At 73.1% G+C, this 54892-nt stretch carries 57 protein-coding genes (2 of these 57 running past the window's edge); 28 read left to right on the top strand and 29 right to left on the bottom strand.

The features are described 5' to 3' along the window. The 4 genes from ACZ4MH_RS03320 to ACZ4MH_RS03335 all read right to left on the bottom strand — a co-directional run. Nucleotides 1–71: the start of a phosphatase PAP2 family protein gene (locus ACZ4MH_RS03320; RefSeq protein WP_467753940.1), read on the bottom strand. Its footprint begins 655 nt before the window's first position; only the first 71 of its 726 coding nucleotides appear in the window; its start codon is at nt 69–71; its stop codon lies beyond the left edge, outside the window. Between the two features lie 113 nt (nt 72–184). After that, complete coding sequence (locus tag ACZ4MH_RS03325) at nt 185–1120, bottom strand: M56 family metallopeptidase (RefSeq protein ID WP_351598902.1); 936 nt, start codon at nt 1118–1120, stop codon at nt 185–187. A gap of 98 nt (nt 1121–1218) precedes the next feature. Further along, the gene (locus tag ACZ4MH_RS03330; RefSeq protein ID WP_351598900.1) at nt 1219–1776 is read right to left on the bottom strand and encodes a DUF5134 domain-containing protein; all 558 of its coding nucleotides are present in this window, start codon (nt 1774–1776) and stop codon (nt 1219–1221) included. A gap of 202 nt (nt 1777–1978) precedes the next feature. Continuing rightward, nucleotides 1979–2371 (bottom strand): VOC family protein, encoded by a 393-nt coding sequence (locus ACZ4MH_RS03335; protein ID WP_031059322.1) that lies wholly within the window; start codon nt 2369–2371, stop codon nt 1979–1981. Between the two features lie 110 nt (nt 2372–2481). Here ACZ4MH_RS03335 and ACZ4MH_RS03340 point away from each other — a divergent pair, with 110 nt between their 5' ends. Continuing rightward, complete coding sequence (locus ACZ4MH_RS03340; RefSeq protein ID WP_351598897.1) at nt 2482–3024, top strand: GNAT family N-acetyltransferase; 543 nt, start codon at nt 2482–2484, stop codon at nt 3022–3024. A gap of 36 nt (nt 3025–3060) precedes the next feature. Here ACZ4MH_RS03340 and ACZ4MH_RS03345 read toward each other — a convergent pair whose 3' ends face one another. From ACZ4MH_RS03345 to ACZ4MH_RS03355, 3 genes are all read right to left on the bottom strand, one after another. Beyond that, complete coding sequence (locus ACZ4MH_RS03345; protein WP_351598895.1) at nt 3061–3744, bottom strand: glycerophosphodiester phosphodiesterase; 684 nt, start codon at nt 3742–3744, stop codon at nt 3061–3063. Nucleotides 3745–3833: 89 nt separating this feature from the next. After that, a complete protein-coding gene (locus tag ACZ4MH_RS03350; RefSeq protein ID WP_351598893.1) occupies nt 3834–3959 on the bottom strand; it encodes a hypothetical protein in 126 nt (41 codons plus the stop codon). Between the two features lie 77 nt (nt 3960–4036). Continuing rightward, a complete protein-coding gene (locus tag ACZ4MH_RS03355; protein WP_467754173.1) occupies nt 4037–4591 on the bottom strand; it encodes a PadR family transcriptional regulator in 555 nt (184 codons plus the stop codon). A gap of 369 nt (nt 4592–4960) precedes the next feature. Here ACZ4MH_RS03355 and ACZ4MH_RS03360 point away from each other — a divergent pair, with 369 nt between their 5' ends. The 4 genes from ACZ4MH_RS03360 (at nt 4961) to ACZ4MH_RS03375 (ending at nt 9010) form a co-directional block, all read left to right on the top strand. Beyond that, entirely contained in the window at nt 4961–6358 is a 1398-nt protein-coding gene (locus ACZ4MH_RS03360) for a DUF6421 family protein (RefSeq protein WP_351598889.1), read from the top strand. A 32-nt stretch (nt 6359–6390) separates the two neighbouring features. Continuing rightward, entirely contained in the window at nt 6391–7152 is a 762-nt protein-coding gene (locus ACZ4MH_RS03365; RefSeq protein ID WP_351598917.1) for an SDR family NAD(P)-dependent oxidoreductase, read from the top strand. Beyond that, nucleotides 7149–8222, top strand: coding sequence for a threonine aldolase family protein (locus ACZ4MH_RS03370; RefSeq protein ID WP_351598887.1), 1074 nt, complete (start codon nt 7149–7151; stop codon nt 8220–8222). Before ACZ4MH_RS03365 ends, ACZ4MH_RS03370 begins: the two co-directional genes overlap by 4 nt. Nucleotides 8223–8314: 92 nt before the next feature. After that, complete coding sequence (locus ACZ4MH_RS03375) at nt 8315–9010, top strand: B3/B4 domain-containing protein (RefSeq protein WP_351598885.1); 696 nt, start codon at nt 8315–8317, stop codon at nt 9008–9010. Nucleotides 9011–9075: 65 nt separating this feature from the next. On the opposite strand, the gene ACZ4MH_RS03380 is transcribed toward ACZ4MH_RS03375, so the two are convergent. Continuing rightward, nucleotides 9076–9789 carry a lysophospholipid acyltransferase family protein gene (locus ACZ4MH_RS03380; protein WP_351598883.1) on the bottom strand — a complete coding sequence of 238 codons (714 nt, stop codon included), beginning with the start codon at nt 9787–9789 and terminating at the stop codon, nt 9076–9078. Between the two features lie 280 nt (nt 9790–10069). Between ACZ4MH_RS03380 and ACZ4MH_RS03385 the strand changes: the two genes are divergently transcribed. The 6 genes from ACZ4MH_RS03385 (at nt 10070) to ACZ4MH_RS03410 (ending at nt 14754) form a co-directional block, all read left to right on the top strand. Beyond that, nucleotides 10070–10444 (top strand): thioredoxin family protein, encoded by a 375-nt coding sequence (locus ACZ4MH_RS03385; protein ID WP_467753945.1) that lies wholly within the window; start codon nt 10070–10072, stop codon nt 10442–10444. A 117-nt stretch (nt 10445–10561) separates the two neighbouring features. Then, a complete protein-coding gene (locus tag ACZ4MH_RS03390; protein WP_351598915.1) occupies nt 10562–10642 on the top strand; it encodes a putative leader peptide in 81 nt (26 codons plus the stop codon). A 56-nt stretch (nt 10643–10698) separates the two neighbouring features. Then, complete coding sequence (locus ACZ4MH_RS03395) at nt 10699–11211, top strand: flavin reductase family protein (RefSeq protein WP_351598879.1); 513 nt, start codon at nt 10699–10701, stop codon at nt 11209–11211. Between the two features lie 211 nt (nt 11212–11422). Further along, a complete protein-coding gene (locus ACZ4MH_RS03400) occupies nt 11423–12208 on the top strand; it encodes an electron transfer flavoprotein subunit beta/FixA family protein (RefSeq protein ID WP_351598877.1) in 786 nt (261 codons plus the stop codon). 76 nt (nt 12209–12284) lie between these two features. Beyond that, entirely contained in the window at nt 12285–13247 is a 963-nt protein-coding gene (locus ACZ4MH_RS03405) for an electron transfer flavoprotein subunit alpha/FixB family protein (protein ID WP_351598875.1), read from the top strand. A 223-nt stretch (nt 13248–13470) separates the two neighbouring features. Then, a complete protein-coding gene (locus ACZ4MH_RS03410; RefSeq protein WP_351598873.1) occupies nt 13471–14754 on the top strand; it encodes a DUF6986 family protein in 1284 nt (427 codons plus the stop codon). Between the two features lie 9 nt (nt 14755–14763). On the opposite strand, the gene ACZ4MH_RS03415 is transcribed toward ACZ4MH_RS03410, so the two are convergent. From ACZ4MH_RS03415 to ACZ4MH_RS03430, 4 genes are all read right to left on the bottom strand, one after another. After that, on the bottom strand, nt 14764–15333 hold the full coding sequence (locus ACZ4MH_RS03415; RefSeq protein WP_467754176.1) for a rhodanese-like domain-containing protein: 570 nt from the start codon (nt 15331–15333) through the stop codon (nt 14764–14766). Nucleotides 15334–15429: 96 nt separating this feature from the next. Next, the gene (locus tag ACZ4MH_RS03420) at nt 15430–16185 is read right to left on the bottom strand and encodes a sulfite exporter TauE/SafE family protein (protein ID WP_467753949.1); all 756 of its coding nucleotides are present in this window, start codon (nt 16183–16185) and stop codon (nt 15430–15432) included. Further along, nucleotides 16182–17609 carry an MBL fold metallo-hydrolase gene (locus ACZ4MH_RS03425; RefSeq protein WP_467753951.1) on the bottom strand — a complete coding sequence of 476 codons (1428 nt, stop codon included), beginning with the start codon at nt 17607–17609 and terminating at the stop codon, nt 16182–16184. The genes ACZ4MH_RS03420 and ACZ4MH_RS03425 overlap by 4 nt, the downstream gene beginning before the upstream one ends. 144 nt (nt 17610–17753) lie before the next feature. Next, nucleotides 17754–18785: a LacI family DNA-binding transcriptional regulator gene (locus ACZ4MH_RS03430; RefSeq protein WP_351598593.1), complete on the bottom strand. Its 1032-nt coding sequence runs from the start codon at nt 18783–18785 to the stop codon at nt 17754–17756. A gap of 197 nt (nt 18786–18982) precedes the next feature. Here ACZ4MH_RS03430 and ACZ4MH_RS03435 point away from each other — a divergent pair, with 197 nt between their 5' ends. The 4 genes from ACZ4MH_RS03435 (at nt 18983) to ACZ4MH_RS03450 (ending at nt 24060) form a co-directional block, all read left to right on the top strand. Beyond that, a complete protein-coding gene (locus tag ACZ4MH_RS03435) occupies nt 18983–19939 on the top strand; it encodes an ROK family protein (protein ID WP_351598591.1) in 957 nt (318 codons plus the stop codon). A gap of 387 nt (nt 19940–20326) precedes the next feature. After that, nucleotides 20327–21895, top strand: coding sequence for a serine/threonine-protein kinase (locus tag ACZ4MH_RS03440; RefSeq protein ID WP_351598599.1), 1569 nt, complete (start codon nt 20327–20329; stop codon nt 21893–21895). 216 nt (nt 21896–22111) lie between these two features. Then, complete coding sequence (locus ACZ4MH_RS03445; protein ID WP_351598589.1) at nt 22112–22405, top strand: hypothetical protein; 294 nt, start codon at nt 22112–22114, stop codon at nt 22403–22405. A 530-nt stretch (nt 22406–22935) separates the two neighbouring features. Continuing rightward, nucleotides 22936–24060, top strand: a complete 1125-nt coding sequence (locus tag ACZ4MH_RS03450; protein ID WP_351598587.1) for an NUDIX hydrolase — start codon at nt 22936–22938, stop codon at nt 24058–24060. A gap of 145 nt (nt 24061–24205) precedes the next feature. Here ACZ4MH_RS03450 and ACZ4MH_RS03455 read toward each other — a convergent pair whose 3' ends face one another. Continuing rightward, the gene (locus ACZ4MH_RS03455; protein ID WP_351598585.1) at nt 24206–25573 is read right to left on the bottom strand and encodes a dipeptidase; all 1368 of its coding nucleotides are present in this window, start codon (nt 25571–25573) and stop codon (nt 24206–24208) included. A 285-nt stretch (nt 25574–25858) separates the two neighbouring features. On the opposite strand from ACZ4MH_RS03455, the gene ACZ4MH_RS03460 reads away from it, so the two are divergent. Then, nucleotides 25859–27061, top strand: a complete 1203-nt coding sequence (locus ACZ4MH_RS03460) for a geranylgeranyl reductase family protein (RefSeq protein ID WP_351598583.1) — start codon at nt 25859–25861, stop codon at nt 27059–27061. Nucleotides 27062–27209: 148 nt separating this feature from the next. On the opposite strand, the gene ACZ4MH_RS03465 is transcribed toward ACZ4MH_RS03460, so the two are convergent. Continuing rightward, a complete protein-coding gene (locus ACZ4MH_RS03465; RefSeq protein WP_351598581.1) occupies nt 27210–27740 on the bottom strand; it encodes a nitroreductase family deazaflavin-dependent oxidoreductase in 531 nt (176 codons plus the stop codon). A 251-nt stretch (nt 27741–27991) separates the two neighbouring features. Here ACZ4MH_RS03465 and ACZ4MH_RS03470 point away from each other — a divergent pair, with 251 nt between their 5' ends. The 3 genes from ACZ4MH_RS03470 (at nt 27992) to ACZ4MH_RS03480 (ending at nt 30936) form a co-directional block, all read left to right on the top strand. Then, nucleotides 27992–28732, top strand: coding sequence for a TetR/AcrR family transcriptional regulator (locus tag ACZ4MH_RS03470; protein ID WP_351598597.1), 741 nt, complete (start codon nt 27992–27994; stop codon nt 28730–28732). Between the two features lie 156 nt (nt 28733–28888). Continuing rightward, nucleotides 28889–30274 (top strand): sensor histidine kinase, encoded by a 1386-nt coding sequence (locus ACZ4MH_RS03475; RefSeq protein WP_351598579.1) that lies wholly within the window; start codon nt 28889–28891, stop codon nt 30272–30274. Beyond that, complete coding sequence (locus tag ACZ4MH_RS03480; protein ID WP_351598577.1) at nt 30271–30936, top strand: response regulator transcription factor; 666 nt, start codon at nt 30271–30273, stop codon at nt 30934–30936. Before ACZ4MH_RS03475 ends, ACZ4MH_RS03480 begins: the two co-directional genes overlap by 4 nt. Here ACZ4MH_RS03480 and ACZ4MH_RS03485 read toward each other — a convergent pair. After that, nucleotides 30897–31163 (bottom strand): DUF6332 family protein, encoded by a 267-nt coding sequence (locus ACZ4MH_RS03485; RefSeq protein ID WP_351598575.1) that lies wholly within the window; start codon nt 31161–31163, stop codon nt 30897–30899. The genes ACZ4MH_RS03480 and ACZ4MH_RS03485 overlap by 40 nt on opposite strands. 178 nt (nt 31164–31341) lie before the next feature. Here ACZ4MH_RS03485 and ACZ4MH_RS03490 point away from each other — a divergent pair, with 178 nt between their 5' ends. After that, nucleotides 31342–32205: an SMP-30/gluconolactonase/LRE family protein gene (locus ACZ4MH_RS03490; protein ID WP_351598573.1), complete on the top strand. Its 864-nt coding sequence runs from the start codon at nt 31342–31344 to the stop codon at nt 32203–32205. Nucleotides 32206–32270: 65 nt separating this feature from the next. Here the strand turns inward: ACZ4MH_RS03490 and ACZ4MH_RS03495 are convergent, their stop codons facing one another. Then, complete coding sequence (locus ACZ4MH_RS03495; RefSeq protein ID WP_351598571.1) at nt 32271–33080, bottom strand: maleylpyruvate isomerase family mycothiol-dependent enzyme; 810 nt, start codon at nt 33078–33080, stop codon at nt 32271–32273. Then, on the bottom strand, nt 33067–33498 hold the full coding sequence (locus tag ACZ4MH_RS03500; protein WP_351598569.1) for an SCO4225 family membrane protein: 432 nt from the start codon (nt 33496–33498) through the stop codon (nt 33067–33069). The genes ACZ4MH_RS03495 and ACZ4MH_RS03500 overlap by 14 nt, the downstream gene beginning before the upstream one ends. A gap of 323 nt (nt 33499–33821) precedes the next feature. Here ACZ4MH_RS03500 and ACZ4MH_RS03505 point away from each other — a divergent pair, with 323 nt between their 5' ends. Continuing rightward, on the top strand, nt 33822–35054 hold the full coding sequence (locus ACZ4MH_RS03505) for an ROK family protein (RefSeq protein WP_351598567.1): 1233 nt from the start codon (nt 33822–33824) through the stop codon (nt 35052–35054). 15 nt (nt 35055–35069) lie between these two features. On the opposite strand, the gene ACZ4MH_RS03510 is transcribed toward ACZ4MH_RS03505, so the two are convergent. Then, complete coding sequence (locus tag ACZ4MH_RS03510) at nt 35070–36023, bottom strand: phosphotriesterase family protein (RefSeq protein ID WP_351598565.1); 954 nt, start codon at nt 36021–36023, stop codon at nt 35070–35072. A gap of 172 nt (nt 36024–36195) precedes the next feature. Here ACZ4MH_RS03510 and ACZ4MH_RS03515 point away from each other — a divergent pair, with 172 nt between their 5' ends. Further along, entirely contained in the window at nt 36196–36501 is a 306-nt protein-coding gene (locus ACZ4MH_RS03515; RefSeq protein ID WP_351598563.1) for an SHOCT domain-containing protein, read from the top strand. 135 nt (nt 36502–36636) lie between these two features. On the opposite strand, the gene ACZ4MH_RS03520 is transcribed toward ACZ4MH_RS03515, so the two are convergent. Both ACZ4MH_RS03520 and ACZ4MH_RS03525 read right to left on the bottom strand, forming a co-directional pair. Continuing rightward, the gene (locus ACZ4MH_RS03520; protein WP_351598561.1) at nt 36637–37146 is read right to left on the bottom strand and encodes an ATP-binding protein; all 510 of its coding nucleotides are present in this window, start codon (nt 37144–37146) and stop codon (nt 36637–36639) included. 312 nt (nt 37147–37458) lie between these two features. After that, a complete protein-coding gene (locus tag ACZ4MH_RS03525) occupies nt 37459–37743 on the bottom strand; it encodes a hypothetical protein (protein WP_351598559.1) in 285 nt (94 codons plus the stop codon). Nucleotides 37744–37985: 242 nt separating this feature from the next. On the opposite strand from ACZ4MH_RS03525, the gene ACZ4MH_RS03530 reads away from it, so the two are divergent. Continuing rightward, complete coding sequence (locus ACZ4MH_RS03530) at nt 37986–39179, top strand: PLP-dependent cysteine synthase family protein (protein ID WP_351598557.1); 1194 nt, start codon at nt 37986–37988, stop codon at nt 39177–39179. A 78-nt stretch (nt 39180–39257) separates the two neighbouring features. On the opposite strand, the gene ACZ4MH_RS03535 is transcribed toward ACZ4MH_RS03530, so the two are convergent. Both ACZ4MH_RS03535 and ACZ4MH_RS03540 read right to left on the bottom strand, forming a co-directional pair. Next, on the bottom strand, nt 39258–39731 hold the full coding sequence (locus ACZ4MH_RS03535; RefSeq protein ID WP_351598555.1) for an SRPBCC family protein: 474 nt from the start codon (nt 39729–39731) through the stop codon (nt 39258–39260). Nucleotides 39732–39815: 84 nt separating this feature from the next. Next, nucleotides 39816–40658, bottom strand: coding sequence for a DeoR/GlpR family DNA-binding transcription regulator (locus ACZ4MH_RS03540; protein ID WP_030251177.1), 843 nt, complete (start codon nt 40656–40658; stop codon nt 39816–39818). Between the two features lie 183 nt (nt 40659–40841). On the opposite strand from ACZ4MH_RS03540, the gene ACZ4MH_RS03545 reads away from it, so the two are divergent. Then, on the top strand, nt 40842–43295 hold the full coding sequence (locus ACZ4MH_RS03545) for a hypothetical protein (protein ID WP_467753963.1): 2454 nt from the start codon (nt 40842–40844) through the stop codon (nt 43293–43295). On the opposite strand, the gene ACZ4MH_RS03550 is transcribed toward ACZ4MH_RS03545, so the two are convergent. The 6 genes from ACZ4MH_RS03550 to ACZ4MH_RS03575 form a co-directional block, all read right to left on the bottom strand. Beyond that, nucleotides 43265–45706: a right-handed parallel beta-helix repeat-containing protein gene (locus tag ACZ4MH_RS03550; protein WP_351601328.1), complete on the bottom strand. Its 2442-nt coding sequence runs from the start codon at nt 45704–45706 to the stop codon at nt 43265–43267. The two genes, ACZ4MH_RS03545 and ACZ4MH_RS03550, sit on opposite strands and share 31 nt — an antisense overlap. A 199-nt stretch (nt 45707–45905) precedes the next feature. Then, a complete protein-coding gene (locus tag ACZ4MH_RS03555; RefSeq protein ID WP_351601325.1) occupies nt 45906–46499 on the bottom strand; it encodes an Rv1733c family protein in 594 nt (197 codons plus the stop codon). Between the two features lie 283 nt (nt 46500–46782). After that, nucleotides 46783–47223, bottom strand: coding sequence for an ATP-binding protein (locus ACZ4MH_RS03560; protein WP_351601322.1), 441 nt, complete (start codon nt 47221–47223; stop codon nt 46783–46785). Further along, nucleotides 47217–48107, bottom strand: a complete 891-nt coding sequence (locus ACZ4MH_RS03565) for an MEDS domain-containing protein (protein WP_351601331.1) — start codon at nt 48105–48107, stop codon at nt 47217–47219. Before ACZ4MH_RS03565 ends, ACZ4MH_RS03560 begins: the two co-directional genes overlap by 7 nt. A gap of 163 nt (nt 48108–48270) precedes the next feature. Then, nucleotides 48271–49095 carry an MOSC domain-containing protein gene (locus tag ACZ4MH_RS03570; protein ID WP_351601319.1) on the bottom strand — a complete coding sequence of 275 codons (825 nt, stop codon included), beginning with the start codon at nt 49093–49095 and terminating at the stop codon, nt 48271–48273. Between the two features lie 69 nt (nt 49096–49164). After that, nucleotides 49165–49605: a DUF6643 family protein gene (locus ACZ4MH_RS03575; protein WP_351601316.1), complete on the bottom strand. Its 441-nt coding sequence runs from the start codon at nt 49603–49605 to the stop codon at nt 49165–49167. Nucleotides 49606–49865: 260 nt separating this feature from the next. Here ACZ4MH_RS03575 and ACZ4MH_RS03580 point away from each other — a divergent pair, with 260 nt between their 5' ends. Then, on the top strand, nt 49866–51257 hold the full coding sequence (locus ACZ4MH_RS03580; RefSeq protein ID WP_467753967.1) for a TerD family protein: 1392 nt from the start codon (nt 49866–49868) through the stop codon (nt 51255–51257). Between the two features lie 48 nt (nt 51258–51305). Here the strand turns inward: ACZ4MH_RS03580 and ACZ4MH_RS03585 are convergent, their stop codons facing one another. Continuing rightward, on the bottom strand, nt 51306–52661 hold the full coding sequence (locus tag ACZ4MH_RS03585) for a glycosyltransferase (RefSeq protein ID WP_351600459.1): 1356 nt from the start codon (nt 52659–52661) through the stop codon (nt 51306–51308). A gap of 95 nt (nt 52662–52756) precedes the next feature. Between ACZ4MH_RS03585 and ACZ4MH_RS03590 the strand changes: the two genes are divergently transcribed. The 3 genes from ACZ4MH_RS03590 to ACZ4MH_RS03600 form a co-directional block, all read left to right on the top strand. Then, nucleotides 52757–53569, top strand: a complete 813-nt coding sequence (locus tag ACZ4MH_RS03590) for a glutamate racemase (protein ID WP_351600461.1) — start codon at nt 52757–52759, stop codon at nt 53567–53569. Nucleotides 53570–53746: 177 nt separating this feature from the next. Continuing rightward, complete coding sequence (locus ACZ4MH_RS03595; RefSeq protein ID WP_351600463.1) at nt 53747–54418, top strand: hypothetical protein; 672 nt, start codon at nt 53747–53749, stop codon at nt 54416–54418. A 72-nt stretch (nt 54419–54490) separates the two neighbouring features. Beyond that, on the top strand, nt 54491–54892 hold the 5' portion of the coding sequence (locus tag ACZ4MH_RS03600; protein WP_351600465.1) for an NUDIX hydrolase. It continues 78 nt past the right edge of the window; 402 of the gene's 480 nt are visible here — the first part of the coding sequence; it begins with the start codon at nt 54491–54493; the stop codon falls past the right edge of the window.

The following is a 54892-nucleotide window of genomic DNA, read 5'->3' on the forward strand; positions in this document are numbered from 1 at the left end:
CCCGCCGTTGGCCCAGGCGGCGTGGCCGTCCCGGGTGCGCTGCCGGTGCCGGAGGACGACGGAGTACCCATGCCCCGATCCTGGCCGAACCACCGGGGCCCCGGCCACCTCACAGCCGCGCCCGTGCCGCGCGCCGGACCGATGGCGGGAGCGCGCCGGTGCCGCGCGCCGCACCGCACCGCCGTCAGGTGAGTGCGCTCAGCCCCGGTACGAAGGTGATCAGGAGGGGGACGACCGGTGCCAGGGCGGCCACGGCGGTCATGCCGAGCCGGCGGCGCGGCGTGAGGCGGGCGGCCGGGGCGAGCAGCCGGTCGACCCGTGCCGGAACCTGCGCGCACTGCGCCGGGCAGGGGCCGAAGACCCCGCGGTCCTCGTTCAGTTCGACCAGCGCCAGGGCGGTCGTCAGCCGTCCGAAGCGGCGCGAGGCCATGTCGTCGGCGCACAGCTCGACGAGCCGGTGCACCTGGTCCTGGAACGCCGCGAAGACCGGCACCTGCGGGAATCCCACGGCCAGCGCCGTCGCGCAGTTCAGCAGCAGATGGTGGCGCGCCAGGGCGTGGCCCTTCTCGTGCGCGATCACCGCGTCGAGCTGATCCCCTTTCAGCCGGCGCAACGCGGCCGTGGTGACGACCAGCTGGGGCGACAGGCCGGGCAGCCACCACGCCTCGGCGCGGTCGCCCTCCAGCACCACGAGCGGGTCGTCGGTCCGCTCCTCGCCGGGCAGCAGCGGGGAGCGCAGCGCCACGTCGGCCCGGCGCCGCTTGCGGCGCGCCCGCGAGGCCCGTACCTCCCGCGTCAGTACGACGGCGGTCCACGCGCCGCCGCAGGCGAGGAGCACGGCCAACGGCGCCGCCCAGGAGCCGTAGGCGCCGAGCGCGTAGGCCTCGATGACGTCGTGCGGGGCGAGCGCGAAGACGTTGCCCCGCACCGCCTCCCAGGCGGCCGCGGCGCTCAGGGACATGGCCAGCACACAGCACAGCAGCACACCGGCGACCACGCACTGCCAGACCCACAGGGCGAGCACCGGCTCGCGGTCGGGCCAGCTCGCGCGGGCCATCAGGCGCGGCGCCATTGCCGCCGCCAGCGCGCCGAGGAGGATCAGCGCGAAGGGGACCATCATGGCCGTCACCTTATGGCGGGAGGCTACTCGTAGGTACGGTCTCGCCACGGAAGTGACGCACGCCACCGGCGGGGGAGGTGTACGGCGCTTCCGAACGCTCAGACCGTCAGCAGCATCGTGAACATGCCGACGCTCATGGCCGTGCGGCAGGCGCTCAGCAACTCGGGCCGCGGCACGGCGGGCAGGCCACCGGCGGGGGCCACGGCGGGGGCCGGTATCAGGCGTATGCCGGACGCGACGGCGTGCACCGCGAAGTACGCGAGCAGCAGGCCCGTCAGTACCGGAATCCCGCCCGCACCGTCGTGTCCCGCATGGCCCGCGTGTCCGGCACCGGCCCGCACCGTCGTCATCACCAGCGCCATGTACACCATGGCCAGCGACCCCACCGCGTGATGCGGATGGCGGGCGGCGAGGGCCCACAGACCCGTCGCCCCGAAGGCGGCCGCGAAGACCCACGCCGACCAGCCGGGCACCGGCACGACGGCGGCCGGCAGCGCCATCGCCGCCATGCCCAGCGCCATCAGCCCTTCGCCGCGTGCCTGCCCGCGCCGGGCCGGATCCCGCTCGGTCCCCGCGCGTGAGCGCACGAGGCAGTACCCGCTCGCCGCTGCGCACAGCGCAACCAGCAGCCAGCCGGTCATCGTCGGTCCGTGCACGGCATACCTCCCCCCTGGGGCGCCTGCGGCCCCTGGAGCACGTGCGGACCGCCGCGCCGGGATTCCCGTGTCCCGACGCGAACGATCTCTTCCGCTCGCAGGATGCCCGCCCCGAACCCGCTTCACGGGAGCGCACAGGCGCACGACGGAGCGCGTGTGCGATTCCCGCGCGATTCCCGCGTGCTTCCCGTGCGGGGGCCGCTCAGATCCCCGGCCGGTACCGCAGCGGATGGTCCGCCGGGACCTCCGTGAGGACGATCCGGTGGCCGTCCGGATCGGCGATCCACATCTCGATCAGCCCCCACGGCTCCTTGACCGGCGGCCGCAGGATCTCCACACCGTGCGCCGCCAGTTCCTCGTGCGCCGCCGCCGCGTCCGCGACCTGGAGCCACAGCTGGAGCGTCGCCGTGGGCGGCTGCTCGGAGCGGCCCGAGACCTCCAGGAAGCCGCCGCCCAGGAAGTACACGACGCCGCGCTCGGGCCCCGTGCCGAACTCCCGGTACACCGGGAGGCCCAGCGCCTTTCCGTAGAACTCCCGCGACCGCTCGGGGTCGGCCGGCCGCACCAGCACTCTGCTGCTCAGTACCTGCACCATGCCACGGACCCTAAGGGGTGCCCGGCTTCCGGAACACGGCGACGTGCGGACCCGTGCCCTTGTTAGCCTCGACACCGCCGTCCGCCCGCCCGAGAGGACCCCCGCCCGCCATGGCCACCACGCCCGCACCCGAGCTGACCTTCCGCGCCGCCACCGCGTCCGACGTCCCCGCGCTCGTCGACCTCATCGAGTCGGCGTACCGGGGGGACGCCAGCCGCGCGGGCTGGACCACGGAGGCGGACCTGCTGGCCGGGCAGCGCACGGACCCCGAGGGCGTCGCCGCGGTGGTCGCCGCCGAGGGCAGCCGGCTCGTGGTGGCCGAGCGGGACGGCGAGCCGGTCGCCTGCTGCCAGCTCGAACACCGCGGTGAGCACGCCTACTTCGGCATGTTCGCGGTGCGCCCCGCGCTCCAGGGCGGCGGCCTGGGCAAGGTGATCATCGCCGAGGCCGAGCGCACCGTGCGCGCCGAGTGGGGCGCCCGCGAGATGCACATGACGGTCATCCGGCAGCGCGCCGAGCTGATCGCCTGGTACGAGCGCCGCGGCTACGCGCGCACCGGCCGGATGACCCCGTTCCCGTACGGCGACGAGCGCTTCGGCATCCCGCAGCGCGACGACCTGGAATTCGAGCTGCTGGTCAAGAAGCTGGCCTGAAACCGGGGCCGCTCGGCACGGGACGCGGCGCGGCGGCTACGCCGTGAAGCGGGTCGCCCGGCGGATCTCCGGGAAGTCGGTGACCACGCCGTCCAGGCCCATCCCGCGGGCGATCCGCAGCTGGTCGTGGGTGTTCACGGTCCAGGCCAGCATCCGCAGGTCGGCCGCGTGCGCGCGTTCGACCAGCTCCAGGGTGAGCCGGCGGATGTTCAGCGAGAGGTACTCCGCGCCCACCGTGCGTGCCCGGTCCACCACGTCCGTGCCGTACCGGCTCGCCACCAGGCCCGTGCGGACGCCCGGCAGCAGCGTGCGGACGGCCGCCAGCGCCTCGTCGTGGAAGGAGATCACGTCGACCCGGTCGACGAGGTCGCGCTCGCGCAGCACGTCGGCCAGCGCGCGGGCCGCCGCCACGTCCTTGATCTCGGCCTGCAGTGGCGCCCGCACCGCCTCGACGACCTCTTCGAAGACCGGGATGCGCTCGCCCTTGCCCGCGTCCATCTCGCGCAGCGCGGCGAGGGTGTGGTCGGCGATCGGCCCGTGTCCGTCGGTCGTGCGGTCCACATCCGCGTCGTGCATGACGACGAGCGCACCGTCCTTGCTGAGGTGCAGGTCCAGCTCGATGAGGTCGAGCCCTTCGTGTTCGGCGCGGCGGAAGGAGCGCAGGGTGTTCTCCGGCTCGACGCCCATGACCCCGCGGTGTCCGATGGTCAGGAAGGACAAGGCTGCCTCGCTTCTGTGGCTGTCGGCTGTGGCTGGCGGTGCGGCACCGGCCACCGGCTGTGGCACGGCTGCCGGAAACGGCGGCCAGCCTAACGGGCCACGCTGACGGCGAAGGGAACGCCGGATGTCGTCGCGGCGTGGCCCGCGCGGGCGCTCGCGACCCCGAGGACGAGGCCGGTGATGACGGCGGCGACCAGTACGGCACGGGTACTCACGCGAAGCGGCTCCCTCTGCGTCGGGCGGTACGGGGACAGCTGTCCTACCGGGGCGGGGCGCGGGCACGCGAATCCCCTCACCCGTGCGTGGGCGCGTCCCGCGCGTGCTGACGGCCGCCCAGCCGCTCCAGGTCGGCGAGCATCGCCTCGGTCAGCTCCAGCTCCGCCAGGTGCTGCCGCTCGCTCCAGCCCAGCGCGACGCGCGGGAAGTCCCACTCCGGCTCGGGGCCCGCGTCGGCCAGCGCCTCCCGTACCTCCCGCAGCCCGGCCCGGGTGCGCTCGCGGTGCCGCTCCACGAGGGCGCGCAGCGTGCCCGGTACGGCGAGGTGGCCCAGCCAGACGCGGAGGAGGAGCGGGTGCTTGAGGACCGGCGGGCCGCAGTCCTGTGCGCCGTCCGCCCAGGCGGCCAGCGCGTCGCGGCCGTCCTCGGTGATCGTGTAGCGGCGCTTGGCCCGGGGCTCGTCCGGGCCCGAGCGCCGCGAGGTGACCAGCCCCAGCTCCTCCAGGCGGCGCAGCTCGGCGTAGATCTGGCTGATGGCCGGTGACCAGTAGAAGAAGCGGAGTGAGGCGTCGGCCCACTTCTTGAGGTCGTAGCCGGTGCGGCCGTCACGGAAGGAGAGCAGCCCGAGCACGGCCCAGGCGGTGACGGGGAGTCGCGGGTACGTGATGGCCCCCTGGCGGCGGTACGGCGTGCTTGCCCGGCCATCTTCGGGGCGCGGTGGGGGAGCGCGGTCGCGGAGCCCGAACATCTCGCGATCCGGGACGTTCCTGATCGTTCGGTGATCGTACGAACGCCGACTGGTGACCGGTTTCGGTCGGTCACCGTGCGTATGTCACTCGCATGGCCGGTACGGCAGAAAACGCCGATTCCCGCTACGTCCACAGGAAAAACATCTTCCATGGTGGAGCTGGACAGGATGATTTCCGTTGATCCCCCTTGAGGGACGGGAGCGTCCCGGTTACGGTGGACCCACCGAACGATCTCCTGCCGGAGGGCAGTCATGACGGAAATTCTTTCGCCTGTGAGTGTCCAGGTGGGCACGACGAGCGCGGAGCGCGTGGTCGAGCACGCGGCCTGGCCCGTACTGAAGGACGCCGTCGAGGCCATCAGGCCCTGGCAGTCCGCGGACGGCTCCATCGACCTCGACGCCGAGGGCGCGCCCGACGCCGCCACGGTCCGGCGCACGGTGGACCGCGTGATATCCGCGGTCGAGGCGCTCTCCCCGCTGCTGCCGCACGACGCCGCGTACCACCGCGCGGTCGTCGCCGACCTGCGCCGCTGGGCCGACGGCGGCTTCGCCGTGCCGGACTTCCTGGACTCGCTGCTCGCCTTCCAGCCGGCCCGGGACCGCGCGGACGGTCTGCAGCACCTGGTCCTCTTCCCGATGTACACGCAGAACGGCAACCCCGACCGCAACTTCGAAGCGGTCGTGCTGCGCATGGTCTGGCCCGAGTGGCTCGCCGAGCTGGAGCGCACCCGTTACGACAACCCGCTGTTCTGCGGCATCACCTTCGAAGACTTCACCGCGGGCTACGACACCAACTCCGCGGTGCTCTTCCCCGAGACCATCGCCGTGCGCGAGGCGCCCGAGCGCTTCAGCTGGGGCGGCATCTTCTGCGACCGCGAGGCCGCGCGCTTCCGCCGGGTCAGCGAGGCCGCCGTGGACGTCCTCGGCATCGACCTCCCGGACGACGTGCGCGCGATGCTCGCCGACCAGGACCGCTGCCAGCAGGCGTTCGTCCTGTGGGACATGGTGCACGACCGCACGCACAGCCACGGTGACCTGCCCTTCGACCCGTTCATGATCAAGCAGCGGCAGCCGTTCTGGATGTACGGACTGGAGGAGCTGCGCTGCGACCTCACCGCCTTCAAGGAGGCCGTGAAGCTGGAGGCGGAGGGGCTTCCGCAGGCCAGGGACGTCCAGTATGCCGTGATCTTCGACCGGATGTTCCGCTTCCCGGTCACCGGCGACCGCGTGAAGAACTACGACGGCCTGGGCGGCCAGCTGCTCTTCGCGTACCTCCACAAGCACGACGTCGTGCGCTGGACGGACAACACCCTGCACATCGACTGGCAGCGGGCCCCGCTGGTCACCCAGCAGCTGTGCGGCGAGATCGAGAAGCTCTACCGCGACGGCATCGACCGGCCCAAGCTGGTCCACTGGTTCGCCGCGTACGACCTGGTCTCCACCTACCTCGCGCCGCACCCCGGCTCGGTCTGGGCCAAGGGCCCCGACGCCCTGGACCTGAGCCTCCCGCCGCGCAAACTCGTCGACGAGGTGCTTCCGGACGAATTCCCGTTGAGCATGTTCTATGAGGCCCTGCGCAAGAAGCTCCGTGATGTCATCGCCTCCACGAAGGGCATCACGGCCGGCGACGAGGCAGGGGCGGCGGCGTGAGCGCGGACGAGAAGCAGCAGCGGGAGGCCGAGATGACTACTACGACCGGTAACCAGGGCGTACTGGAGGGCGCGGTCGTCGCGGTGGCCGGCGCGGGCGGGCCGGCGGGGCGCGCCGCGCTGATGCGGCTGGCCGAGGCGGGCGCCACGGTCGTCGCCTCGGACGCGGACGCCGCGCGGCTGGCCGAGGCGGTGGACGCCGCGCGGTACGCACACGGCGGCGCGACCGTCACCGGCGACACCGTCGACCTCCTGGATCTGGACGCCACGCGGGACTGGGCGGACCGGACCGAGAAGGAGTTCGGCAGGGTCGACGGCCTGGTGCACCTCGTGGGCGGCTGGCGCGGCTCCGCGTCCTTCGCCGAGACCGACCTCGCCGACTGGGACCTGCTGGAGAAGCTGCTGATCCGTACCGTCCAGCACACCTCGCTCGCCTTCGAGGGTCCGCTGAAGCGCAGCGGCAACGGCCGCTACCTGCTCATCAGCGCGGCAGGCGCGAGCAAGCCCACCGCCGGCAACGCCGCCTATGCCGCCTCGAAGGCCGCCGCCGAAGCCTGGACCCTCGCGCTGGGCGACGCCTTCCGCAAGGCCGGGGGCGACGGCGGCCCGCACGCGGCGGCTGCCATCCTGGTGGTCAAGGCGCTCGTCAACGATCAGATGCGCGCCGAGCGACCGAACGCGAAATTCGCGGGCTTCACGGACGTGACGGAGCTGGCAGAAGCCGTCGTCGGCGTCTGGAACCGGCCCGCCCACGAAGTGAATGGACAGCGTCTGTGGCTGACCCCCAAGCCGTGAGTGCCGGCAAGACCGACGCGCGGCGCCACCACGACCCCTCGGTACGCGGCTTCGCCAGCGACAACTACGCCGGCACGCACCCCGAGATCCTCGAAGCGCTCGCCCTCGCCAACGGCGGTCACCAGATCGCCTACGGCGGGGACGAGTACACCGAGAATCTCCAGCGCGTCATCCGCAGCCACTTCGGGCAGACCGCCGAGGCGTTCCCCGTCTTCAACGGCACCGGCGCCAACGTCGTCGCCCTCCAGGCCGTGACCGACCGCTGGGGCGCGGTGATCTGCGCCGAGTCCGCGCACATCAACGTCGACGAGTGCGGCGCGCCGGAGCGGGTCGGCGGCCTGAAGCTGCTGACCGTCCCCACCCCGGACGGCAAGCTCACCCCCGAGCTCATCGACCGCGAGGCGTACGGCTGGGACGACGAGCACCGGGCCATGCCGCAGGCCGTCTCGATCACGCAGAACACCGAACTCGGCACGGTCTACACCCCCGAAGAGATCCGGGCCATCTGCGAGCACGCCCACGAGCGCGGCATGGTCGTACATCTCGACGGCTCCCGGATAGCCAACGCCTCGGCGTCGCTGGACGTTCCCATGCGGACGTTCACCAACGCCGTGGGCGTGGACATCCTGTCGCTGGGCGGCACGAAGAACGGGGCGATCTTCGGCGAGGCCGTGGTCGTCATCAACCCCGACGCCGTACGCGCCATGAAGCATCTGCGGAAGCTGTCGATGCAGCTGGCCTCGAAGATGCGCTTCGTGTCCGTACAGCTGGAAGCGCTGCTGGCCAAGGATCTGTGGCTGCGCAACGCCCGGCACGCCAACACGATGGCGCAGCGGCTGGCCGCCGGGGTGCGCGCGGTCGAGGGCGTGGAGATCCTCTACCCGGTGCAGGCCAACGCCGTCTTCGCGCGGCTGCCGCACGACGTGAGCGAGCGGCTGATGAAGCGGTACCGCTTCTACTTCTGGGACGAGGCGGCCGGCGACGTCCGGTGGATGTGCTCGTTCGACACCACCGTGGAGGACGTGGACGGCTTCGTGGAAGCGCTCCGCGAGGAGATGGGCAGGCCGTAAGCCCAGCGCACGGTACGCGACGCGCGGTTCAGTGGGCTGTACTTCATAGTGCAGCTTGCTGAACCGCGCTCGCGCGTGCTGGAATGCCTGCCATGAGCATCTCCGTCACCGTCTCCGATGACGTCCGGGCGCTGGCGCCCGGCTTCGCCCACCTCGTCGTCGAGGCCCACGACCTGGTCAACGGGCCCAGCGACGACGCCAGTTCGGCACTGCTGGACGAGGCGGCGGCCCGGCTCGCCGCGCGGCTGGGCGGCACGCCCCCGCAGGACGAGCCCCATATCGCCGCCTGGCGCGCCGCGTACACCGCCTTTGGTGCCAAGCCCTCGCGCACCCGCAACTCCGCCGAGGCGCTGGCCCGGCGCGCCCTCGCCGACGGCGGCCTGCCCCGCGTCAACCGCCTCGTCGACGTCTACAACGCGGTCAGCGTCGCGCACGTCGTCCCGGTCGGCGGCGAGGACCTGGGCCGCATCGAGGGCGGTATGCGTCTCGTCCGCGCCACCGGGGACGAGCCCTTCGAGACGGCGGCCGGCGGGGAAGAGGTCATCGAGCACCCCGAGCCCGGCGAGGTCGTCTGGCAGGACGGCATCGGTGTCACCTGCCGCCGCTGGAACTGGCGCCAGGGCGTCCGCACCCGCCTCACCGAGGACTCCACCAGCGCGCTGTTCCTGCTGGAGCGGATGGCGCCGATGACCCTGGACGCGCTGGAAGAGGCGGGCGCGGAGCTGGCCGAGACGCTGGAGAAGTTCTCCCCGGGCGCGCGCATCGAAATGGGCGAGATCCGCCGCTGAGCCGGGCGCCCACGGGGGCTGCGGGCATACGCGCTACGGGGAGCGCTGAGCCGCGCCCTCCGGGGTCAGCCCGCCGTCCTCGGTGCCGGTGCCGTGCCGCCCAGGTGGGCCGGTACCCACCAGGTGTCGTCCGGACCCTTGGGGCGTACGGGGTAGGCGCGCTGGGCCGCCTCCAGCAGGTCCTGCACCCGCAGGCGCAGCCGGTCGGTGATCTTCTCGGCCTGCTCCTCGGCGGGCGCCTCGATCGGCTCGCCGACCCGGATGGTGATCGGGAAGTGGTTCCGCCCCAGGTCGCGCTTGTGGCCCTTGGTCCACAGCCGCTGTGTGCCCCACAGCGCCATCGGCAGCAGCGGTACGCCGGCCTCCTGTGCCAGCCGGGCCGCGCCGGACTTGAAGTTCTTCAGCGTGAAGGACTCGGAGATGGTGGCCTCGGGGAAGACGCCGATGATCTCGCCCCCGCGCAGCGCGCTCAGCGCGTGGCGGTAGGCGTGCACGCCCTGCGAGCGGTCCACGGGGATGTGCTTCATCGCGCGCATCAGCGGCCCGGACACCTTGTGCCGGAAGACCGAGTCCTTCGCCATGAAGCGCACCAGCCGCTTGGCGGGCAGCGCGGCCAGACCGCAGAAGATGAAGTCCAGGTACCCGATGTGGTTGCTCACCAGCACCGCGCCGCCGTGCCGCGGGATGTTCTCCGTCCCGGCGATGTCGAACTTCAGGTCCAGCGCCTTGAACGCCGTGCGGGCGAAGCCGATGACGGGCGGATAAACGAGCTCTGCCATTGTCGGGGGGTCCCCTTCTGTGCCTGGGGAGGGGCTCTCCCGGCGGGAAGTTACGCGGCCGTAGCTTTGCGGCTTTCGGGAGATCGTGCCCGAAGAAGGGCCCAGGAGCTACCGCCGGGCCGCTTCGGGCCGGGAGATCCTCGTCACGTCGGTGTTCGGTGGGTCCCTCCCGCGTACCCCGGTGACCGCCGGCCAACCGGGCCCTCGCCGCAGACGGTACACCGGCCGGGAATCATCGTCGGCGCGCCTACGCTGACACCGGAGGCACGTACGCGTACACGTGCGACGGCGCAGCGACGGAAGGCCGAAGGTGGCAGGGCAGGCGGCAGGACAGCAGGGCACGGAGCGGCTGACCGCGGAGCGGATCGGCGCCGGACTGGGGGAGCCGGCCACGCTCGTGCAGTTCTCCAGCGCCTTCTGTCAGCCGTGCCGGGCCACCCGCCGCACCCTGGAGGAGGTCGCCGCCATGGTGCCGGGCGTCGCCCATACCGAGATCGACGCCGAGGCCCATCTCGACCTCGTACGGGAGCTGCGCATCGTGCGCACCCCGACCGTCCTCGTCCTGGACGCGGCCGGCACGGTCGTGCGCCGCGCCTCGGGGCAGCCCCGCAAGGCGGATGTCATCGCGGCCCTGGGTGCCGCGGTCGGCACCTGAATCCTTGCGCGTGACTCGTATGAATCCCCGCGCGTGACTCGTGCACGCTGCGTGATTGTGGTCGCACCTGCCCGTGAGCACTTGACTGCATCACGCACGCATCGTCAGTCTGACGTCATGCGGCCTGATCCCCTTCTGTACGGACGTGTCCACGTGGACCTCCTGCGCACCGCGAGCGCGCGCTGTCCGGGCGTGTGAGCAGCGACGACAGCACCACCGCTCCGGTTCGTACACCACAGCAGAAGGACACGTTCATGACCGTCTCGTCCGATCTCGCGGCACCCCAGCTGGCCTCTCCCGAACTGCTGCGCTCGGTCTTCCGGCGGCACGCGGCGGGAGTCGCCGTGATCACCGCGCAGGGCCCGCACGCCCAGCCGGTCGGCTTCACCGCCACCTCCCTCACCTCCGTCGCCGCCGAACCGCCCCTGATCTCCTTCGGGGTGGGCGTGGGCAGCTCCAGCTGGCCCGTCCTCGCGGAGGCGGAGTACGTCGGCGTGCACATACTCGGCGAGGACCAGCACGAGCTGGCCGCCACCTTCGCGCGCAGCGGCGCCGACCGCTTCGCCGCTCCCACCTCGTGGCACACCGGCCCCCAGGGTGTGCCGGTCCTCGACGGCGTACTCGCCTGGCTGGTCGGCCGGGTCGTGGCGCGGGTGCCCGCGGGGGACCACCGGATCGTGCTGGCCGAGGCCGTCGTCGGGGACCCGACGGGGCCGGGCCGGCCGTTGCTGTACCACCAGGGAAGCTTCACCGCCCTACGTGACTGACACCCCGTCCGGCGGCCCCGACACGCCAGGTCGGGGCCGTTGGCAAGGTCACAGTTCGACGAGCTTGATATCGGGGAAATGCACAGGTGTACTGGCGAGTAATATTTCGGTCGGCGCGGGGACGCGCACCCGACCGGGAGCCGCCCCAACAGGCGCCTATGCTGCCAGCACAAGGCAGTTGTGAAGCGACGAAGCAGGTAGGAGAGCCGGCGTGAGCCTGAGGATCGTTGTCTGTGTGAAGTACGTGCCCGACGCCACCGGCGACCGGCACTTCGCCGAGGACCTGACCGTCGACCGCGACGATGTGGACGGTCTGCTCTCGGAGCTGGATGAGTACGCCGTCGAGCAGGCTCTCCAGATCAAGGAAGCGGCCGGCGAGGCGGAGATCACGGTCCTCACCGTCGGCCCCGAGGACGCCAACGACGCGATCCGCAAGGCGCTGTCGATGGGCGCCGACAAGGGTGTGCACGTCGAGGACGACGACCTGCACGGCACCGACGCGCTGGGCACCTCCCTCGTGCTGGCCAAGGCCATCGAGAAGACCGGGTACGACCTGGTCGTCTGCGGCATGGCCTCCACCGACGGCACCATGGGCGTGCTGCCCGCGATGCTGGCCGAGCGGCTGGGCGTCCCGCAGGTCACCCAGCTCTCCGAGGTCTCCGTCGAGGGCGGCGTGGTGAAGGGCCGTCGTGACGGCGACACCGCCACCGAGCAGCTGGAGGCTTCGCTGCCGGCGGTCGTGTCGGTCACCGACCAGTCCGGTGAGGCGCGTTACCCCTCCTTCAAGGGCATCATGGCCGCCAAGAAGAAGCCGGTGGAGTCCCTGGAGCTGGACGACCTGGACATCGACGCGGAAGAGGTCGGTCTGGAGGGCGCCTGGACCAAGGTCGAGGACGCCACCGAGCGTCCGGCCCGTACGGCCGGCACGATCGTCAAGGACGAGGGCGAGGGCGCGAAGCAGCTCGCCGAGTTCCTGGCGGGCCAGAAGTTCATCTAAGGCCCCTGCGGCCGGGGTTCGCCCCGGCTCGGTCGCCCCTCAACCGCCGCATCTTTTCCCGCAGGAGTGCAATCCCATGGCTGAAGTCCTTGTCTTCGTCGACCACGTGGACGGTGCCGTCCGCAAGCCGACCCTCGAACTGCTCACCCTCGCCCGCCGCATCGGCGACCCGGTCGCCGTCTCCCTCGGCAACGGCGCGGCCGACACCGCCGCCGCGCTCGCCGAGCACGGCGCGGTCAAGGTCCTGACCGCGGACGCCCCGGAGTTCGGCGAGTACCTCGTCGCCCCCAAGGTGGACGCGCTGCAGGCCGCCTACGAGGCCGTCTCCCCGGCCGCCGTGCTGCTGCCCTCCTCCGCCGAGGGCAAGGAGATCGCCGCCCGCCTCGCGGTGCGCATCGGCTCCGGCATCATCACCGACGCCGTCGACCTGGAGGCCGGCGACGAGGGCCCGGTGGCCACGCAGTCCGTGTTCGCGGCCTCGTTCACCACCAAGTCCCGTGTCTCCAAGGGCACTCCGGTCATCACCGTCAAGCCCAACTCCGCCGCTCCGGAGGCCGCGCCGGCCGCCGGTACGGTCGAGGCGCTCGCGGTGACCGTGGCCGACTCCTCCAAGGGCACCAAGGTCGTCTCCCGCACCCCGCGCGAGTCGACCGGCCGCCCCGACCTGACCGAGGCCGCGATCGTGGTCTCCGGTGGCCGCGGTGTCAACGGTGCCGAGAACTTCCCGGTCATCGAGGCGCTCGCCGACTCCCTCGGCGCGGCCGTCGGCGCCTCGCGTGCCGCGGTGGACGCCGGCTGGTACCCGCACACCAACCAGGTCGGCCAGACCGGCAAGTCGGTCTCGCCGCAGCTGTACATCGCCGCGGGCATCTCCGGCGCGATCCAGCACCGCGCCGGTATGCAGACCTCGAAGACCATCGTGGCCATCAACAAGGACTCCGAGGCCCCGATCTTCGACCTGGTCGACTACGGCGTCGTCGGCGACCTCTTCGACGTCGTCCCCGCGCTGACCGACGAGGTCAAGACCCGCAAGGGCTGACCCGTCCCGCGCCACCTCGCCGGGCCCCGTACGCGCACGCCGCGTACGGGGCCCGGCGTTTGCCGGAAAGGCGTGAACTGTGCGCGGCGGCAAGATGGGTGTTGACCTGGACAGACGGCACGGATAGCTTCGCCATGCGGAGTTTAGCTTCCATGAAGCGAAACTTGCCTAACTCTTAAGCGAACCTTGGGATGGAAACGTCCCCATATCGGGAGGGTGTCGAATGCCGCAGCAGGAGACCGTGGCCACGAGCCTTGCGAGCGCCGTACGCGAGGAGATCGGGGCCTCTCTGGCCGAGGTCGACGCGGACCTCGCGCGGCGTTACCCAGGTGACCCCGGCACCCGCCAGCCCGTCCACACCGTCTACGTCCCCGGTGACGTCTTCGCCGCCGACACCATCCGCTCCTGGGGCGAGGCGGCGCGCACCGCCCTGGACGAGCACGCCCCGGACGCCGCGGCCCTCGCCTCCGTACTCGGCATCTCCGAGGAGCTCGCCGGGCCCGTCTACGACCGCGTACGGGCCAAGCTGGAGCGCGAGCCCATCGAGGACCTGCGCGTCGACTTCGAGGACGGCTACGGCGCCCGCCCGGACGCCGAGGAGGACGACGCGGCGGCCCGCGCCGCCGCCACGATCGCCGCCGCGTACCAGGACGGCACGGCAGCCCCGTACATGGGCATCCGCATGAAGTGCATGGAGGCCGCCGTCCGCGACCGCGGCATCCGCACCCTGGACATCTTCCTCACCGGCCTCATGCGGGCCGGCGGGCTCCCCGACGGCCTCGTCCTCACCCTCCCCAAGGTCACCTACGCCGAGCAGGTCACGGCCATGGTCCGGCTGCTGGAGGCGTTCGAGAAGGAGCACGGCCTGGCCGCGGGCCGGATCGGCTTCGAGATCCAGATCGAGACGACCCAGTCGATCCTCGGCGCCGACGGCCGCGCCACCGTCGCCCGCATGATCGAGGCGGCCGAGGGGCGCGCCACCTCGCTGCACTACGGCACCTTCGACTACAGCGCCTCCTGCGGGGTCAGCGCGGCGCACCAGTCCCTGGACCACCCGGTGGCCGACCACGCCAAGGCGGTCATGCAGGTCGCGGCAGCCGGTACGGGGGTCCGGCTGTCCGACGGCTCCACGAACGTCCTCCCGGTCGGCGCCACCGCCCAGGTGCACGACGCCTGGCGGCTCCACCACGGCCTGGTCCGCCGCTCGCTGGCCCGCGCGTACTACCAGGGCTGGGACATGCACCCGGCGCACCTGCCGACCCGGTACGCGGCCGTGTACGCCTTCTACCGCGAGGGCCTCGAAAAGGCCGCCGCGCGCCTCGCCGCGTACGTCGCCAAGGCCGGCGGCGCCGTGATGGACGAGCCCGCGACGGCCAAGGCGCTCAGCGGCTACCTGCTGCGCGGCCTGGACTGCGGCGCCGTCGACATCGCCGAGGTCGCCCGGCTCACCGGCCTCACCCGCGCGGACCTGGACGGGCTCGCGGGCCGGCCGACGCAGGCGGGCTGATCCGGGCGGTCAGCCCTTCAGGGCGGCCAGCGTGGCGGACAGGTCCGTGGCACCGGCCCGGTTGTGGGGCAGCTTGCTCAGCACCCGGGCCATGCCGCAGGTGTCGGTGACGGCCGAGAAGACCAGCCCGCCGGCGATACCGGCCGACAGCAGGCGGGCGGCGGGCCACCGGCGCCCGGCGAGCAGCCCGGTCAGCACCAGCGACCCGGCGGCGAGCCGCACCTGACGCTCCATCGCCCAGACGGCGTGCCCGCCCTCCGGGCGCGCTACGTCGAAGCCGTGCTGCACCCAGCCGTTGGTGCCGCCGGTCAGGGTGGCGGCAGGCACGCCCTGCTCGGCGAGGGCGGCGCAGGCCTGTGCCGACCGGTTGCCCGAGGCGCACACCATGAGCAGGTCGTCCCGCGCCGCCGCGTTGCGGAGCGCGGGCACGGCCTCGCCGAGACGGTCCAGGGGGATGTTGTACGCGCCGGGCAGATGGCCTGAGCCGTACTCGCCGGGCGTCCGTACGTCGATGACGGTCAGCTCGCCGAGCCGGGCGTGCGCCTGGTCGGCGGTGAGCGCGGTGGGGGTGGTGGAAATGGTGGTCACGGGATCATTGCCTTTCGTGTGTCGCGTAGCTCTTGGGTGACTCGTGTACTGGGCATGAGGTGTGGGGCATGGGGCAGGGCCTCCGGGTCACGTCACCGCGTCCACGACCATCAACGCGGCCACGGCCAGCAGTACTCCTGCGAACGTACGCTGCAGCAGCGGGCCCGACGCCTTCGCGGCCAGCCGTTTGCCGTCCCACGCGCCCAGGACCGCGGTGGCCGTGAACGGCGCGATGACGGCCCAGTCCAGCCCGCCCATGGTCGCGCCGCGCGTGGCCAGGGAGGCGAGCGAGTTGGCCGAGATGACCAGCAGGCTGGTGCCGACGGCGGCCCGCATCTCGAAGGCCAGCACGGTCACGAGCGCGGGTACGGCGAGAAAGCCGCCGCCGACCCCCAGCAGCCCGGTGAGCGCGCCCAGTCCGGCGCCGCTGCCCGCCGCCATGGCCGGCCGTAGCGCGGGCGCCTCCCGGCAGGCGGCGTCCGGCCGGGCGCCGCGCAGCATCCGAGTGGCCGCCAGCGCCGCGACGCCCGCGAAGGCGAGGGTCAGCACCTGCTGCGGCAGCCGGGCCGCCACCGCGCCGGCCAGCGCCGCCGGCAGCAGCCCGGCGGCCGCGAAGAGCGCGCCGGCCCGCCATCGCACATGGCCCGCGCGGGCGTGCGCGTACAGGGCCGTCAGCGAGGTGACGGTGACGATGAGCAAAGAGGCGGTGGTCGCCGCCGCCGGGGTGAAGCCGAGGAGGTAGATCAGCGCGGGGACGGCGAGCACGCTGCCCCCGCCGCCGAGCGCGCCGAGCGCGAGGCCGACCACGGCCCCGGCGACCAGGGCCAGGATGAGTCCCGTCATCGAGCCGTAGCGGTCCCCGGCCCGGGGTGCGCGAGCCGGAGCCCGGCCGGCGCGGCGGCGTCGAACCCGTCGTCGACGGCGACGACGTCCCGCCCGGCCGCGTCCAGCAGGGACGCCGCTATCGCCGCCCGCATCCCGCCCGCACAGTGCACCCACACCACGCCCGCGGGCACCTCTCCGACGCGGCCGTGCAGCTCGTGGATCGGGATGTGCAGCGAGCCCTCGATGTACCCGCCGGCGCGCTCGGAGTCGCGCCGTACGTCCAGTACGACCAGGTCCTGCACCTCGTCTTCGGGAACGGCCGCGAGGTCGGCGAAGGTGGCACGTGGGAAGGAGCGCAGCTCGTCCCCCTCGCGTATCCAGCTGTCCGGCGCGCCCGTGGCCGCGGCCGCCGGCCGGTCGATGCCCACCCGCGCCAACTCCCGCTGCGCGTCGGCTATCTGCCCTGGCGTCTCGGCCAGCAGCGTGACCGGCTTGCCCCAGGGGATCAGCCAGGCCAGGTACGTGGCGAGCTTCCCCTCGCCCTCGAAGTTGAACGACCCGGCGAGGTGGCCGGCGGCATACGCGACCCGGTTGCGCAGGTCCACCACCCACTCACCGGCCGCCAGCCGCCGTGCGAGCTGCTCGGCGTCGGCGGACTCCGGCGGGGTGAGGTCCACGGGCGCGGGCCCCGCCGCGTTGGCCGGGCCCATGTGCGCGTAGTACGCCGGTACGTCCTCCAGGCCCGCCAGCATCTCCGCGACGAAGGTGTCCACGTCCTTGGTGAGTGCCGCGTTGTTCCGCCGCTCCGCGCCGATCGTCGTGCTGTCCCCCTCGGCCTGCGCCGACGAACAGAAACTGCCGAAGCCGTGCGTCGGCAGCACGGGCACCTCGTCATCCAGCTCGTCGGCGAGACGGTGCGCCGAGGCGTACTGGGCGCGGGCCAGCCGCTCGGTCAGCCGCGGCTCGACGAGGTCGGGCCGCCCGACCGTGCCGATCAGCAGCGAGCCGCCGGTGAACGCGGCCACGCCCCTGCCCGCCTCTTCCAGTACGTAGGAGGTGTGGTGCGGGGTGTGCCCGGGGGTTGCCACCGCCCGCAGAACCAAGCCCTGGCTTCCCTGGTCCCCCTCGTCTCCTTCGCCTCCCTCGTCGACCGTGACGGTGTCGCCGTCGGCGATCGGCGTGCGTGCGAAGGAGACCGCCGCGTCGGCCGGCACCAGGTAGCGGGCGCCGCTGACCCTGGCCAGCTCCAGCCCGCCGGTGACGTAGTCGTTGTGCACATGGGTCTCCGCGACGTAGGCGATCCGGACCCCGCGCCGGGCGGCGGCCGCGAGGACCTGGTCGATGTCGCGTGGCGGGTCGATCACCACCGCGGCCGAGCGGCCACCGGCCAAGTAGCTGCGGTTGCCCAGCCCCTCGAATTCCAGGGTGTCGACGAAAAACACGGCAGCGCCCCTTCCTTCCGTATCGAGAAATGTATACCCCTGTGCGTGTACCCCCGGGGGTATCGGTGCCCACCATAACAGTGGGTACCCCCGGGGGTATTTCAAAGGCTGAAAGAAGGGGAGAGTCAGCGGTAACGGGAGGTGCTAGGCGGGCGGCAGTTCGCCGGAGCCGCGGGGGATCAGGCGGGTGGGGATGACGCGCTGCTGCGGCGGCTCGTCGGTGCCGTCCAGGCGGCGGAAGAGGAGGGACGCCGCGGTACGGCCGAGCCGGGCCGCGTCCTGCGCGACGACGGTGATGCCGGGGGTGATCAGGTCGGCCAGCTCGAAGTCGTCGAAGCCGACCAGGGCGACCGGGCGCGGACGGTCCGCGAGGACGCGTACGGCGGTGACGGTGACGCGGTTGTTGCCCGAGAACAGCGCGGTGACCGGCGCCGGCCCGGCGAGCATCGCCTCGGCCGCCGACCGCACCCGCTCCGGCGCCGTCGACCCCAGCGCCACCCACGATTCGTCGACCGGCAGCCCCGCCTCGTCCATCGCCGCTCGGTAGCCGCGCAGCCGCTCTATGGCCGTGTGGATGCGCGGCTGGTCGCCGATGAAGCCGATCCGGCGGTGGCCGTGCGCGATCAGGTGGGCCACCGCGTCCCGCGCGCCGCCGAAGCTGTCGGAGAGTACGACGTCCGCGTCGATCTCCCCGGCCGGCCGGTCCACGAATACCGTGGCGACGCCGGCCGCTATCTCCGGTTGCAGGTAACGGTGGTCGGTACCGGCCGGGATGATCACCAGGCCGTCCACCCGGCGGGCGCACAGCGCGAGCACCAGCTCCTGCTCGCGGGCGGGGTCCTCGGCGCTGGAGCCGTTGATCAGCAGGGCCCCGTGATCGCGCGCGACCTCTTCGACGGCGCGGTTCAGCGGCCCGTAGAAGGGGTCCGCGAGGTCTTCCAGTACCAGCCCGATGCTGGCCGTGCGGCCCTTGCGCAGCACGCGCGCCGAGTCGTTGCGGCGGAAGCCGAGCGCGGTGATCGCCTCCTGCACGCGCCGCTCGGTGTCGGGCGTCACGCCCGGCTCGCCGTTGACCACGCGGGAAACCGTTTTGAGGCCGACGCCGGCGCGCGCCGCGACGTCCTTCATCGTGGGCCGGGTGCCGTAGCGGGTGGTGCTGCGGGCGGTGTCGGTCACGGTGCGGCGATCCTGTTCCCTGTGTCGGTGGCTGCCCGCTGGGGAGGCAGTGGCTGCTCGCTCTGAGGCTATCCGGGCTGTCGGGGCGTGGCGTCGAGCATATCGTCTGGACAACGTTGTCAATTCTGGCGAGACTGGCGTCCTGCACGCCGGGGCATCCGCCCCGGGCCGCCCGCCGACCAGGAGATTCCACGCCGATGCAGACCGACCTCAACGCAGCCCTGGACATCGGTGGTACGAAGATCGCCGGGGCGCTGGTCGACGACCGGGGCCGGATGCTCGTACGCGCCACCCGTCCGACCCCCGCCCAGAAGGACGGCGCCGCCGTCATGGGCGCGGTGCACGCGGTGCTCGACGAGCTGACCGCGGCGCCCGAGTGGTCCCGTACCTCCGTCGTCGGCATCGGCAGCGCCGGGCCGGTCGACGCGCAGACCGGCACCGTGAGCCCGGTCAACATCCCCGGCTGGCGCGACTTCCCGCTGGTCGCGGGCGTGCGCGAGCGGACCGGCGGGCTCCCCGTCGTACTGGTCGGCGACGGCGTGGCCATGACCGCCGCCGAACACTGGCAGGGCGCCGCACGCGGCCACCAGAACGCGCTGTGCATGGTGGTCTCCACCGGAGTCGGCGGCGGCCTCGTCCTGAACGGCCGCCCGCACCCGGGCCCCACCGGCAACGCGGGCCATATCGGCCACATCAGCGTCGACCTCGACGGCGACCCCTGCCCGTGCGGCGGGCGCGGCTGCGTCGAACGCATCGCCAGCGGCCCGAACATCGCCCGCCGCGCCCTCGCGGAGGGCTGGCAGCCGGGCCCGGACGGCGACGCGACCGCCGCCGCGGTGGCCGCGGCCGCCCGCGCCGGGGACGCCGTGGCGATCCGCTCGTTCGACCGCGCGGCACAGGCCCTGGCGGCCGGCATAGCGGCCACCGCCACCCTGGTCGAGATCGAGATCGTGGTGATCGGCGGGGGAGTGGCCGGCGCCGGCGACATCCTCTTCGCACCGCTCCGCCGCGCCCTGCACGAGTACGCCACCCTCTCCTTCGTCCGCGGCATCAAGGTCGTACCGGCCCAGATGGGCACGGACGCGGGCGTGGTGGGCGCGGCGGCGGCCGCTCAGCAGTATCGAGTGGGTGCGCTGGCGGCTACGTCGGCTTGAGGGTGGGGGGCCGGGGCCGGGCGGGGGTGGCGCCGGGCGGGGCTGGCGCCGGGTTGACGGGCTCGTCCCGGCGCGCGGGGGCGTCGGTCTGAGGTCCTGGCGGTCACGATGGCGATGCCCCGGGGGGAGGCTGGCCGCGGCGCCGGATTGACGGGCTCGCCCCTGCGTGGGCGGGCCGGACTGACGTCCTGGCCCGGCGCGAGCCCGACGGCCCGCACATCACCGGCCCCGCCCCCTCTAGTCTGTTTCCCGCCACCACGCACACGCGCGACGAGGGGGACGCACAAGGTGTCGACGGGGGAGAACGGCGGATACGGCGGGCACGGCGAGCACGGCGGGCACGACAGGTACGGCGGCCGCGAGGAGAGCGCGGATGGCGTGGGTGGCGTGGGTGGCCCGGGTGGTACGGCCCCGACCGGCCGGCTGCTGGGCGGCCGGTACCGCGTCACCGGCCCGCTGGGCCGCGGCGGCATGGGCGTGGTCTGCCGCGCGGTCGACGAGGTACTGGGCCGCGAGGTCGCCGTCAAGGTGCTGCGGGCGTTCACCGACGCCTCGGCCGCCGAACTGGCCGACCTGCGCACACGGATGCAGCGCGAGGCGCGCGCCGCCGCCCGCATCCGGCACGCCGGCGTCGTCACCGTCCACGACGTGATCGAGGAGGCCGACCGGCCCGTCATCGTCATGGAACTGATCGAGGGCCCCTCCCTCGACGACGTCATGAGGCAGCGAGGGCCGCTGGACCCGAGGGAGGCCGCCGGGATCGGCGCGCAGGTGATGGACGCGCTGGACGCCGCGCACCGGGCCGGCGTACTGCACCGGGACATCAAGCCCGGCAACATCCTGCTCGACCGCACCGGCCGCGTCGTGATCACCGACTTCGGCATCGCCAGCATCCAGGCCCCCGACGACGGCACGCGGACCAACCTCACCCGCAGCGGTCAACTCGTCGGCTCGCTGGACTACTTGCCGCCCGAGCGGGCCCAGGACCTGGCGCCCGGGCCGGCGTCCGACATCTGGTCGCTCGGCATGACCCTGTACGCGGCGGTGGAGGGGGCGGCGCCCTTCCGCCGTACGTCGGTGTGGTCGACACTCACCGCGATCGTCTCCGAGCCGCTTCCCGAACCGCGGCGCGCCGGCGCGCTGACGCCCGTACTCCGCGCCCTGATGGCCAAGGACCCGACCGCCCGCCCGTCGGCCGCGCAGGCCCACGACATGCTGCGGTCGGTGGCCGAGGGACGCGCCCCGGAGGCCGGTGACCCGCCCCACTCCCCGACCGAACGCGACGTACGGGCCGCCGGAAACACCCCACCACCGGGCTTCGGCCCCGCCCCCGCCGCTGCTCCCGCCTCTGCTCCCGCCGCTGGTCCCGCCGCTGCTCCCGCCGCTGGTCCCGCCGCTGCTCCCGCACCGGAAGCCGGCCGCCGTCGCCGCCGAGGACCGCTGCTCGCCGCAGCCGTGGCCGCGGTACTCCTGACCGCGGGCGCGGCCACCTACGCCCTGCTCACCCCACATGAGCGAACCGCGGCCACCCCAAGCACCCAAGACCAGCACAAGAACCGGCCAAAGGAACCCAACAGCCCCTCCTCACCCACCTCCGCCCCCGCCACTGCGACGGCTTCCCCCACCCCCACTGCGACCGCTGCCGCGACCGCGACCGCCACGGGCACTTCCCCGGCCCCCTGCGCGTCCGCCGCCGGAGGCAGATACCACTGCGAGGTCTGGCGCCCCGCCGACTCCTACACGAAGAACTTCGACAGGGCCGGCACCCTGAACGCCGGCACCAGTTACTTCTACTGCCAGGCCGACCTCGGCCGCCGCGAGACCTACGGCCGATGGACCAACGTCTGGTGGGCCAGAACCGACGACGACAACGGCAACACCGGCGTCTACGTCAGCGTCGTCTACCTCAAGGGCGGCGACAACGACCAACCAGTACCGGGCCTCCCCACCTGCTGACGCCCGGCGGCACGCACGCAAGCCGCCGCTACCCAAATGTCGCCCGTCGTTACGGGAATGGGTCCGCCGTTACTGGAACGAGTCCGCCGTTACGGGAACGAGTCCGTAAGCCCCCTTGCCGAGTCCCCCGCCCGCCCCGACGCTCCCCTCAAGCACTCACGGCCACCACCCTCCAGTGCACTCTCCGGTCTTGAATCTTGAGAGAGGCGGCGCCCCATGACGAACGCGCAAATGTGGGCCCTGATCATCGGATTCGTCTCCCCGCTCCTGATATCCGTCGTCAACCGACCCCAGTGGAGCAGCGCCGCCCGCGCCTCCGTACAAATGGCCGTCTCGATCCTCGTCGGCCTCGGCAGCGCCTATTTCGCCGGCGACTTCGCGGGCAAGGACATCGTCAGCAGCATCCTCATCGCCTCCGTATCCGCCATCAGCGCCTACAAAGGCGTCTTCAAGCCCACCGGCGTATCCCCCACCATGGAACGCCTCACCTCCCCAACCCCCCGCGCCTGATCGCCGTGTGGTGTCGGGCAGGGCGTTGCATCCGCCGCCCGTGGTCCGTGCGTGGACATGGGCGAATTCGCCCGCCGTCTTGTCAATGAATTCGTGGGCAACGGTGGGGTCATAGCGCGTCCAGTCGTTCACGCCTTGGCCGAGCTGGGTCATCAGTCCAAGACGGAGGAATTCCAGGTCCATCAGTACTGGGTCCTCTCGGTGAATCCTGCGTAGCGGGCGTCGCGGCAACGCTGAGCGCGGCGACTGTCCCATACCTGTGAGCGCACTGCGGACGCGGTGAGGGCGTGCGGAGGGGGGATGGTAGGTGGCTTGGGGGGAGGGAACGATCCGGCGTGGGGGGAATTGGCGTGATGCGGTGGTTTGTGCGGGGTGTCGAGGTGGGGTGGGAAGTGGGTACCAGGCGGTGACCTCTGGCGCGAGGGGTTGACAGCGGCGTGGGGCGGCCCTGCGGGAGCGGCCGTCCGTGGCGCGTTTCCGTGGCAGGGTGTTGCGGGCAACTCACAGGCGTCTAGGGATGAGGGGGAACCGTGATCGTCTGGCTGAACGGCGCGTTCGGTGCGGGCAAGACCACAGCAGCACAGGAACTGTTGGACCTGCTCCCCGGGAGCACGCTCTACGATCCCGAACTGGTCGGCCGTGAGCTGAAGGAGATGCTTCCGGCCAAGCGGCTGGACGATGTCGACGACTACCAGGACCTGCCGTCCTGGCGCAGACTCGTCGTCGACACGGCCGCCGCGCTGCTCACGGAGGTATCGGGGCCGCTGATCACGCCGATGACGCTGCTGCGGCAGGAGTACCGGGACGAGATCTTCGGCGGGCTGGCCTCACGTCGTATCCCGGTGCGACACGTGCTGCTCCATGCGGAGGAAACGATCCTCCGGGAGCGGATCGCACTGCGGGACGAGCCTGTACGGGAGGAGTCGCTACGGGATGCGCCCGTAGGGGAAGCGTCTGTACAGGACGAGCCCGTACGGGAGGAGCAGCCCGTACGGGAGGACGGCGGGGCCGCGGACGCCGCCGCGGCGATTCGTACGCGGAGCCTGACGCACCTGGAGCCCTACCGTCAGGCGCTGGACTGGATCCGCGGCGACGCCCACGTCATCGACACCTCGGGCCTCGGGCCGCGGGAGACGGCCGAGCGCATCGCCGAGGCCGTGCGGACCGGCGACGGCGCCTGCGACATCGTCCAGACGCCCGAGCCGACCGCCGAGACCCTGGCCGCCGGTGTACTGCTCTTCGATGAGGAGGACCGGGTACTGCTGGTGGACCCGACGTACAAACCCGGCTGGGAATTTCCCGGTGGGGTCGTGGAACCGGGCGAGCCGCCGGCCCGGGCCGGCGTACGGGAAGTGGCCGAGGAACTGGACATCCGGCTCCCCACGATGCCGCGCCTGTTGGTACTCGACTGGGAGGCGCCGGTGCCGCCCGGATTCGGCGGGCTGCGGCTGCTGTTCGACGGCGGGCGGCTGCCCGACGAGCAGATACGGGACCTGCTGCTGCCGGGCTCGGAGCTGCGCGACTGGCGGTTCGTCACCGAGGACGAGGCCGAGTCGATGCTGCCGCCCGTGCGCTGGAACCGCCTTCGGTGGGCCCTGCGCGCCCGCGCACAGGGACGCCCGCTCTATCTGGAGGCGGGCGTTCCTGTGGGGTGACGCCCCGGTACGCCCCGGTAGGCCTCGGTACGCCCCGGTGGCGATTGCCCGAGGAGACGAGCGTTGCTGTACAGGGCGTGGGGCGGCACCAGGCACCAGGCCCGCCCCACGCCGACCTCCACGCCCCCGAACTCGCGCTACGCCTCTACGCCCCCGCCTTGCTCCCCGCATACCGCTGCAGGAACAGTGCCTCCGCCAGCGACAGTCGCTCCAGCTCCTCCGGGGACACGCTCTCGTTCACCGCGTGGATCTGCGCCTCCGGCTCGCTCAGCCCGATGAGCAGGATCTCCGCCTCCGGGTACAGCGCGCCGAGCGTGTTGCACAGCGGGATGGAGCCGCCCATGCCGGCGGCCTGCATCTCGGTACCGTCGTACGCCTCGCGCAGCGCCGACGCCATCGACTCGTACGCCGGGCTGCTGAGGTCGGCGCTGAACGGCTGGCCCTGGCCGACCTGCTCGACCGTGACGCGAGCGCCCCAAGGCGCGGCCGCCTCCAGGTGCGCCGTGAGCAGCTTGGTGGCCTCGGCGGCGTCCTGGCCCGGCGGCACTCGCAGGCTCACCTGCGCCCGCGCGCTCGCCTGTACCGACGGGGTGGCGCCGACGACCGGCGGGCAGTCGATACCGATCACGGTGACGGCCGGGCGGGCCCAGACCCGGTCGGCGACGCTGCCGGAGCCGATCAGCTCCACGCCGTCGAGCACCTTGGCGTCCTTGCGGAACTCCTCCTCGTCGTACTGGAGGCCCTCCCACGTACCGTCCGCCGCCAGCCCGTCGACCGTCGTGGAACCGTCCTCCGCGCGCAGCGAGTCCAGGAGGCGGATCAGCGCGGCGAGCGCGTCGGGCGCGGCGCCGCCGAACTGCCCCGAGTGCAGATTGCCCGCCAGCGTGTCCACCTGGACGCGCAGCATCGTCATGCCGCGGAGCGAGGCGGTGACCGTGGGCAGGCCGACGCGGAAGTTGCCGGTGTCGCCGATGACGACGGCGTCGGCGGCGAGCAGGTCGGGGTGCGCCTCGGCGTACCGCTCCAGCCCGCCGGTGCCCTGCTCCTCCGAGCCCTCGACGATCACCTTGACGTTGACCGGTACGCCGCCGTGCTCCTTGAGCGCGCGCAGCGCCGTCAGGTGCATGATCAGGCCGCCCTTGCAGTCCGCGGTGCCGCGGCCGTACCAGCGGCCGTCGCGCTCGGTCAGCTCGAAGGGCGGGCTCAGCCAGGCGCTCTCGTCCAGCGGCGGCTGCACGTCGTAGTGCGCGTACAGCAGGACGGTGGGGGCGCCGGCCGGGCCGGGCAGGAAGCCGTAGACGGACTCGGTGCCGTCCGGCGTCTCCAGTACGGCGACGTCCTCGAAGCCCTCGGCCCGCAGCGCCCCCGTTATCCACCGGGCCGCGGCCTCGCACTCGCTCTTCGGGAACTGCGCGGGGTCGGCGACCGACTTGAAGGCCACCAGTTCGGTCAGTTCGGCCCTGGCGCGGGACTGCAGCGCGGCGACGGTGGTGGCGAGCGGGCTGTCAGGCATGGGAACGCTCCTTGTGGGCGCGACGTTGTCCTGGCGGGGGCGGAGTCCGCGAAGCCCGCCGGGCCGGGTGTGCGTACGTTATGTGGCCGTACGTACGTTGTGCGTCCGTACGTAGGGGGATGGTGCCTCCGATCTTCCCACAGGCACCTCCGCGATCAGCGAGCCGTAGGATGCGGGCGGTACGCGCAAGGCACGGGCGGTACGCGCAAAGGTGCGGGCGGTACACGCAGCCAGGGATCCATGCCAGGGATTCGTACCAGGGATCGATCGGGAGTAGCAGCACAGGTGAGCAGCGAGAGCGCAGCCCAGGACGGCCGAATGGTGTGGGACGTGGTGGTGGTCGGCGCGGGGCCAGCGGGCGCTTCGGCGGCCTATGCCGCGGCCTGTACGGGACGCCGCGTACTCATCCTGGAGAAGGCCGAACTTCCCCGGTACAAGACCTGCGGCGGTGGCATCATCGGCCCCTCGCGCGACGCGCTGCCGCCCGGCTTCGAGCTGCCGCTGCAGGACCGCGTGCACGCCGTGACGTTTTCCCTGAACGGCAGGCTGACGCGTACGCGCCGCTCCCGGCAGATGCTCTTCGGGCTCATCAACCGCCCCGAGTTCGACGCCCAGCTCGTCGAGGCCGCGCAGAAGGCGGGCGCCGAGCTGCGTACGGGCGTCACGGTCACCCGTGTCGAGCAGCACGGCAGCGCCGTCCCCGATCGCCGCACCGTCGCGGTCGTGCTGAGCGGCGGCGAGACGGTGCTCGCGCGGGCGGTGGTCGGCGCGGACGGCAGCGCGAGCCGGATAGGCGCGCACGTGGGGGTCAAGCTCGACCAGGTGGACCTCGGCCTGGAGGCGGAGATCCCGGTGCCGCCGACGGTCGCCGAGGACTGGGCGGGGCGGGTGCTCATCGACTGGGGGCCGATCCCGGGCAGTTACGGGTGGGTCTTCCCCAAGGGGGACACGCTGACCGTCGGCGTGATCTCGGCGCGCGGCGAGGGCGCGGCCACCAAGCGGTATCTGGAGGACTTCATCGGGCGGCTGGGCCTCGCGGGCTTCGAGCCGAGCATCTCCTCGGGGCACCTGACGCGGTGCCGCGCGGAGGACTCGCCGCTGTCGCGGGGGCGCGTGATGGTCTGCGGCGACGCGGCCGGGCTGCTGGAGCCGTGGACGCGCGAGGGCATCTCCTTCGCCCTGCGGTCGGGCCGGCTGGCGGGCGAGTGGGCGGTACGGGTGGCCGAGGCGCACGACGCGGTGGACGCGCGCCGCCAGGCGCTCAACTACGCCTTTGCGATCAAGGCCGGGCTGGGCGTCGAGATGGGCGTGGGCCGCCGGATGCTCGCGGTCTTCTCCCGCCGCCCGGGCCTGCTGCACGCCACGATCACGGGCTTCCGCCCGGCGTGGAACGCCTTCGCGAAGATCACCCGCGGCACGACCACCCTGGCGGAGCTCGTACGGACCCATCCGTTGGCCCATCGGGCGTTGTCTGCGCTGGATCGGTGAGTGGGGGATCGGTGCGGGTTGGATCGGTGAGTGTTGGATCGGGGAGGTTGGATCGGTGAGTGTTGGTATGGGGAGGGCGGGCTGGCATCTGTGAGGGCTGGTGCCGGGTTGAGCTGGTACGGGAGCTCCGTGATATCCGGGTACCGGATCACTCGGTCGGGCTGATGCGGAAGACCGGGTGGTGCGGGGCGGCGGCGAGCAGGGTGTCGTCGGCCGACCGGGCGGTGACCTCGCCGAAGTACTGCTTCACCTCCCAGCCCCAGCGCTCCAGATACGCCCGCAGGATCGCGGGCGTCTCGGCCGGCGGGAGCTCCACGGCGGTGAACGCGCGGGTCCTGCGCCCCACCCGCAACTGTCCGCCGCCGGCCGCGCGCAGGTTGCGGACCCACTCGCCGTTGCCGCGCGCCGAGACGAGGTACTGAGCGCCTTCGAAGGCCAGCGGATTCACCGGCACCCGCCGCCACTCGCCGCTCTTCCGGCCGCGCACGGCGAGGTCCGCGCTGCCGGCCAGGCTGACCCCGCGCCGGGCCAGCCAGCCGACGACGCCGTTGAGCCGGGCGCCGAGCCGGCCAGGCTTGAGGTAACGGGGAGCCGACTGCTCGCTGCGCGGCTCGGCCTGCTGGGACTTCTGAAGCTCGTTCCTCAGCTCGTTCTTCAGCTCGTTCCTGGGCTCGTTCATGGCGGGTCCTTTCGTTTGCGTGAGAGCACTGCGTGATAGCTCTACGTGAGAGCACTGCTCTCGCTTTAGAGCAGTGTGCGCGCGAACGGTGCGCCAAAGCAAGAGCAGTGCTCTCGTGATTGGCCGGTGCTCCAGAAAGTGGCACACTGCTCCGCGCAACTGTCACGACTGCCATGACTGTCACGACTGCCATGACCGGCATGACTGTCATGACTGCCATGACCGGCACGACTGTGATCAAGGGAGTCAGGTTGACCGCGATCAAGGGAGCCAGGGAGCGGGCCCGCGGTGAGATCACCGCTGCGATCAAGGACGAGGCCCGCAGACAGCTCGCCGCCGAAGGTGCCGCGAAGCTCTCGCTGCGCGCCGTGGCCCGGGAGCTCGGCATGGTCTCCTCGGCCCTCTACCGTTACTTCCCGAGCCGGGACGACCTGCTGACGGCCCTGATCCTCGACGCGTACAACGCCGTCGGGCAGGCCGCGGAAGCCGCGCTCGCCGCGGCGGACGCGCGGCGAGCGCGGTCTCGGCGGGGTGGTGCGGCCGCCGTGGCGCCGGCTGCCCGGTGGACCGCCGTGTGCCACGCCGTACGGGAGTGGGCGCTGGCCCACCCGCACGAGTACGCGCTGATCTACGGCTCACCCGTACCCGGCTACCGCGCCCCCCAGGCCACCGCCGAGCCCGCCGGCCGGGTGGCGCGGGCGCTCATCGAGGTCGTACGGGATGCGTATGCGGCAGGTGCACTGCGCGAGCCCGACGATCCGCTGCCGGACGCCGTGGTCGGGGACATGCTGGCGCTGGTCGCGGAGCAGGGCGTGGAGCTGCCCGCCGGGGTTGCGGCCCGGCTGGTCGGTGCCTGGGCGCAGCTGTTCGGGCTGGTGGGTTTTGAGCTCTTCGGACAGTTCAACCGGGTGATCGAGGCGCGGGAGGAGTTCTTCGAGCAGGCGGTACTGCAACTCGCCCGCTCGGTGGGGCTGCCCACGCCTGCCCGCTGAGCCGCCGGGCCCGCTGAGCCGCTGGGCGGCGCCGGGCTCGCCGTTCTCGGGAAGCCTGCGGCGGTCTTCCGCTCCTCCCGGTACTCCCCACGGAGTACCGGTCGGCACCGCGCTCGGGGGACGCCGTGGGCAGGTGGGGCGGGCTAGCGTGGCGGCATGGACAAGGGACGGCCGTCGTGGGTGCGGCACTGCTTCGGGTGGCTCGGATCCGTGCGGGGGCGCTGGTCCGTGGCTCCCGGTGCGCCGGACTCGGCCCCCGGCCGCCCTGCTGCCGATCTCCCGGCCGGCGGTGCCACCGCGCGGCGTACGCGCTGGCGTACGCCCTGGCGTTCGACCGTGCTGATCGCCGTGTTCGTGCAGGTCGGTACGCGCTTTGCCGCGCACGGGCAGCCGGACCGGGCGGCCCTGGACGGTGTTGCGGAGATTCTGCTGCTCGCGGGCTCCCTCCTGCTGCTCGGGCGTCATCGCTTTCCGCGCGTCGTCGCGTTCGGTACCGCGGTCGCCGCGCTGCTCTACCTCGGGGGCGGGTATCCGTACGGTCCGGCCTTCCTGGTCGTGGCGGTCGGGTGCTTCGCCGCTGTCGTGGCGGGGCGGCGCGTCGCGGCGTGGAGCGCGGTGGGGCTGCTGTGGGCCGGGCATCTGCTCGTCGCGCACTGGCTGTACCGATGGCTGCCGCCGGCCGGCGACGGTGCCGCGCCGTGGGGGCAGGAGCTGATCGTCGCCGGCTGGGTGGTGGCGATCGTCGCCGCGTCCGAACTGGGCCGACTGCGCCGCGAGCAGCTCGCGCACGCCCGGGCCGAGCGCGCGGCGGCGGCGCGGCGCCGGGCCGACGAGGAACGGCTGCGGATCGCGCGCGAGCTGCACGACGTCCTCGCGCACAGCCTCTCCGTCATCAACGTCCAGGCCGGCGTCGGGCTCGCCCTGCTCGACGACGACCCCGAGCAGGCGCGTACGGCTCTGACGACGATCAAGGGAGCCAGCAAGGAAGCGCTCGGCGAGGTCCGGCAGGTACTCGACACGCTGCGCGCGCAGGGGCGGGCGCCCCGGTCGCCGGCGCCCGGACTGGCCCGGCTGCCCGAGCTGGCCGAGCAGGCGAAGAGCGCGGGGCTGGACGTGGCCGTGTCGGTCGAGGGCCGGGTGTCGGGGCTGCCGCCGGGCGCGGACCTCGCGGCGTTCCGCATCGTCCAGGAGGCGTTGACCAACATCGTGCGGCACTCCGGGGCCCGCAGCGCACGCGTGCATCTCGCGCGGGCGGCGGACGCTCTGCGCCTCCGTGTCGACGACGACGGGCCGGCCACGGGGGAGGGGCCGCCCGGCGGCGGGAACGGCCTGGTCGGCATGCGCGAACGCGCCGCGGCGCTCGGTGGCGAGGTACAGGCGGGCCCGCGCGCGGACGGCGGCTTCACCGTGCGCGCCACGATCCCGCTGCGGGGGAGCGGCGGTACCGGCCGGGCGGGCGAGACCGCCGAGGAGAAGGACGGGGGTCCGCACGGCCCGCCCACGGGCCGTGCGGCGGGCGATGACGACGAGGAGAGCGCGTGATCCGGGTACTGCTCGCTGACGATCAGGTGCTGGTGCGGGCCGGCTTCCGGGCGCTGCTGGACGCGCAGCCGGACATCGAGGTGGTCGGCGAGGCCGCCGACGGGGAGGAGGCGCTGACCGTCGTACGGGAGCGGCGGCCCGATGTCGTCCTCATGGACATCCGGATGCCGGTCCTGGACGGGCTGGCCGCCACCCGGCGGATCACCGGGGACGAGCGGCTGGCCGGGGTGAAGGTGGTCATGCTGACGACCTTCGAGCTGGATGAGTACGTGTTCGAGGCGATCCGCTCGGGCGCCTCCGGGTTCCTCGTGAAGGACACCGAGCCGGACGAGCTGCTGCGCGCCGTACGCGCCGTGGTGGCCGGTGATGCGCTGCTGTCCCCGGGAGTGACCCGGCGGCTGATCGCCGAGTTCGCCGCGCGTTCGAAGGAGCCGGCCGCGGCGGAGGGGCTGGCCCAACTGACCGAGCGGGAGCGGGAGGTGATGGCGCTGGTCGGCATCGGGCTGTCGAACGAGGAGATCGCGCGTCGGCTCGTCGTCAGTCCGCTCACGGCCAAGACGCACGTCAGCCGCACGATGGTGAAGCTCGGCGCCCGGGACCGGGCCCAACTGGTCGTACTGGCCTACGAGTCGGGGCTCGTGCGCCCCGGCTGGCTGGGCTGACGCCACCGCCACAGGACCCGCACCACCCGGTAGGCGCAGGCCGCGCCGCCGACCAGCGCGGCGCCCATGAGCCAGGACCCGCGCCAGGAGGCGGGCAGCACGTCCCACAGGGCAGGCGCCGCGCAGATCAGGAAGGCGAGGGCGCCCACGACCGCACCGGTCACCACGGCGAAGGCGATCTCGACGGTGACGGCGTCCCGTTGGGCCTGTGAGCGGGTCGGAGACACGGCAGGAGTCTGTCATGCGCACGGGATTGCCGCTGCCCTCCGGCCGCTCATAGGCTGAGCGCGCCCGGCCGATCACCGGCCGGAACCAGCGCATGCACGGCAGTGGCGCACGCCTCGTGCCGCAGCTGCCAGCGCCGGAAGAGCCGGGAGAACCGGTGGCTGAGGAAGGCGAGCGGTCATGAGGCAGTGGGACGTTGCCGTGCGGTCGGGTGCGCGGCTCGGTGAGGGGCCGACGTGGGACGCCGCGCACGCGCGGCTGATCTGGGTGGACATCCTCACCTGTCGGGTGCACACCTACGATCCCGCCACCGGGCGCCGCACCGTCATGGTCACCGAACAGCACGTGGGTGCCGCGAAGCCGCGCACAGCAGGCGGCCTGGTCGTCAACCTCCGGGACGGCGTGGGCCTTTACGACGCGTCCGGGAAGTTCTCCTGGCTGGCCTACGAGGCCGTGCCGGGGCGGCGCGGCAACGACGCGGCCGTGGCGCCCGACGGGGCGCTGTGGGCCGGGACCATGCTGTACGACGAGGCGCCGGGCGGCGGCACGCTGTCCCGGGTCGCCCCGGACGGCAGCACGGTGCGGGTGCTCCCGGACGCCACGGTCAGCAACGGCATCGGCTGGAGCCCGGACGGCCGGCTGATGTACTACATCGACACCCCGACCCGGCGGATCGACGTCTTCGACGTGGGCGACGGAGACGGGGACGCCACGGGCCAGTTCGTCCGGAACCGGCGGCCCTACGTGGAGATCGAGCAGGGCGCAGGCTTCCCGGACGGGCTGTGCGTGGACGCGGAGGGCTGCGTCTGGGTGGCGCTGTGGGACGGCGGGCAGGTGCGCCGCTACACGCCCGACGGCGCCCTCGACCGTACGGTCGAACTGCCCGTCCGGCGCCCGACCGCCTGTGCCTTCGGCGGCCGTGACCTCACCGATCTCTACATCACCACGGCTCAGGAGGACACGCCGCGGCATCCGCTGGAGGGCTCGGTGCTCGTCGTCCCGGGCGCGGGCCAGGGGCTCGACCAGCCGGCCTTCGCGGGCTGAGGACCGCTGCCGTCCGTCTCCCGCACATGCCCCACGGGCCGGTCGCCGGCGGGACACGGCCGCGATCAGATCGCGAACAGCTCCTGCCAGAGCCGGGGGAAGGAACCGTCGCCGCCGAGCGTCACCGTCACCGCCTCGGAACTCTGCCACGGCAGGCGGTTCCACAGCATCGCGTAGAGGTCCGCAGCGGGTCCTTCGAGCACACAGTCCGGCGCGGAGCCGGTCGCCGGGCCCGCCGCGCCGTCGTCGTCTCCGGTCGCCGTCTCCCGCTCCGTACGAGGCGGCGCGTCCGAAAGCCGCAGGCGCCAGGCGGCGTTGCCCGTGCCGGCGGGGCCGGGCGCGTCCGTGGTGCGTATATACAACTCCTTGTCGGGCGTCGTGCGCGCGCGACCGCGGTCACTGGCGAGGAAGCCCGTCAGCAGCTCGTCGATGCCGTCCGCGGCGAACGCGGGGTCGACGGCGGAGAAGCCGGCGCCGAGCGCCGCCTCGGCGTCGATGCGGTGTATCGCCGTCTCATGGGCCTGCCGGCGGGCCCAGAACTCCAGTGGCGAAGAAGCGGGCAGGAACGTCCAGCAGTTCAGGTCGGCCGGGGCCGCGGTCAGCGCCGCGACCAGGGCGGCATGGCCCTCGCGCACCCATTCCACCAGCGCCGTGCCGTCCAGGTCGGGCGCCTCGGGCGGCCGCACGCGCCCGTCCGTCGCGCCCGTGACATATCCCGTCGCCCAGCGGTGGACGCGGCCGACGTGCACGAGCAGGTCGCGGATCTGCCAGTCGGGACAGGACGGGACCGAGGCGTCGGGGCCGGCCTTGTCCGCGGCATCCGCCAGCAACCGGCCGTCCCGGCGGAGCATTTCGACGAATTCAGTGATCTCCATGCCGATGAGTGTCCCAGCCGCCACTGACAATGGCCCTGGGCGCGGCCGGCCGGCCGCGCAGAGCGCGGTGGACCAGACCCAGCAGCAGGGCGTTGACCAGCGCCGCGAGGCCGATGGTGGCGATCGAGTACCAGGCGGGAGCGCCCGCATCGCTCCAGATCGCATCCCCCGCGAACCACAGCGGGAAGAGGGTCGGAGAGGTGAGCAGCGCGGCCCAGACGCCGGACATCGAGGCGTCCGGGTGGTCGACGAAGAGCGAGTCGACGACGGCGAAGATCACCGCTGCCGCGACCAGGGCAAGGTAGATGCGGGAGACGGAATTGCCGAACGTCAGCCGCGCCGCGTCGCGCAGCCAGGGAGCCGTGTGCGCCGACTGCTCTTGCGTCTCGGGGTCGCGGTTCCGGAGTATCGCCTTCATGTGTCCCCCCAGGGGCGGTCCATGTGCAGATGCAGAGGTACGTGTCCAGTCGTACGTGCTCCGGGCGGGACGGACATCCGTGTTCGTACTCACATACGGGGGTCCGTACTCAAGTATCGAGCCGGAACCGGGGGCTGTCAGTGCGTGAATCCGGCCGCGTGGAACGCCGGGCCGGCCGCGCGGCCTCCGGGCGGGCCGCCGGGTGGCCGTACACGGTGGCGGCGCGGGGGTAGCGTCTCGGTGTGCGGCGCGCGACCGGGGGATTTCCGTGAGGCGGCGGGCCGTGTTTTGTTCATATCGGATACAAAGTCAGAATGGACGGCGTGACCCACACTCGGACGACCAGGCTGGAGCGGGGCCGCGGCGCGCTCGGGCCCGCGCTGGAGCTCGTACACACCGGGCGCGCGCCGACGCGTGCCGTGCTGACCTCCGAACTCGGCGTGACGCGCGCGACGGCCGGTGCGGTGGCCGCCGAGCTCGAAGCGCTCGGCCTCATCACCGTCGACGCGCACCCGACCGCCGCCGCGGGTACCCAGGGCCGCCCCTCGCACCGGCTGTTCATCGCCGACCAGGGGCCCGTCGTGCTGGCCGTGCAGATCCACGCCGACGGCTACCGGGTCGCCCTGGTGGGCCTCGGTGGCCGGATCGTGGCCACCACGTCCGGATGCGGCACCATCCCCGCCGACCCGGCGCACATCCTGGCCGAGGCCGTGCGCGCCGGTTCCGGGCTGCTGCGCGACTCCGGGCGGCAGTGCCTGGGTGCCGGGCTCGCCGTGCCCTCCGCGGTCGCCGAGCCGGACGGTGAGGCGCTCAACCCGCTGCACCTCGCCTGGCCCGCCGGCGCTCCCGTACGCGAGCTGTTCCTCCAGGCGCTGGCCGACGCCAAGGTGCCGGGCGTCACCGCGCACGTCGGCTTCAGCGGCAACGATGTCAACCTCACGGCCCTCGCCGAACACCGCCACGGTGCCGGGCGCGGCGCTCGGGACCTGCTGTGCGTGGCGTCCGGCCACCGGGGCGTCGGCGGCGCGCTGGTACTGGACGGACGGCTGCACAGCGGCAGTTCGGGACTGGCCCTGGAGGTCGGGCACCTCACCGTCAACCCGGAGGGCGCCCCCTGCCACTGCGGCAGCCGCGGCTGTCTCGACGTCGAGGCGGACCCGCTCGCCTTCCTGGGCGCCGCGGGCCGTACGCCGGGCCCCGAAGGCTCGCTGCTCAAGCAGGCGACGGATCTGCTGCGCGAGGAGTACGCGGACGCCTCCGTACGGGCCGCCGGCGAGCTGCTGATCGACCGGCTCGGCCTCGGCATCGCGGGGCTGGTCAACATCCTGAACCCCGACCGCATCATCCTCGGGGGGCTGCACCGGGCGCTTCTGGAGGCCGACCCGGAACGGCTGCGGGCCGTGGTGGCGGACCGCAGCCTCTGGGGGCGCAGCGGCGGCGTGCCGATCCTGCCCTGCACCCTGGACCACAACGGCCTGGTCGGCGCGGCCGAGCTGGCCTGGCAGCCGGTACTGGACGACCCGCTGATCGTCCTCGAGGGCGAGCACACCGGCTGACCCACCCGGTGCGGCTCAGGCCCGCCACTCCGTGGCGAAGGCGCGCGCCGGATTGGCTGTCAGCATGCGCTCCACCGCTTCCTTCTCCAGGGTGAGTTCGAGGCGGCGGCGCAGCCCGAGTACGACGTACGGCATTCCCGGCCCGCCGTCGACCGAGCGGGCCCCGGCCGTGGTCGTGTCGCCGCCCAGCAGGACGCGGTCGCCGAACCCCGCGTCGACCAGCGCGGCCAGCACCTCCGGGAGCCGCCAGTCCGTCGCGTGGTGCGCCCGCGAGGGGCCGTCGAAGGCCAGGTAGGCGCCCGCCTCGGCGGCCGTGCGGTGGACGGCCGCGTCGGGGGAGCGGTTGAGGTGGCCGAGTATCACGTGCTGCGGCGGTACGCCTGCCTCGTCGCACAGCAGGTCGAGCACGTCGAGGGCGCCGGTGCCCAGCTCCAGGTGGACGCCGATGGCGGCCCCCGTGGCGTGGTGTGCTTCGGCCGCGGCGGTCAGCGTGTACCGGGCGTGCGCGTCCAGGCCGTGGAAGCCGCCTGCCACCTTGATGAGGCCGGCCCGCGGGCCGCCGGGCCCGCCGATGCCCTCCGTCAGCTCGGCGACGAAGAGGCCCGCCAGGTCCTCGCGGACCCGTTCGAGCGTCTCCGGTGCGTAGTGCGCCGCCTGGTGCAGCCCGGTGGCCGCCACGACCCGTACGCCCGACTCCCGGGAGAGCTGCACCAGTTCGGATGCGCGGCGCCCCATCCCGTACGGCGTCCACTGCGCCACTGTGCCGCCGCCCGCCTCCCGGAAGGCGCGCAGCTCGGCGGCCGCGGCACCGGTGTCCGCCAGTTCCCGGCCCGGCAGCTGGGGCGTGGCGAGAAACAGGTGGTCGTGGGCGTCGAACCGGCCGCGGAGCGCCTTTGGGGGCAGGTCGCCCAGCACGGTACGGAGGGCAGCGGTGGGGCTGGCCCCGGTGGGGCGCTTAGGTATGAGCATGAGGGCACTTTACATACCAGTAGTTACAACTCCGTGTCGCCACCCCCGTTGCCGGGCGTACTCCTCGAGAGGTAGGCCCGGTGCCGCTGTCCGTACGACGACGGGAGGCGTTCGGTGGATCAGGCTCGAAGGGAACGCGGAAACAGCGTGACCTTTCGAGGAGCTGATCATCATGGACGTCCTGGCAACACCCTGGTCCGGCGGCGGTCCGGGGCCCTGGATCCTGTTCTTCCCGCTGCTGTGGGCGATCGCCGTCATCGGTGTGGTCACCTTGCTGCGGCGCACCGTATGGCGCGGGCGGGGGCCCTGGCAGCGGTCCGGCGCCGTCGGTCACACCGGTACCGATCCGTCGCCCCTCTCCGTACTCGGCCACCGGTTCGCCTCCGGCGAGATCGACGAGGACGAGTACTGGCGGCGGCTCTCCGTCCTGGACGAGCAGTTCGGGACGCGCGGCAAGGGCAGGGGAGGCGCGACGTGACCGTCCCCGCTGCCCGGGGAACTGGGGCTGCGCCGTGTCCGTCCGTACGGACGGGCGCGGCTCGCGTCCCTACAGACGGGCGTCGCGCTCGTCCGTACAGACGGCTGAGCGCCCGGCCCCTGGGGGACCGGGCGCTCAGCCCACGCGTGCGCCGCGTGCCGGTGTGCGCACTCCGCTGCTCGCTTCGGTGCGCTCCGTCTCGGACGGTTCCGGCAGACGGCTGAGCGCGTGACCCGGCTCCTCGCGGCCACGGGTGAGTGCCGGGAGCGTGAACCACACGACCTTGCCGGAGTCCTCCGGGCGGGCGCCCCAGCTCTCGCTCAGCTCCGCGATCAGGGTCAGGCCGCGGCCCCCGGTGTCCAGCGGTCCGGCCGCCGCGGGCTGCGGCAGCCGGGGATCGAGATCGCGTACCGACACCGTCAACTGGTCCAGCAGGACCGACAGTTCGACCGTGCACTGCTTGCTCGGCCGGGCGTGCTGGTGGACGTTGGTCAGCAGCTCCGTCACCCCGAGCGTCGCGGGGTCGACCAAGGCGTCGAGACGCCAGTAACGAAGCTGTGCCGATACGATTCTGCGCATCTGGCCGATGCGTGCCGGCAGGGCTTGGAGCTCCACCGCGCAGTGCCTGCTGGGCTGCCTGATCACGACCGCGACTCCCCTGATGAGGCCGGGCGCGCCCGCCGCTACGGAAACGCGAGGACCGGGTCCGGCGATGTCACGTTCACCTGGAGTCACCAGAGGTGAACTCTTGGTGATGCGAGTCAGTCCAGGGTCGGCCCGCTCCCGTACTCCCGCAACCGCAGAGGGTCCGCAACCCCAGCGCGTCCCACCGGTCTTCACCCGAATGCAGTCGCCGTACCGCCGCCCGCAGACCCATACGGCCCCCGCGTGCGCTTCCGTACGCGGTCCGTTGGCGCGGTCGTACGGGCGTATCCGCCCCGTCGCTCCGGTACGGCGTCAGGTGCGGGCGCCGGCGGCCCGTACGACGTCCAGGAAGCGCTCGGGGGCGCCCATCGTCAGGGAGTAGCGATGGCCGTTGAGCGTGGCGAACGCGCGGTCACGGGCCAGCAGCCGCGGCCGGTGGGCCTGGACCGAGGTCAGCGGCGCGCTGTCGATCTCCGTGCCGTAGCTCGTCAGCAGTGCCAGCCTGCCGTCCCTGATGATGACCTGACCCGCTCGGGTCAGCGACCGCAGCCAGCGCTCGATGCGCACACCGGTCGCGTTGAACTCCGGCTCCCTCATGGAGCACCGCCTCCTCACGCACATGGCAACGGGAAAAGGCCCGCGCCCTTCATGAAGTCTGCCCGGATCGCGGCCCGGGCACCAGTTCCCCTGGTCGCGGGCCTGTGAACACCAGTACCCCGAGGGCTCCTTGGGGATGCTCAAAGGGGCGTTTATGCAGGTGAGAAGCGTGTGGTGGATGGTTATGATCGAGCTGGGCCCGGTGGTCACGGCGGGCCGGGACGACCGCGAGGAGCACGTCGATGAGTACCGCACAGCACACGGACGGGCGCGACGACGGCCTCGCGGGTGACGGCGGCCGGACCTGCGACACGCCGGCGGCCCCCGAAGGCGCGCCGCTGCCGACCCTCGATGTCGACCGCACCGACTCCGGTTACCGCGGCTGGCTCAAAGAAGCCGTGCGCAAGGTCCAGGCGGACGCCAACCGCAGCGCCGACACCCACCTGCTGCGCTTCCCGCTGCCCGAGCAGTGGGGCATCGACCTGTACCTGAAGGACGAGTCGACGCACCCCACCGGCAGCCTCAAGCACCGCCTCGCCCGCTCCCTCTTCCTCTACGGGCTGTGCAACGGCTGGATCCGCCCCGGCAAGCCGGTCATCGAGGCGTCCAGCGGCTCCACGGCCGTGTCCGAGGCGTACTTCGCGAAGCTCATCGGGGTGCCGTTCATCGCGGTGATGCCCGCGACGACCAGCCGCGAGAAGACCCGCCTGATCGAGTTCCACGGCGGCACCTGCCACCTGGTCGCCGACCCGCGGACCGTGTACGACGTCTCCGCCCGGCTCGCGGCCGAGACCGGCGGGCACTACATGGACCAGTTCACCTACGCCGAGCGGGCCACGGACTGGCGCGGCAACAACAACATCGCCGAATCGATCTTCCAGCAGCTGCGCCTGGAGCGGTACCCGGACCCGGCGTGGATCGTGGCCACCGCGGGCACCGGCGGTACCTCGGCGACGATTGCCCGCTACGTGCACTACATGCAGCGCGACACCCGTGTGTGCGTCGCCGACCCGGAGAACAGCTGTTTCTTCGACGGCTGGCTGAACGGCGACGCCGAGACGGACTGCCGCACCGCCTCCCGTATCGAGGGCATCGGGCGGCCCCGGATGGAGCCCAGCTTCGTGCCCGGCGCGATCGACCGGATGATGAAGGTGCCGGACGCGGCGAGCGTGGCGGCCGTACGGGCGCTGGAGACCGCCATCGGGCGCAAGGCGGGCGGCTCGACGGGCACGGGGCTGTGGAGCGCGCTGAAGATCGTCTCCGAGATGGTCGCCGCCGGCCGTACGGGCTCGGTGGTCACCCTCCTGTGCGATCCCGGCGACCGCTACCTCGACAAGTACTACTCCGACGCCTGGCTGGCCGAGCAGGGGCTGGACATCGCGCCGTACGCGCGGACCCTGCAGACCTTCCTCGCTGAGGGCACCTGGCCGGCCTGAGAGGCCCGCTGCCGGGCTCGTCGGCGCCGCCGGCCACTCGTACCCCGACGCGTCGCTCACGCGCCGACGAGGCGCCGCTCAGACGCCGACCAGGCGCCGGTCCAGCTGCCGCATCGAGTCGCGGAACGCGCGGCCCAGCATCGGGCGGGTCAGCTGCATCACCGAGCGGAACGGCGCGGGGCCGTCGGCGGCGAACGTCCAGCGCACGAGCGTGCCGCCGGGCGCCGGGGTGAGCCGCCAGTCCTCCAGCAGGGCGCGCAGGCCCGGCGCGTTGGTCTCGTCGACGCGGTAGGCGTAGTGCTCGGGGCGCTCGGCGGCCAGGATGCTCTCGAGGAAGCGGGTGCCGCCCGTCAGCCGGACCGCGCGGCCCTTGCCGCCGTCGGTCGGGGTGATCCGCGAGACCCCGGTGAACCACGCGCACCAGGAGCCGACGTCGTCGGCGAGCGCGGCGTACACCGCTTCGGGGGGCGCGGAGAGCTCGGCCGCGAAGACCATGCGCAGCGGCGCGGACTCGGCGAAGTCGAGCCCGACAGGGCTCAGTCGGCGCGTCACGGGACGAGCACCCCCTACACACGGTGATGAGGTCAGGACCGACCGTCGAACAGTCCGGCGTCGCACACCATAGCTGGGGCCTCGTCAGATGTCTGCGTCGTCTTCCGGCTCACCGGCCACCACCAGCCGCGGCGGCAACTCCGCGAACTCCGCCCGGGCGTGCGCCGGCAGACCGGGATCGGTGACCAGCACGTCCACCTGGTCCAGCGAGGCGAACGAACTCAGGCCCACCGTGCCCCACTTCGTGTGGTCCGCGACCACCACGACCCGGCGCGCCGACCGCACGAAGTGGCGGTTGGTCTCCGCCTCGGCGAGATTCGGCGTCGACAGCCCGGCCTCGACGGATATGCCGTGCACCCCGAGGAAGAGCGCATCGAAGTGCAGCGAGCGGATCGCGGCGTCGGCCACCGGGCCGACCAGCGTGTCCGACGGCGTCCGCACGCCTCCGGTCAGTACGACCGTGGCCGCTCCGGGGCGCGGGCCGCCGGCGCCGGCCGCCGCCCGCTGCGCGGCGTAGAACACATCGGCCACCCGGACCGAATTCGTCACCACGGTCAGGTCCGGCACATCCAGCAGCTGATGGGCCAGCGCGAACGCCGTCGTGCCGCCCGCCAGCGCGATCGCGCTGCCCGGCGCCGCCATCTGGGCCGCGGCCTCGGCGATGGCTTCCTTAGCCGACAGCTCCAGAGAGGACTTGGCCTCGAACCCCGGTTCGTGCGCGCTCGGCTCGCTCACCGGGACGGCGCCGCCGTGCACCTTCTCCACGACGCCCTGGCGGGCCAGCGCGTCCAGGTCCCGACGGACCGTCATGTCCGAGACGCTCAGCTTGCGGGTGAGCTCATTGACGCGGACGCCGCCGCGCCGCCGCACCTCGTCGAGGATCAGGGCACGCCGCTGCTCGGCGAGGAGGTTCTGGTTGTCACTCACCCGGCCTGTCCCTTCGTCCCGGCTCACGGCGCGCCCCAGGTCACACAAGCGCTGCTGTTCGGGGACATCCTCGCACGAGGCACTGACAGTGACTCCCCGGCCCGGATGAGGTGAATGCGGCGCCCCGGCGGGCAAGAGAGAATCCGGGACGCACATCGACGTACGGACATCGGGGGAACCACAGTGGACACCACGTACCGGTCCGCGCCCGCAGCCACGACGGACCCGAGCGGCGACGAGGATTCCGCCGCCGCGCACAGACCTCGCCGGATCGCCCTCGAACTGCTGGTGCACGGTGTCGGCGGCACCACACCCGCGGAGATGCTCGACGACCCACGGGTCGTGCGCGTCACCGGTGACGACACCGCCGCCATCTACCGCCGCGCCGACGACGTGGACGCCGAGGAACGCCCCGCTGACGCGCGCGAGGGCGACCCCGAGGAGCCGGTCCGCGAGGCGTACTGCTGGTCCAACCTCACCTCGGGCAACGGCAGTCGCGCCCTCTGGCTGATCCTGCTGCCCTTCATGGTGGCGAACCTCGCGCACTGGATGCGTCCCGCCGCCCCGCGCGGCCACCCTGCCCAGCGCGTGTACGACATCCTCGTACGCATCCTCGCGCTCACCCTCACGGTGCTGCTCGCCGCCGGGGCCTGCGAGGTGGCCCTGGACCTGCTCGCCTGGCAGTGCGCCGGCAGCCTCTCGTGCTCGGCGGACCGCTCCTGGCTCGGCTTCCTCAGCACCGCGCACGACGGCTGGTGGAGCCTGCCGGGCCGCCGCCTCGTGGTCGCGAGCGCCCTTCCGCTGCTCCTCGTGGGCCTGCTGTGGTGGCTCTCGCACCGCACCTGGAGCGCGTACGAGTCCGCCTCCCCGCCGCCGCGCCGCCCCGGCACCTCCCGCGGCACACCGCCCTCCCAGCGCCCCACGCTGTGCCTGGACGGCTTCTGGTACGGCCGCCGGGTCGTCGCCCGGCTGCGCTCCGCGCACGCCGCGGCGGGGCTGCTGACCATCGCCACCGTGCTGCTCCTGACCGCGCACGACGCCGACGGCCGGGCCGGCGCCGACGCGTGGCTGCGCTGGACCGGGTACGCGCTGGCCGCGCTGGTCGCCGCCCTCGCGGTACTCAGCGTGGTCATCGTCTGCCGCACCGCGCGCAGCGAGGCGGAGCCCGACGTGGAGACCGACCGGCCGATCGTCAGGTGCCTCCCGTACGCCGCGCTCGGCGCGCTGGCCCTGACCGCCGTGCACACCGCCTGGGCGCGCCCCGGCTGGACCTCAGCCGGGCATCTCCCGGGTGCCGGTGCCTTCGGGGCCGTCGCCGTCCTCCAGGGCGCGCTGGTCGTCGGGCTGCTGCTGACCGCCGGGGTGCTCCAGCGGGCCGCGCGGGGCACGGAGCGCACCGCGCTCGCGGGCCTGGCCGGCGCCTCCGTGGCGCTGCTGGCCTGCGCGCTGGGCGGCGTGTTCACCGGGGGAGTGGCGCAGCGCACCGCCGACTGGCTGGACCGCGGTGCCACTCCGGGTGACGCGCACGCCCCGATGGCGGGCCCGCCCGTGCTGCTCTCCTGGCAGGCATCGGTCATCCCGGTCCTGCTGATCGTCGTCCTGTTGCTGGTCGTGGCGGCCGGCTTCCAGGTGCTCGCCGTCCGCCGTGAGCTCGTCGCCGACATCCCCGGGCTGTACGAGGACGAGGAGAAGCCCGACGCGCAGCGCACCAAGGGGATCGCGGGCGCCATCGCCCGCGCGGGGCTCACCGACCGGGCGCCGGTGCTGATCGGCGTGATCACGGCCGTCACCTTCGTGCTCGGTACGGGTGCGGTGCTCGGCGCCCAGCTCACGGGCCTGCCGCCGGGCCGGGCGCTGGACGGCGCGCCCGTCTTCGTGGACGCCGTCGCCGAGACGGCGCAGGCGCTCGGCTCCTGGCTGATGGGCGCCGGCGTCGTCCTCATGCTCGCCATGGGGCGCCGCGCCTATAAGGACGCCTCGGCCCGCCGCACCATCGGCATCCTCTGGGACGTCGGCACCTTCTGGCCGCGCGCCGCGCACCCGTTCGCGCCCCCGTGCTACGCCGAGCGCGCCGTTCCGGACCTGACCTGGCGGATGGCCACCTGGACCGAGACCCACGACGGGCGCCTGGTCCTCTCCGGGCACTCCCAGGGCAGCGTGCTCGCGGCCGCCGCCGTCTGGCAGCTGGACCCGGTGACGCGCAGCCGGGTCGCGCTGCTCACGTACGGGTCGCCGCTGGAGCGCCTGTACGGACGCTGGTTCCCGGCGTTCTTCGGGCCCGCCGCGCTCACCGGGCTGCACCGCGAGATGGACGCCTGGCGCAACCTGTGGCGGTTCACCGACCCCATCGGCGGTCCGGTCCGCCTCACCTGTGAGGACGGCGCGGAGATCGACCGCGGGCCGCTGCGCGACCCGCTGGTCTTCGGGCGCACCCTCCAGCACCCGCTGCCCGCCCAGACCCTCGGACACGGTGATTACCAGGCGGACCCGGTGTTCGAGACGGCACGCGCCGAACTCCTCGCCCACCTGGCGCCCGGGATACCGCAGCAGCCCGGCGGGCCGGACGTCGAGCGGGACCCCGGCCCCGGAGAGCGGCCCGCCGCGTCTCAGGGCAGCGCCGGCAGGTCCTCGGAGTAGAGGTGCGTGAGGTCGTCGGTGTTCGGGTCGGGGAGCTGCGCCACCCGGCCCGCGTGCCGTTCGACCATCGCCTCGAACGTCTGCCGGGCGGTGCGCCCGTTGCCGAACGACGGCCCCTTCGGGAGCGCGGTGAAGTACTTCAGCAGCGCCTCGGAGGTGCCGTCGGCGAGGTGGTACTCCTGCTCCTCGGCCTGCTGCCCGACGATCCGCAGCAGCTCCTCGGGGTCGTAGTCGCCGAACCTGATGGTCCGCGAGAAGCGGGAGGCGACACCGGGATTGACCGCCAGGAAGCGCTCCATCTCGGCGGTGTAGCCCGCCACGATGACCACCACCGCCTCCCGGTGGTCCTCCATGAGCTTCACCAGGGTGTCGATCGCCTCGCGCCCGAAGTCGCGCCCGGAGTCCTCCGGGGACAGCGCGTACGCCTCGTCGATGAAGAGCACCCCGCCGCGGGCCCGGTCGAACGCCTCCTGGGTACGGATGGCCGTCGACCCGATGTGCTCGCCGACCAGGTCCACCCGGGAGACCTCCACGAGGTGGCCGCGCTCCAGTACGCCCAGCGACGCCAGGATCTCGCCGTACAGCCGTGCGACGGTGGTCTTGCCCGTGCCGGGGGAACCGGTGAAGACCAGGTGGCGGCGGACCGAGGCGGCCTTCAGGCCCGCCTGCCGCCGGCGCCGCCCCACCTCGATCATGTTGATCAGGCTGCGCACCTCGCGCTTGACGCTGTCCAGGCCGACGAGCGTGTCCAGTTCGCCGAGGACCTCCTCCGAGGGCCGGGTGTCCAGGATGGGCTCGGCGGGCGTCTGAGGCGCCGTGGGCGCCACGGGAGCGCCGCCCAGCAGGCCGGCCGTGCCCGCGGGCTGCGCGGCGGTCACAGGCGCCGGAGCGGCCGTCGGAGAGGGCAGACCGGTCGGCGCCGCCGCGGCCGCCGGCTGGGTCATCCGGCTCTCGTCGCTGGTGCAGTCCACCGCCGTCGGCCCGTCCTCGGCGAACTCGTACCCGCCGCGCGCGCACCGCTCCGTGCGGCACCGCGTCAGCGTCGTGCGGCAGCCGTCGATCACGTGGAAGCCGTAGCCGGAACTGCCCGTGACCCGGCAGTTGTGGAAGGTGCCGCGGCCCTCCGCGGACACGTAGAAGCCCGCTTCGGCCGGCGTGCTGACCGTGCACCGCTCGACGTTCGGGTCGGCGCCCTTGGTGACGATCACGCCCGTCTGGGTGTCCTCGATCGTGCAGCCCGAGAGCGTGCCGCCGCTCCCGTGGTCGCGGAACCACGCGCCGGTCGCGGCCTCCCGGATGCGGCAGTCGTCGAGCTGCACGGTCGCGCCGTCGCTGACCGAAACGGCGGTGTTCCGTACCTGCGCGAGATCGGAATCGACCACATCCGCCCGCGAACCGCGGTCCAGCACGAAGAGCGCGTCCGGCACGTCGTGCACCCGGGTCGAGTCCAGGACGGCCGTCGCGCCGTCGCTCACCCACACCGCCGGGTAGTCGCCCGTACTGTCGTGGATCTCGCACTGGTTGGCGTCCACCCGGGTGCCCGGGTCCCATACGGACAGGCCGTTGCGCCCGAAGTGCCGCACCCGGCTGCGGGTCAGCGTCAGCACCGAACGCGACCTCAGGTCCAGCGCGTTCTCCGGTATGTCGTGGATGTCGCAGTCGGCGACCGTGAGCACCGCGTCCGTGTCCAGGGTGATGCCGTCGGCCGAAGTGCGGTGCACCGTGCAGTCGGTGAGGTGTCCGGTGGCGCGCGAGGCGATCTGCACGCCCGCGCCCTTGATCTCGTACAGTTCGCAGCCGACCGCCTCGACCGCGCTGCCCTCGCCGTTCACCGTCAGGCCGGCGCCGTTCGCGTGGTGCACCCGGCAGCGCTCCAGCCGCGGATGCGCCCCGCCGCGCACCGCCACGCCCGCCTGTCCGGCCGCCAGCACCTCGCACTCCTCGAAGACGCCGCCCGCCCCGTCCAGCACGCTGATGCCCACGCCGCCCGGATTGTCGACCGTGCAGTGCCGCACCGTGGGCCGGGCGCCGCCGCGCACCTCGATACCGGTCGCGGACCGCGTCACCACGCGCAGCCCGGTGAGCTCCGGCGCGCCGTCCTCCACCAGGAGGGCGGGCGCCGCCGAGTCCTGCGCCTCCACGTGCAGGTCCTGCAGAGTCGCCGAGGCGCGTACGGTCAGCGCGACGCCGTCGGCGGGCGCGATCCGCACCGAGCCGCGTGCCCCGTCGGGCCCGCGCAGCGTCACCGCGCGGCGCAGCACGAGGTTCTCCCGGTACGTGCCCGCCGCGACGGTCAGCACATCGCCGTCCCCGGCTGCTTCGAGGGCGGCGGCCAGGGAGCTGTACTCCCCTGTGCGACGCCGCCAGCGCGACGTCCCGGAGTGCGTGACCTGGACCGAGCCCTGTGCCATGGCGATGTCGTGCCCCCACCTCGTGCGGCTGTTTCCGGCCCGCGGTGGTACGCGCGTGTATGTCCGCGTACGGGCTGCGCAGGCCCCAGCCGAGCGGCTGGCTGCACCACCGTAGCGCGCTCGGCGTACGGCAGTTGACGTGGTCGGCACCTCGTCCTACGGGCGGTGACGCACTCCGTGTCCTGCGGGCGGCGCGTGCTCAGCTGCCGGCGCCGGCCCGTCCCCAGTCCTGGCCCGCGCGCTCCCACTCCTCGTCCCAGCGGCGGTACCGGCGGCGCATCAGCTGCCACAGCACCAGCCTGCGGCCGCCCTCGACCGCGGCGCCGGCCAGCGCCGCCGCGCCCAGGCCGGCGAGCACCGCATGGGAGTTCGCGGTCGTGACGTCCAACGGGCGGGGCACGATCCGGCCGCGGTCGTCGGTCCAGATCCGGAAGCGGTCACCGGGCACCACCGGACGCGGCGCCGCAACGGGCCCGAGGTGCCGGCTGCCGTCCACGCCGCGCCAGTTGGCGAGCACCCTGCGGTGCGCGTCGCGCCGCGTGGCCGTCTCGGGGTCGGGGTCCACGGGGGGATGCGGCAGCAGCCGGTCCACCTGGACCCGCACCAGGTGCCGTTGGGCGTGCTGGGTCCGTACGGTGTCCAGGAGTGCGTCACCGGCGGTCCGGGCGGTCGCCCAGCCGACCGCCGAGGCCCCGAACGCGATCAGGAGGGCGGCGCCGAGCGCCAGCCACGCCTCGGCGAGATCGGTCCTGCGCCGCAGCGGATTACGCCGCCAACGCCACAGTCCACTCATCGCTCGCACGGTCCGGCACCCCCTTCCGTGTCCGTAACTACCTCATTGGGGGCCCTTCATGCACGGTGTTCATGAAGAGCGCGCAAAATCACCGGACGGGTACGGGCCGCCACTCTATCGCCGTCGGGGGCGGCGATCGGGGCGGCGGTCGGGATGGCGGTCGGGATGGCGGGCGCGCGGTGAGAGGCCGGGAGAGGGCGCAGACGTACGCGGGGTGCCCTCCGGGCGCAAGAGGTCGCTCAAGAGCGTCCAGCGGCCCTCCAGAGGCCTTCTCGCGGGTGTTTCAGTACAGTCGTATCGCCAGTGTGACCACCGCGCCGGCCGCCGCGCCCGCGGCGATCGTCAGCCGGTCGGCGACCAGCCGGGCCATCCACAGCCCGCGCCCCGTGGGCGCGCCGTCCAGGCCCGGCAGCAGTTCGGGGATGACGTCCTCCGTGAAGCCCGGGCCCGAATCGATGACCAGGCACTCCAGTTCGTCGTCGATCCGGCGCAGGACCAGCCGGCCGCTGCCGCCCGCGTGCTCGACGGCGTTACCGGCAACCTCGTCCACCGCCAGCACGAACTCCCCGCGCCGCGGCTCGGCCAGGCCCTCACGGGCCGCGCACTCCTCGACGAGCAGCCGCACCTGCGGGAGCAGCCGGGCGGTGAAGCGCCGCTGCAGCAGGTATCTGACGCTCGGTTCGTCGCCGGCGCCCTGGGGACGAGCGGACTCGGGGATCAGCACGGTCGCGTCACCTCCGACAGCGTCAGCCGCGAAATCGATGCCGCTCCCAGCCGCTGGAGCGTGCGGAGCTGTACCGGGTCGCCGCGGACCTCGACCCGGGGAAGGCCACTCGCCCCCTGGACGAGCGTGAGGAGGCCGGTGGCGCAGCCGACCGACAGGAAGTGCAGCCGGCTCAGGTCCACGACGAGCCGGCCCGCACCCGTGCCCTGCGCCAGGGCGAGCTCCAGGGCGGTGAGGAACGGCTGCTTCGTCGCGGCGTCGGCCTCACCTACGAAGCGGAGCGCGCCGTCCGGGGTCCGCTCCGTGTGCATCGCGCCGAGCTGCTCCAGGAGGTTGCGGGGATGCGCCTCAGCCATGGCGGTCAGCACCTCCGGCGCGAACCAGCGCCGGTCGTACGCGCAGATCTCGCTGTACGGGCGGCCCTTGAAGAGCTCGTGGGCGTTCGACTCGCGGTGCATCATCGTGTGCACGTCCGCGCCGAGGTCCGGCACCCAGTGCATGTCGATGAAGGCCCGCAGGCCCGTGTACCCCTCCGCGACGGCCTGTGCGGTCTCCTCGCGCAGCCGGCTCCACTGCCGGTCCGCCGTGAAGGCGGGGTCGGGGCTGATGAGCCGGCGCATGCTGCTGAGCACCAACTGGCCCCTGATACGGGCCGTCGCCGTCGTGCGGTTGGGGAAGTCCAGCCGCGCCAGGACCTCTTCCTCGGGCAGACCGGGGCGCGGGAAGACGATGACCCGCTCGCCGCGGGCCAGACCGAGCCGGGTGAAGGCCGTCAGGACGTCCCAGCGGATCTCGTCGTCGTCGTAACTGACGAAGGCGTGGTCGCCGGGCCGCATCCGGTGCACCGGGATGAGGCGGTCTCGCGCCGCGTCCCCGGCAGGCATGCGCACGTGAATCTCCCTGTCGCCACCGCAATGCGCTCACTTTATGCAGGCGGAACAGGGCCCCGCAACGCGGTGGGCGAGGGCGGCGCCGCCGGGTCGGCGGACTCGGGACGCGGCGGTGCGCGGAAACGTGGTGGCGGCTGCGTAAGGACACGGGCTGACGTCAGCTCAGGACCTCGAAGGGGTCGCCGGCACAGAGGGTGCCGCGCGACTCGGGTATGAGGTTCTGCCCGAACACCAGGTCGTCGCCGAAGCGGCGGTGGCGGGCGAGCGTGCGCAGCGGCTCCTTGCCGCGCTCGGCGGTGCGCTGGTCGGTGGTGGTCACCACGCAGCGGCCGGAGGGCTTGGCGACACGGAAGGCGATCTCGCCGATCCGCACCCGCTTCCAGCCGTCCTCTGCCCACGGGGCCGTGCCCTCGATGACGACGTTCGGCCGGAAGCGGTCCATGGGCAGCGGGCCCTCGTCGGCGTGGTCGCCCTGGGCGATCAGGGAGTTGAGCGCGTCCAGCGAGGACGACGTGGTGAGCAGCAGCGGGAAGGCGTCGGCGAAGCTCACCGTCTCACCGGGCAGGGCGTAGTCCTGGCGCACGGACCGGCGCACGGCTGGATTGTCCATGTGCACGAGCGTGACCTCGGCGCCCAGGTACGTACTGAACCACTCGGCGGCCGCGGCGGACGCGGGCACGGCGTCCACCTTGTCGTGCCAGACCTGCACCGGCACGGTCGCGCCGGGGACAGGGACCTCCACGGACAGGTCCTGCATCCCCGGCGCGCTGAGCCCGATTCCCCCGTCGGGCCGCGCCTCCGCGACGGCCAGTGCCAGCCGCGGCCGGGACCGCTGCGTGACGAGCCGCCGCTCCTCGTCGACCAGCAGCCAGCGCCGGTCCCCGGCCAGGCCCCATGGCTCCACGGCGGCCGAGCCGGGGGAGGTCCCCGCAAGAGACTTCACCGGGTACAGCTGGAGGGCACGGAGGCGCGAGTTCGGCATGTGCCCATCCTGCCAGCCGGGTCGGACATTTGACCGGGCGGCCGGACAGTTGGCCGAGCGGGCGGCGGGTCAGTAGCCCCGCGGATGCTGCGGGCGGCCGTACGGATCCTCGTACGGAGCGGGGCGCGGCGCGACCGGGGCCGCCGGGCGCATCGCTTCGTACCCCGTGCTCATCGGGCGCCGCGGCTGCTGCTGGCCCGGGTATCCCTGGGGGCCGGCGGCCTGCTGCGGGATGTAGGGCGTGGGCGCGGGCTGCATCGGAGCCTGGCCGGGATAGCCGTGCTGGGCGGGGGCCGCGGAGGGGCCGGAGGGGAGCGCGGGCAGCGCCGGCAGGGCCGGTGACGAGTAGGACGAGGACGAGGACGAGCCGACGTCGTACGGAGGCTGGACCCTGATCGGCGCGATCTGGGGTGTGCCGCGCTCGGCGACGAGGCTGTCGTAGATCGGGGTGTCCGGGAAGGAGGGCGAAGCGTAGTAGCCGCCGCCGTAGGTAGAGCGGGGGGAGGTCATGCCTCTTAAGTTAAGCCCACGATGTGCTGGTTGGGGAGCCTGAAAAGAGGGTTGTTTTACGTGTCGGTAGTGGTTGCGGATCACTAATGTGAGCGAACTCGGGGAAATCGGTCGCCAACGCCCGTTTGAATCGTGTAAAGGGCGGCTCACTGGGAGGTGAAATCTTGCCTCCTGCGAGGCATCCGGGAGCCCTCGGAGAACCCCTAGGTTGGAAGGGCGGCGCGCCGCGAAGCGGGAGCGCGAATCCGAAGGAGGCGGCCATGTCGATGCCCAAGGGGGGCAACGCTCCGGTGGATGCCGGAGCGGTACGGATCGAGCTGAGCTGGCGGACCGGAAGCGGCGTGCCGGACGTGGACGCCTCGGCGCTGCTGCTGAGCGGCGGGAAGGTGCGCGACGATGGCGACTTCGTGTTCTACAACCAGCCGGCGCACGCCTCGGGCGCCGTGCGCTACGAGGGCAAGCGCGCGGCGGCGGGCACCACGACCGACACCCTCGCCGTCGACCTCACCGCCGTCGAGCCGGCCGTCGAGCGGGTGGTGCTCGCGGCCTCCGCGGACGGCGGAACGTTCGGTCAGGTGCCCGGGCTGAGCGTCCGCCTCCTTGACGCGACGGGCGCGGGCCCCGGGAGTGCCGCGCCCGCGGCCTCCGGTGGCGCCGAGCTCGTACGGTTCGACAGCCAGGACGCCACCGTGGAGACCGCCTTCGTGCTCGGCGAGCTCTACCGGCGGCAGGGCGGCTGGAAGTTCCGGGCGGTCGGCCAGGGCTACGACAGCGGGCTCGCCGGGCTGGCCACGGACTACGGGATCAGCGTGGACGACCCGGAGACGCCCCCGGCCGGGCCGGCTGCCCAGGCAGCGCCCGCGGCGGCTCCCGCGGCGCCCGTAGCGCCCGCGGCGGCTCCAGGGGCGCCCGCAGCGGCGCCGGCGCACGCCGTGCCTCAAGGTCAACCCGCCGCGTCAACTCCCGCGCCCCCGGCGCACGGAATGGGCACGCCCGCCCCCGCTCCGGTACGCCTGTCGAAAGTCACCCTGACGAAGGATGCCCCCGCCGTTTCGCTGACGAAGCAAGGGGGCACCTCGGGCGCGATGCGGGTGAACCTCAACTGGCAGACCCGCCCGCAGCCCCCGGGATCGGGGTGGGGCCGCAAGATCGGCCGTGCGCTCGCCGGCCCCGCGGCCCTCGACCTCGACCTGTGCGCGCTGTACGAGCTGACCGACGGCAGCAAGGGCGTCGTACAGGCCCTCGGCAACGCCTTCGGCTCCCTGCACGCCCCGCCGTTCATCCACCTCGACGGCGACGACCGCACCGGCGCCGTGGCCGCCGGCGAGAACCTCACGGTCAACCTCGACCAGCAGCGCCTCATCAAGCGGATCCTGTTCTTCGTCACCATCTACGAAGGCGCGCGCAGCTTCGCCGACCTGAACGCCACGGTCACCCTCACACCGCAGCGCGGCGCCCCCATCGACTTCTCCCTCGACGAGTGCACCGTCCCCTCCAACGTCTGCGCCCTGGCGCTGCTCATCAACACCGGCACCGAACTGGTCGTCCAACGGGAGGCCCGCTACCTCGTCCCCGAACGGGGCGTCAGCCCGCAGCGCACGGTGGACCAGGCGTACGGGTGGGGGATGCGGTGGGCACCGGGGCGGAAGTGAGACGGACAGCCGCGCGCGGACCGACGCCTCCGGGCCCCGCCCGCGCCGCTAAGCGCCCTCGGACGCCTCCCCGGGGGCGGTGGTCCCCGCCCCCGTAGGCGGCGCCCCGTACGTCCGCCCTTTCCAGGCGGCGCCGCGCCCCCGGTAGTGCTGCACGGCCGAATCGACCGTCATCAGGAGGTACAGCAGCGCGGTGAACGGCAGCAGGGGAGCGGTCCACGGCGGCTGCCTGTAGTAGCGCAGCATCGGAAGGTACGTTCCGGTCATCACGGCCCACGCCGCGCCTCCGAGCAGCGCGGTCGGCGCGCTGCCGCCCACCGCGCCCGTGAGCAGCGCGACGGGCGGCACCAGATAGACCAGCGCGAGGCCCAGCACCGTGCCCGCCAACAGCAACGGGCTGTGGAGGAGTTGCGCGTACGCGCTGCGCGCCACCATCCGCCATAGATCGGCCAGGCGCGGATACGGGCGCACGCTGTCCACGTGGTCGGCGAGCCCGAGCCAGATGCGCCCCGTGGACGACCCCGCGCGGCCCCCGGAGCGCTTGACGGCGCGGGCCAGTGTCACGTCGTCGATCACCGCGTGCCGGATGCTCGCCGGGATCCCGGCCCGCTCGGCGGCGTCCCGGCGCAACAGCACGCAGCCGCCGGCCGCCGCGGCGGTACGCGCGCCGGGCCGGTTCACCCAGCGGAACGGGTACAGCTGCCCGAAGAAGTACACGAACGCCGGGACGATCAGCCGCTCCCAGAAGTCCGCGACCCGCAGCCGCGCCATCTGCGACACCAGGTCCAGGTCGGCCGTGCGGGCGGCGGAGACGAGCGCGCGCAGGCTGTCCGGCCCGTGCGCGATGTCGGCGTCGGTCAGCAGTACGTACTCCGCGTCCGTACGCTCCCGGGCGAGCGCCATGCCGTGCCGCACGGCCCACAGCTTGCCGGTCCAGCCCGGGGCCGGCTCGCCGGGCGAGGCCACGGTCAGCGGCAGCCCGCCGCGCTCGGCGGCCAGCGCACGGGCCAGCTCCCCGGTCCCGTCCGTACTGCCGTCGTCGACGAGGAAGACCTCGGCCCGCCCCGGGTACGCCTGTGCCAGCACGGACGGCAGGCTCACCGGCAGTACCTCGGCCTCGTCCCGCGCGGGGACGACGACGGCCACGGAGGGCCAGTCCCCGGGGTCTTCGCCGGGCTCTTCCCGAGGCGCCTCGCCGGGCTGCTCTTCGGGGTCTGCGCCCCGCCCGCCCACAGGTGCCGTCCCCGCAGCCTCCGTAGGTACGGCGCGCTCCCTGCATACCGTGCGCGAGGGCGGCCTACGTGCGGTGCCCGGTGGCAGTCGCACATCCGTCCGCCAGAAGAAGCCCTGGCCCATCAGGAGCCAGACCCACGCCACCAGAGACGCCCCAGCGATCCACGCCATCACAGCCACCCCGGCAGTCTGCCCCATGGCGCGGCGGGCACCCGGGACCCGGCCCGGTGCGGCCCGTACCGGGGCCCGCTGAGTAAGGTGTCCGGGTGAAGATCGCACTCATGGACTCCGGTGCCGGCCTGCTCGCGGCCGCCGCGGCCGTGCGGCGGATGCGCCCCGACGCCGGCCTCGTCCTCTCCTGCGACCCCGACGGCATGCCCTGGGGCCCGCGTACACCCGCTGACCTCACCGAGCGCGCGCTCGCCGTGGCCAGAAACGCCGCGGCGCACAAGCCGGACGCCCTGATCGTCGCCTGCAACACCGCCTCCGTCCACGCGCTGCCCACGCTGCGCGCCGAGCTGGAGCCGGAGCTGCCGGTCGTCGGGACCGTCCCCGCGATCAAGCCGGCGGCGGCCGGCGGCGGCCCGGTCGCGATCTGGGCCACGCCCGCCACGACCGGCAGCCCGTACCAGCGCGGCCTGATCCGGGCCTTCGCGGCGGACATCGACGTCGCCGAGGTGCCCTGCCCCGGTCTCGCCGACGCGGTCGAGGCGGCCGACGACGCGGCCATCGCCGCCGCGGTCGCCGCCGCGGCGGCGCTCACCCCACCGGACGTACGGACCGTGGTCCTCGGCTGCACGCACTACGAGCTGGTCGCCGACCGCATCAGGGACGCGCTGCAGCGCCCGGAGGGGCCCGCGCTCACGCTGCACGGTTCCGCCGAGGCCGTCGCCGCCCAGGCGCTCCGCCGCATCGGTGCCCAGCCGGCTCCGGCGGCCACGCCCAGCGGCGATCTGACCGTGATCCTCAGTGGGCGCACCGCCGCGCTTCCGGAGGCGGCCCTCGCCTACGAAGAGGGCAGGCTGCTCTCCGGTATCCCCGCGATCGGCGAACCGGCGGCCGCGGGACCGGCCTGCTAGGAGGGAGCCCAGGGGGCCCCAGGGGACGCGGCGCAACGAGGTCGGCCCGTTACGGAACGCGCCAATCGAACGACCGGCTCCGTCTCCGTATGAGCAATCGGTGCCTCCTGTCTCACGCGTCACAGAGAGTCGCGTTGCCCGCTGCCGGGCGGAGCCAGTACGCGTACGCTGCCAACCATGAGGGACCACCCCCAGGAGGGGGCAGCAGCCCCCGACAGCAGCGACGCCCGCCCGGCCCGGCACTCCGAGCACGGTCACGGCGGCGCGCCCGCCCCTGACCGGCCGTCCGCGGAGTCCCACGGTGTGCGGGACGACGCGCCGTGCGCCTCCGTGCCCGACGTCTGGCACGGGCGCGCGACCAATCGCTTCCAGTGGCTGCTGGCCGCGGTCGGCGCGGCCTGTATGGCGCTCGGCATCGAATTGGCGGTCGACAACGCCTGGACGTCGGGCCTCACCGCCCTGGTGATGGCCGTCGTCGGCTGTGTCGCCGCCGGGCTGCTCGTCCTCTTCGGCACGCTCGCCTTCGTGCACGTGGCCGTGCGGGTCGACAAGGACTGCCTGGAAGTGCGCTGCGGGCACATGGGGCTGCCGCGCCGCCGCATCCCGCTCTCGCACGTGGTCGACGTCGACTTCGCGCCCCGCGTCACGCCCTGCCACTGGGGCGGCTGGGGCTACCGCTGGCGCCCGGAACAGGGCACGGGCGTGATCGTGCGCCGCGGCGAGGCGGTGATCCTCCGGCTCGGCGACGGCCGTACCTTCACCGTCACCGTCGACGACGCGGAGGCCGCGGTGCGCTGCATCCGCTCCCGCCTCGGCCTCCAGCCGAAGCCGGCCCACGGAGCCGCGTAGCCGAGGCCGGCTCAGCCGCAACGCCCCGGAAGCGTTTCGTCCGCTCCCGGGATGGTCGTTAGGGTGCGGGGCATGGCGACACCCGACTTCATCCGCGAAATCCGCGCGACCGCCGGCCACCAGCTGCTCTGGATGCCCGGCGTCAGCGCCATCGTCTTCGACGACGAGGGCCGGGTGCTGCTGGGACGCCGCGTCGACAACGGCCGCTGGTCGATCATCGGCGGCATCCCCGAGCCGGGCGAGCAGCCCGCCGTCACCGCCGTACGCGAAGTCCACGAGGAAACCGCCGTCCACTGCGTCCCCGAACGCCTCCTCCTGGTCGAGGCGCTGCAGCCGGTCACGTACCCCAACGGCGACCGCTGCCAGTTCATGGACATCTGCTTTCTCTGCCGGGCGGAGAGTGGCGAAGCCCGTGTCAACGACGATGAATCACTCGAGGTTGGCTGGTTCGAACTCGACGCTCTGCCCCCGCTG

Source organism: Streptomyces sp. NPDC026301, assembly GCF_055567935.1.

What these genes read in the sequence shown, in the direction of transcription:
- ACZ4MH_RS03325 (WP_351598902.1), bottom strand. Translation starts at nt 1,120, where the DNA reads ATGATGGTCCCCTTCGCGCTGATCCTCCTCGGCGCGCTGGCGGCGGCA.
- ACZ4MH_RS03335 (WP_031059322.1), bottom strand. Translation starts at nt 2,371, where the DNA reads ATGGTGCAGGTACTGAGCAGCAGAGTGCTGGTGCGGCCGGCCGACCCC.
- ACZ4MH_RS03340 (WP_351598897.1), top strand. Translation starts at nt 2,482, where the DNA reads ATGGCCACCACGCCCGCACCCGAGCTGACCTTCCGCGCCGCCACCGCG.
- ACZ4MH_RS03360 (WP_351598889.1), top strand. Translation starts at nt 4,961, where the DNA reads ATGACGGAAATTCTTTCGCCTGTGAGTGTCCAGGTGGGCACGACGAGC.
- ACZ4MH_RS03365 (WP_351598917.1), top strand. Translation starts at nt 6,391, where the DNA reads ATGACTACTACGACCGGTAACCAGGGCGTACTGGAGGGCGCGGTCGTC.
- ACZ4MH_RS03375 (WP_351598885.1), top strand. Translation starts at nt 8,315, where the DNA reads ATGAGCATCTCCGTCACCGTCTCCGATGACGTCCGGGCGCTGGCGCCC.
- ACZ4MH_RS03380 (WP_351598883.1), bottom strand. Translation starts at nt 9,789, where the DNA reads ATGGCAGAGCTCGTTTATCCGCCCGTCATCGGCTTCGCCCGCACGGCG.
- ACZ4MH_RS03390 (WP_351598915.1), top strand. Translation starts at nt 10,562, where the DNA reads ATGCGGCCTGATCCCCTTCTGTACGGACGTGTCCACGTGGACCTCCTG.
- ACZ4MH_RS03395 (WP_351598879.1), top strand. Translation starts at nt 10,699, where the DNA reads ATGACCGTCTCGTCCGATCTCGCGGCACCCCAGCTGGCCTCTCCCGAA.
- ACZ4MH_RS03405 (WP_351598875.1), top strand. Translation starts at nt 12,285, where the DNA reads ATGGCTGAAGTCCTTGTCTTCGTCGACCACGTGGACGGTGCCGTCCGC.
- ACZ4MH_RS03410 (WP_351598873.1), top strand. Translation starts at nt 13,471, where the DNA reads ATGCCGCAGCAGGAGACCGTGGCCACGAGCCTTGCGAGCGCCGTACGC.
- ACZ4MH_RS03420 (WP_467753949.1), bottom strand. Translation starts at nt 16,185, where the DNA reads ATGACGGGACTCATCCTGGCCCTGGTCGCCGGGGCCGTGGTCGGCCTC.
- ACZ4MH_RS03435 (WP_351598591.1), top strand. Translation starts at nt 18,983, where the DNA reads ATGCAGACCGACCTCAACGCAGCCCTGGACATCGGTGGTACGAAGATC.
- ACZ4MH_RS03445 (WP_351598589.1), top strand. Translation starts at nt 22,112, where the DNA reads ATGACGAACGCGCAAATGTGGGCCCTGATCATCGGATTCGTCTCCCCG.
- ACZ4MH_RS03455 (WP_351598585.1), bottom strand. Translation starts at nt 25,573, where the DNA reads ATGCCTGACAGCCCGCTCGCCACCACCGTCGCCGCGCTGCAGTCCCGC.
- ACZ4MH_RS03465 (WP_351598581.1), bottom strand. Translation starts at nt 27,740, where the DNA reads ATGAACGAGCCCAGGAACGAGCTGAAGAACGAGCTGAGGAACGAGCTT.
- ACZ4MH_RS03475 (WP_351598579.1), top strand. Translation starts at nt 28,889, where the DNA reads ATGGACAAGGGACGGCCGTCGTGGGTGCGGCACTGCTTCGGGTGGCTC.
- ACZ4MH_RS03490 (WP_351598573.1), top strand. Translation starts at nt 31,342, where the DNA reads ATGAGGCAGTGGGACGTTGCCGTGCGGTCGGGTGCGCGGCTCGGTGAG.
- ACZ4MH_RS03495 (WP_351598571.1), bottom strand. Translation starts at nt 33,080, where the DNA reads ATGGAGATCACTGAATTCGTCGAAATGCTCCGCCGGGACGGCCGGTTG.
- ACZ4MH_RS03500 (WP_351598569.1), bottom strand. Translation starts at nt 33,498, where the DNA reads ATGAAGGCGATACTCCGGAACCGCGACCCCGAGACGCAAGAGCAGTCG.
- ACZ4MH_RS03510 (WP_351598565.1), bottom strand. Translation starts at nt 36,023, where the DNA reads ATGCTCATACCTAAGCGCCCCACCGGGGCCAGCCCCACCGCTGCCCTC.
- ACZ4MH_RS03515 (WP_351598563.1), top strand. Translation starts at nt 36,196, where the DNA reads ATGGACGTCCTGGCAACACCCTGGTCCGGCGGCGGTCCGGGGCCCTGG.
- ACZ4MH_RS03525 (WP_351598559.1), bottom strand. Translation starts at nt 37,743, where the DNA reads ATGAGGGAGCCGGAGTTCAACGCGACCGGTGTGCGCATCGAGCGCTGG.
- ACZ4MH_RS03530 (WP_351598557.1), top strand. Translation starts at nt 37,986, where the DNA reads ATGAGTACCGCACAGCACACGGACGGGCGCGACGACGGCCTCGCGGGT.
- ACZ4MH_RS03550 (WP_351601328.1), bottom strand. Translation starts at nt 45,706, where the DNA reads ATGGCACAGGGCTCGGTCCAGGTCACGCACTCCGGGACGTCGCGCTGG.
- ACZ4MH_RS03555 (WP_351601325.1), bottom strand. Translation starts at nt 46,499, where the DNA reads ATGAGTGGACTGTGGCGTTGGCGGCGTAATCCGCTGCGGCGCAGGACC.
- ACZ4MH_RS03565 (WP_351601331.1), bottom strand. Translation starts at nt 48,107, where the DNA reads ATGCCTGCCGGGGACGCGGCGCGAGACCGCCTCATCCCGGTGCACCGG.
- ACZ4MH_RS03570 (WP_351601319.1), bottom strand. Translation starts at nt 49,095, where the DNA reads ATGCCGAACTCGCGCCTCCGTGCCCTCCAGCTGTACCCGGTGAAGTCT.
- ACZ4MH_RS03575 (WP_351601316.1), bottom strand. Translation starts at nt 49,605, where the DNA reads ATGACCTCCCCCCGCTCTACCTACGGCGGCGGCTACTACGCTTCGCCC.
- ACZ4MH_RS03580 (WP_467753967.1), top strand. Translation starts at nt 49,866, where the DNA reads ATGTCGATGCCCAAGGGGGGCAACGCTCCGGTGGATGCCGGAGCGGTA.
- ACZ4MH_RS03585 (WP_351600459.1), bottom strand. Translation starts at nt 52,661, where the DNA reads ATGGCGTGGATCGCTGGGGCGTCTCTGGTGGCGTGGGTCTGGCTCCTG.
- ACZ4MH_RS03595 (WP_351600463.1), top strand. Translation starts at nt 53,747, where the DNA reads ATGAGGGACCACCCCCAGGAGGGGGCAGCAGCCCCCGACAGCAGCGAC.